Annotated in this window: 47 protein-coding genes (2 of these 47 cut by a window edge); 22 read left to right on the top strand and 25 right to left on the bottom strand. The window is 40.9% G+C overall.

Going from position 1 to position 57,671, the window contains the following annotated elements:
- From truD to rlmD, 9 genes are all read right to left on the bottom strand, one after another.
- Nucleotides 1–886, bottom strand: partial view of a tRNA pseudouridine(13) synthase TruD gene (gene truD, locus H5125_RS04260; protein ID WP_182743623.1) — the 5' portion only. The gene continues 188 nt to the left of window position 1, outside the view; the window shows 886 of its 1,074 coding nt (coding positions 1–886); it begins with the start codon at nt 884–886; its stop codon lies beyond the left edge, outside the window.
- Nucleotides 887–913: 27 nt separating this feature from the next.
- Nucleotides 914–1,393, bottom strand: a complete 480-nt coding sequence (ispF, locus tag H5125_RS04255) for a 2-C-methyl-D-erythritol 2,4-cyclodiphosphate synthase (RefSeq protein ID WP_101085630.1) — start codon at nt 1,391–1,393, stop codon at nt 914–916.
- A gap of 61 nt (nt 1,394–1,454) precedes the next feature.
- On the bottom strand, nt 1,455–2,153 hold the full coding sequence (gene ispD, locus H5125_RS04250; RefSeq protein WP_162024290.1) for a 2-C-methyl-D-erythritol 4-phosphate cytidylyltransferase: 699 nt from the start codon (nt 2,151–2,153) through the stop codon (nt 1,455–1,457).
- Nucleotides 2,154–2,214: 61 nt separating this feature from the next.
- Nucleotides 2,215–2,517 carry a cell division protein FtsB gene (ftsB, locus tag H5125_RS04245; protein WP_101085633.1) on the bottom strand — a complete coding sequence of 101 codons (303 nt, stop codon included), beginning with the start codon at nt 2,515–2,517 and terminating at the stop codon, nt 2,215–2,217.
- Nucleotides 2,518–2,617: 100 nt separating this feature from the next.
- The gene (gene eno, locus H5125_RS04240; protein ID WP_101085635.1) at nt 2,618–3,919 is read right to left on the bottom strand and encodes a phosphopyruvate hydratase; all 1,302 of its coding nucleotides are present in this window, start codon (nt 3,917–3,919) and stop codon (nt 2,618–2,620) included.
- 274 nt (nt 3,920–4,193) lie between these two features.
- On the bottom strand, nt 4,194–5,831 hold the full coding sequence (locus tag H5125_RS04235; protein WP_101085637.1) for a CTP synthase: 1,638 nt from the start codon (nt 5,829–5,831) through the stop codon (nt 4,194–4,196).
- Nucleotides 5,832–5,945: 114 nt separating this feature from the next.
- Nucleotides 5,946–6,767 carry a nucleoside triphosphate pyrophosphohydrolase gene (mazG, locus tag H5125_RS04230; protein ID WP_182743622.1) on the bottom strand — a complete coding sequence of 274 codons (822 nt, stop codon included), beginning with the start codon at nt 6,765–6,767 and terminating at the stop codon, nt 5,946–5,948.
- A 91-nt stretch (nt 6,768–6,858) separates the two neighbouring features.
- Nucleotides 6,859–9,066 carry a GTP diphosphokinase gene (gene relA, locus H5125_RS04225; protein ID WP_182743621.1) on the bottom strand — a complete coding sequence of 736 codons (2,208 nt, stop codon included), beginning with the start codon at nt 9,064–9,066 and terminating at the stop codon, nt 6,859–6,861.
- Nucleotides 9,067–9,250: 184 nt separating this feature from the next.
- Nucleotides 9,251–10,630: a 23S rRNA (uracil(1939)-C(5))-methyltransferase RlmD gene (gene rlmD, locus H5125_RS04220; RefSeq protein ID WP_182743620.1), complete on the bottom strand. Its 1,380-nt coding sequence runs from the start codon at nt 10,628–10,630 to the stop codon at nt 9,251–9,253.
- 102 nt (nt 10,631–10,732) lie between these two features.
- Between rlmD and barA the strand changes: the two genes are divergently transcribed.
- From barA to H5125_RS04190, 6 genes are all read left to right on the top strand, one after another.
- A complete protein-coding gene (gene barA, locus H5125_RS04215; RefSeq protein WP_182743619.1) occupies nt 10,733–13,591 on the top strand; it encodes a two-component sensor histidine kinase BarA in 2,859 nt (952 codons plus the stop codon).
- A complete protein-coding gene (locus H5125_RS04210; RefSeq protein WP_101085646.1) occupies nt 13,581–14,177 on the top strand; it encodes a YjaG family protein in 597 nt (198 codons plus the stop codon). The genes barA and H5125_RS04210 overlap by 11 nt, the downstream gene beginning before the upstream one ends.
- 84 nt (nt 14,178–14,261) lie before the next feature.
- Nucleotides 14,262–14,462 carry a DUF3319 domain-containing protein gene (locus tag H5125_RS04205; RefSeq protein ID WP_101085648.1) on the top strand — a complete coding sequence of 67 codons (201 nt, stop codon included), beginning with the start codon at nt 14,262–14,264 and terminating at the stop codon, nt 14,460–14,462.
- Between the two features lie 88 nt (nt 14,463–14,550).
- Entirely contained in the window at nt 14,551–15,519 is a 969-nt protein-coding gene (locus H5125_RS04200; protein ID WP_101085650.1) for an AEC family transporter, read from the top strand.
- Between the two features lie 128 nt (nt 15,520–15,647).
- A complete protein-coding gene (recN, locus tag H5125_RS04195) occupies nt 15,648–17,306 on the top strand; it encodes a DNA repair protein RecN (RefSeq protein ID WP_182743618.1) in 1,659 nt (552 codons plus the stop codon).
- Nucleotides 17,307–17,377: 71 nt separating this feature from the next.
- A complete protein-coding gene (locus H5125_RS04190) occupies nt 17,378–18,520 on the top strand; it encodes a hypothetical protein (RefSeq protein WP_182743617.1) in 1,143 nt (380 codons plus the stop codon).
- Nucleotides 18,521–18,675: 155 nt separating this feature from the next.
- On the opposite strand, the gene H5125_RS04185 is transcribed toward H5125_RS04190, so the two are convergent.
- The 9 genes from H5125_RS04185 to glyA form a co-directional block, all read right to left on the bottom strand.
- The gene (locus H5125_RS04185; protein WP_182743616.1) at nt 18,676–19,167 is read right to left on the bottom strand and encodes a phosphatidylglycerophosphatase A; all 492 of its coding nucleotides are present in this window, start codon (nt 19,165–19,167) and stop codon (nt 18,676–18,678) included.
- Nucleotides 19,168–19,177: 10 nt separating this feature from the next.
- Nucleotides 19,178–20,134 carry a thiamine-phosphate kinase gene (gene thiL, locus H5125_RS04180; protein ID WP_182743615.1) on the bottom strand — a complete coding sequence of 319 codons (957 nt, stop codon included), beginning with the start codon at nt 20,132–20,134 and terminating at the stop codon, nt 19,178–19,180.
- An 87-nt stretch (nt 20,135–20,221) separates the two neighbouring features.
- Entirely contained in the window at nt 20,222–20,626 is a 405-nt protein-coding gene (nusB, locus tag H5125_RS04175) for a transcription antitermination factor NusB (protein WP_101085664.1), read from the bottom strand.
- 13 nt (nt 20,627–20,639) lie between these two features.
- Nucleotides 20,640–21,116 carry a 6,7-dimethyl-8-ribityllumazine synthase gene (ribE, locus tag H5125_RS04170; RefSeq protein ID WP_011636512.1) on the bottom strand — a complete coding sequence of 159 codons (477 nt, stop codon included), beginning with the start codon at nt 21,114–21,116 and terminating at the stop codon, nt 20,640–20,642.
- 123 nt (nt 21,117–21,239) lie between these two features.
- The gene (ribBA, locus tag H5125_RS04165; RefSeq protein ID WP_101085667.1) at nt 21,240–22,343 is read right to left on the bottom strand and encodes a bifunctional 3,4-dihydroxy-2-butanone-4-phosphate synthase/GTP cyclohydrolase II; all 1,104 of its coding nucleotides are present in this window, start codon (nt 22,341–22,343) and stop codon (nt 21,240–21,242) included.
- 103 nt (nt 22,344–22,446) lie between these two features.
- Nucleotides 22,447–23,106: a riboflavin synthase gene (locus tag H5125_RS04160; protein ID WP_182743614.1), complete on the bottom strand. Its 660-nt coding sequence runs from the start codon at nt 23,104–23,106 to the stop codon at nt 22,447–22,449.
- A gap of 63 nt (nt 23,107–23,169) precedes the next feature.
- Entirely contained in the window at nt 23,170–24,315 is a 1,146-nt protein-coding gene (ribD, locus tag H5125_RS04155) for a bifunctional diaminohydroxyphosphoribosylaminopyrimidine deaminase/5-amino-6-(5-phosphoribosylamino)uracil reductase RibD (protein WP_101085671.1), read from the bottom strand.
- Nucleotides 24,316–24,379: 64 nt separating this feature from the next.
- The gene (gene nrdR, locus H5125_RS04150; protein WP_011636508.1) at nt 24,380–24,829 is read right to left on the bottom strand and encodes a transcriptional regulator NrdR; all 450 of its coding nucleotides are present in this window, start codon (nt 24,827–24,829) and stop codon (nt 24,380–24,382) included.
- Between the two features lie 114 nt (nt 24,830–24,943).
- The gene (glyA, locus tag H5125_RS04145; protein ID WP_101085673.1) at nt 24,944–26,197 is read right to left on the bottom strand and encodes a serine hydroxymethyltransferase; all 1,254 of its coding nucleotides are present in this window, start codon (nt 26,195–26,197) and stop codon (nt 24,944–24,946) included.
- Between the two features lie 261 nt (nt 26,198–26,458).
- Here glyA and ettA point away from each other — a divergent pair, with 261 nt between their 5' ends.
- The 8 genes from ettA to H5125_RS04105 all read left to right on the top strand — a co-directional run bounded on the left by ettA (nt 26,459) and on the right by H5125_RS04105 (nt 40,371).
- Nucleotides 26,459–28,126, top strand: a complete 1,668-nt coding sequence (gene ettA / locus H5125_RS04140) for an energy-dependent translational throttle protein EttA (protein WP_011636506.1) — start codon at nt 26,459–26,461, stop codon at nt 28,124–28,126.
- A 285-nt stretch (nt 28,127–28,411) separates the two neighbouring features.
- Nucleotides 28,412–29,644: a hypothetical protein gene (locus H5125_RS04135; protein ID WP_162022542.1), complete on the top strand. Its 1,233-nt coding sequence runs from the start codon at nt 28,412–28,414 to the stop codon at nt 29,642–29,644.
- A 324-nt stretch (nt 29,645–29,968) separates the two neighbouring features.
- Nucleotides 29,969–31,006, top strand: coding sequence for an efflux RND transporter periplasmic adaptor subunit (locus H5125_RS04130; RefSeq protein ID WP_259395393.1), 1,038 nt, complete (start codon nt 29,969–29,971; stop codon nt 31,004–31,006).
- Entirely contained in the window at nt 31,006–34,110 is a 3,105-nt protein-coding gene (locus H5125_RS04125; RefSeq protein ID WP_182743612.1) for a multidrug efflux RND transporter permease subunit, read from the top strand. Before H5125_RS04130 ends, H5125_RS04125 begins: the two co-directional genes overlap by 1 nt.
- Nucleotides 34,111–34,127: 17 nt before the next feature.
- A complete protein-coding gene (locus tag H5125_RS04120) occupies nt 34,128–34,601 on the top strand; it encodes an NYN domain-containing protein (RefSeq protein ID WP_101085683.1) in 474 nt (157 codons plus the stop codon).
- Nucleotides 34,602–34,911: 310 nt separating this feature from the next.
- Nucleotides 34,912–38,742, top strand: a complete 3,831-nt coding sequence (locus H5125_RS04115) for an EAL domain-containing protein (RefSeq protein ID WP_409085807.1) — start codon at nt 34,912–34,914, stop codon at nt 38,740–38,742.
- Nucleotides 38,743–39,209: 467 nt separating this feature from the next.
- A complete protein-coding gene (locus tag H5125_RS04110; RefSeq protein ID WP_242445095.1) occupies nt 39,210–39,896 on the top strand; it encodes an ABC transporter substrate-binding protein in 687 nt (228 codons plus the stop codon).
- 40 nt (nt 39,897–39,936) lie between these two features.
- Nucleotides 39,937–40,371: a thioesterase family protein gene (locus tag H5125_RS04105; protein ID WP_101085689.1), complete on the top strand. Its 435-nt coding sequence runs from the start codon at nt 39,937–39,939 to the stop codon at nt 40,369–40,371.
- A gap of 39 nt (nt 40,372–40,410) precedes the next feature.
- On the opposite strand, the gene H5125_RS04100 is transcribed toward H5125_RS04105, so the two are convergent.
- Nucleotides 40,411–41,922, bottom strand: coding sequence for a bifunctional diguanylate cyclase/phosphodiesterase (locus tag H5125_RS04100; RefSeq protein ID WP_162022539.1), 1,512 nt, complete (start codon nt 41,920–41,922; stop codon nt 40,411–40,413).
- A 124-nt stretch (nt 41,923–42,046) separates the two neighbouring features.
- Complete coding sequence (locus H5125_RS04095) at nt 42,047–42,889, bottom strand: HDOD domain-containing protein (RefSeq protein ID WP_101085693.1); 843 nt, start codon at nt 42,887–42,889, stop codon at nt 42,047–42,049.
- 247 nt (nt 42,890–43,136) lie between these two features.
- On the opposite strand from H5125_RS04095, the gene yegQ reads away from it, so the two are divergent.
- Both yegQ and H5125_RS04085 read left to right on the top strand, forming a co-directional pair.
- The gene (yegQ, locus tag H5125_RS04090) at nt 43,137–44,501 is read left to right on the top strand and encodes a tRNA 5-hydroxyuridine modification protein YegQ (RefSeq protein WP_101085695.1); all 1,365 of its coding nucleotides are present in this window, start codon (nt 43,137–43,139) and stop codon (nt 44,499–44,501) included.
- A gap of 12 nt (nt 44,502–44,513) precedes the next feature.
- On the top strand, nt 44,514–44,765 hold the full coding sequence (locus H5125_RS04085) for a YfhL family 4Fe-4S dicluster ferredoxin (RefSeq protein ID WP_162022538.1): 252 nt from the start codon (nt 44,514–44,516) through the stop codon (nt 44,763–44,765).
- A 132-nt stretch (nt 44,766–44,897) separates the two neighbouring features.
- Here the strand turns inward: H5125_RS04085 and H5125_RS04080 are convergent, their stop codons facing one another.
- Complete coding sequence (locus H5125_RS04080) at nt 44,898–45,395, bottom strand: SCP2 domain-containing protein (protein ID WP_101085699.1); 498 nt, start codon at nt 45,393–45,395, stop codon at nt 44,898–44,900.
- A 140-nt stretch (nt 45,396–45,535) separates the two neighbouring features.
- On the opposite strand from H5125_RS04080, the gene H5125_RS04075 reads away from it, so the two are divergent.
- The 4 genes from H5125_RS04075 (at nt 45,536) to H5125_RS04060 (ending at nt 49,731) form a co-directional block, all read left to right on the top strand.
- Complete coding sequence (locus H5125_RS04075) at nt 45,536–46,537, top strand: peptidase U32 family protein (protein ID WP_101085701.1); 1,002 nt, start codon at nt 45,536–45,538, stop codon at nt 46,535–46,537.
- A gap of 9 nt (nt 46,538–46,546) precedes the next feature.
- On the top strand, nt 46,547–47,488 hold the full coding sequence (locus H5125_RS04070) for a U32 family peptidase (RefSeq protein ID WP_182743610.1): 942 nt from the start codon (nt 46,547–46,549) through the stop codon (nt 47,486–47,488).
- 442 nt (nt 47,489–47,930) lie between these two features.
- Nucleotides 47,931–49,208, top strand: coding sequence for a YjiH family protein (locus tag H5125_RS04065; RefSeq protein ID WP_243756207.1), 1,278 nt, complete (start codon nt 47,931–47,933; stop codon nt 49,206–49,208).
- 157 nt (nt 49,209–49,365) lie between these two features.
- Nucleotides 49,366–49,731 carry a PilZ domain-containing protein gene (locus H5125_RS04060; RefSeq protein WP_182743609.1) on the top strand — a complete coding sequence of 122 codons (366 nt, stop codon included), beginning with the start codon at nt 49,366–49,368 and terminating at the stop codon, nt 49,729–49,731.
- Between the two features lie 86 nt (nt 49,732–49,817).
- On the opposite strand, the gene radA is transcribed toward H5125_RS04060, so the two are convergent.
- Nucleotides 49,818–51,197 (bottom strand): DNA repair protein RadA, encoded by a 1,380-nt coding sequence (gene radA, locus H5125_RS04055; RefSeq protein ID WP_101085709.1) that lies wholly within the window; start codon nt 51,195–51,197, stop codon nt 49,818–49,820.
- 428 nt (nt 51,198–51,625) lie between these two features.
- On the opposite strand from radA, the gene H5125_RS04050 reads away from it, so the two are divergent.
- Nucleotides 51,626–54,010 (top strand): PilZ domain-containing protein, encoded by a 2,385-nt coding sequence (locus tag H5125_RS04050; protein ID WP_101085711.1) that lies wholly within the window; start codon nt 51,626–51,628, stop codon nt 54,008–54,010.
- A 150-nt stretch (nt 54,011–54,160) separates the two neighbouring features.
- On the opposite strand, the gene H5125_RS04045 is transcribed toward H5125_RS04050, so the two are convergent.
- Both H5125_RS04045 and serB read right to left on the bottom strand, forming a co-directional pair.
- Nucleotides 54,161–55,069: an alpha/beta fold hydrolase gene (locus tag H5125_RS04045; RefSeq protein WP_101085713.1), complete on the bottom strand. Its 909-nt coding sequence runs from the start codon at nt 55,067–55,069 to the stop codon at nt 54,161–54,163.
- 118 nt (nt 55,070–55,187) lie between these two features.
- Nucleotides 55,188–56,174, bottom strand: a complete 987-nt coding sequence (serB, locus tag H5125_RS04040; protein ID WP_101085715.1) for a phosphoserine phosphatase SerB — start codon at nt 56,172–56,174, stop codon at nt 55,188–55,190.
- A gap of 162 nt (nt 56,175–56,336) precedes the next feature.
- Here serB and H5125_RS04035 point away from each other — a divergent pair, with 162 nt between their 5' ends.
- Nucleotides 56,337–57,029 (top strand): AhpA/YtjB family protein, encoded by a 693-nt coding sequence (locus tag H5125_RS04035; RefSeq protein WP_101085717.1) that lies wholly within the window; start codon nt 56,337–56,339, stop codon nt 57,027–57,029.
- 76 nt (nt 57,030–57,105) lie between these two features.
- Here H5125_RS04035 and deoD read toward each other — a convergent pair whose 3' ends face one another.
- Nucleotides 57,106–57,671: the 3' portion of a purine-nucleoside phosphorylase gene (gene deoD / locus H5125_RS04030; protein WP_059746461.1), read on the bottom strand. It continues 145 nt past the right edge of the window; the window shows 566 of its 711 coding nt (coding positions 146–711); its start codon lies beyond the right edge, outside the window; the stop codon is at nt 57,106–57,108.

The raw sequence follows: 57,671 nt of genomic DNA, 5'->3' as shown, positions 1-57,671 counted from the left end.
ATGGCCGTCTCTCTTGCGATAAACCCGCTTCTTCGAGTCCCTGTAAATCGGCCGATAATTCAGCTAATGGCGTTAACTCTAAAGCTAATGCCTCACCTTGTGCTAATGGTGTTCCCCGTCCCCAAAGAGGAGCTGAAAGTTGAATATCTTTTTCAGCTAAGCGGCTGTTGAGAACATCATCCCATACTTCGGCGGTAAAATAGCTTTTACTGCCAGCTAACATCACGCAATCGCCAGCGACGGTATCGACCTGATGATTAGCTAAACGAAATGACACTACCTGATTGAATATATTGGAACGCACGGCCGATAAATACATGCTGCGCTTATGGCGATCTTTTATGTTTCGACCACCACTGAGCATTTGTCGACCTAAGATCAGGTTTTTACCATCATGGCCAAAGCGTTGCTCACCAAAATAATTGGGGACACCGAGTTTGGCTATCTGCTGTAAACGAGATTCGACATCGGCAGTATCATTGATATTACGCAATGTCAGTACAAATCGATTTCCAAGTAAGGCGCCAATACGCAATTTTTTACTGTGACGACTGCTCGACAGAATGGTTAATTTATCGTCATTTAGCTCTGTCCACTCTGGCGTTTCTTTACCAGGAATACGTATGCCGAACCATTGTTCAGTAATAGCATTTTTGTCTTTCTGACCGGCATAGGTCACTTCTTTGGGATGCACTTTAGCAAATTTAGCTAATATTTCAGCAACATATACGGTATTCATGCCATTTTTACGTACATGAAGCATATGATGCTCGCCTTCCCCTGTTGGGGTAAAAGGCAAAATTTCTTTAACAATAAAGTCGCTGTTATTGGTACGTAAATCAGCTTGGCTTATTGGTTTACCAAATAGATAATGTAATTCTTTCATGTGACAGAACTCTCTATATTTTGTAGGTTATTGGCTCTTCATCAACACAACAGCTTCAACAGCAATGCCTTCTTTACGTCCAGTAAAACCGAGATTTTCGGTAGTCGTCGCTTTAACATTAATATTATCGATATCTGTTTGTAAGTCAGCACTTAAGCACTGACGTATGGCTTCAATATGGGGTGCCATCTTAGGTGCTTGAGCAATAATGGTGACATCTAGATTACCTAAAACAAACTGCTTTTGCAGTGCAAGTTGATAACAGTGTCTTAATAGCACTCGACTATCGGCACCAGCAAAATTAGCATCAGTATCAGGGAAATGTTTACCTATATCACCTAACGCCATCGCCCCTAATATCGCATCACTAATGGCATGCAGTACAACATCACCGTCAGAATGGGCAATCAGTCCACAGTCATAAGGAACAGTAACACCACCTAAAATCAATGGGCTATCACCGCCAAATTTATGTACATCAAAACCATGACCGATACGAATATTCATTTAAAAACCTTATCTTAACTTGCTTTGAACTAATATTAACGAGTGTGGTTATTTCAGTTAATTATTGTTGCGCCAGAAACAGAGTTGCCAACTGTAAATCATCTGGATGAGTCACTTTGATATTATCCATTCGGCCATTAACCAATCCCGGCATAATACCAGCCCATTCCATGGCACTGGCTTCATCAGTAATAGGTACCTGCGCCGCTAATGCTGCCGATAAGTGGGTTCGTAAAATCGAGACCGGGAAATACTGCGGCGTTAATGCATGCCATAGCAACGAGCGGTCGACAGTATGAACAATATGACCACTGGCGTTACTGCGCTTCATGGTGTCGCGAACGGGTGCAGCAAGAATGGCACCCTGAGGATGAATAGCTACCGACTCAATCAATTGGGTAATATCTTGGTGGGTTACACAAGGTCTTGCCGCGTCATGAACGAGAGCCCACGCATCTGGATTATGACTATGCGCATAGTCTAACGCAGCTAAAACAGAATCAGCACGCTCTCCACCACCAACAACTTGGGTTAACTTAGGATGTTTAGATTGTGGCAATTGGCTAAAATAATTATCTTGTGGATGCAATGCAACAATAACCTGAGCTATATCAGGGTGAGCTAACAATGTATCTAATGTATGGCCGAGAATGCTTTGTTGGCCAAGCATTAAATATTGCTTAGGTTTGTCAGCCCCCATGCGACTGCCAACACCTGCAGCAGGCACAATTGCAATAATGGAACGAGGATTGTTTGACATATATGCAGTACCAATATTTAAAGTAATATGACTGAGGGTTAAACCTGCTGTGCAACCTGCGTTAACGATTAAATGGGTTCCGTTCACGTAGTTCGCTACCCACGACCCGATAAAACGTTTCGCCGTCTTTCACCATACCTAATTCGTTACGGGCACGTTCTTCAATGGCTTCTGTGCCACTTTTCAAATCGATAATTTCTTCTTTAAGAATTTGATTTCGAGCGACAAGCTTGCCATTACTTTGTTCTTGGCCTGCTATTTGGGTTTGCAATAAGACATATTCTGACAAATTGTTATCGCCCAACCAAAGCCGGTACTGTAAAAGTGACAATAAACAAATCAGTAAAAATATTAGTTGCTTCATAATATTAACTTATGTCGAAGTAATCCTTAGAAAATATGTCCGTTATAGTACAACAAAAAAGGCCACCGAGTGGTGGCCTTTTTAAGCTAAAGCAAAAATATTATCCTTGGCCTTTCACTTCTTTAAGACCGTTGTATGGTGCTTTTGAACCTAGAGCTTCTTCGATACGTAGCAATTGGTTATATTTGGCAACACGGTCACTACGGCTTAGTGAACCCGTTTTGATTTGGCCAGCCGCGGTACCAACAGCTAAATCAGCAATCGTTGAATCTTCTGTCTCGCCACTACGATGAGAGATAACAACAGTAAAACCTGCATCTTTAGCCATTTTAATTGCAGCCAATGTTTCGGTTAAAGTACCGATTTGGTTGAATTTAATCAAAATAGAGTTAGCGATGCCGTTGTCGATACCACGCTTAAGGATTTTAGTGTTTGTTACGAATAGATCATCACCTACTAATTGGATTTTATCGCCCATTAGTTTAGTTTGGTGAGCAAAACCATCCCAGTCAGACTCGTCCAGACCATCTTCGATAGAAACGATTGGGTAGCGTTCAGTAAGACCTTGTAAGAAGAAGTTAAATTCTTCAGAAGTAAACTTCTTGCCTTCACCTTTAAGATCGTAGATGTTGGCTTCTTTGTCGTAAAATTCAGAAGCAGCACAATCCATCGCTAACGTGATGTCTTTACCTAGCTCGTAACCGGCGTTGGCAACAGCAACTTTAATTGCAGCAAGTGCAGCTTCGTTAGATGCTAGGTTTGGAGCAAAACCACCTTCATCACCAACCGCAGTTGAGTGACCGTCAGCTTTAAGTACTTTAGCAAGGCTGTGGAATACTTCCGCGCCCATACGTAGGCCTTCACGGAAAGTTTTAGCGCCAACAGGTTGGATCATAAACTCTTGAATATCAACGCTGTTATCGGCGTGCTCGCCACCATTGATGATGTTCATCATTGGAAGAGGCATAGAGTAAACACCTGGTGTACCGTTTAGATCAGCAATGTGAGCATATAAAGGGACGTGTTTAGCCGCAGCGGCAGCTTTTGCAACTGCTAGAGAAACAGCAAGAATGGCGTTAGCGCCAAATTTTGCTTTATTTTCGGTACCGTCTAAGTCAATCATGATTTGGTCAAGTTCAGCTTGAGCCAATGCATCTTTGCCTTTTAGTGCTTCAGCAATTGGGCCATTAACAGCAGCAACCGCTTTAAGAACACCTTTACCTAAGTAACGTGCTTTGTCGCCATCACGCAGTTCTAATGCTTCGCGACTACCGGTTGATGCGCCAGATGGTGCCGCAGCCATACCAATAAAACCGCCTTCTAAATGCACTTCTGCTTCTACAGTTGGGTTACCGCGCGAATCCATAATCTCGCGACCAATCACTTTAATGATGTTAGCCATAATTCCCTCGTACTTTGTGTAAGTAAATTAAAAAATTAAAAGAAATAAAAAGTTAATACCAATAAAAATACATAACAGACTTAAAAAAGCAGATTTATTGGTATATAACTTTCAGTTTAGTAATTTTAAATCGGTTAGTGCTTAGGATAAATCGAATTAGACTTTGCATCAACTTAGTTTTCACTGCAGTTACACGCCATCAATGCGATTATATGATCTAACGCAAGTATCTTGAATAAAAAAGCCGCTAATGGATACATTAGCGGCTGATTCATTAATCGATATCGCGTTTTTGATACGCATAAGAAGCGGCTATGAACCCTTCAAATAATGCATGACCGTCGCGCGGTGTTGAGGTGAATTCTGGGTGGAATTGACTCGCAACGAACCATGGGTGATTAGGCAATTCAATCATCTCAATCAGTTTACGATCAGATGATAAACCACTAAACACTAAGCCGGCCTTTTCTAGGCGATCGATGTAGTTGTTATTCACTTCGTAACGGTGACGATGACGTTCAACACAGGTTGCAGAATCATAGGCTAATGCCGCTTTTGTGCCTTCTTTTAAATGACATAGCTGAGCGCCTAAACGCATAGTGCCACCTAAATCTGAAGACTCATGACGCGTTTCGACATCCCCTTCTTCATTAATCCACTCAGTAATTAAACCCACTACCGGATAAGGTGTCTGTGGATTAAACTCAGTTGAGTGCGCACCTTCTAAACCTGCTACATGGCGAGCAAATTCAATTAATGCTACTTGCATACCTAAACAGATACCAAAGTACGGAAGATTGTTTTCACGAGCAAATTTGGCAGCAAAAATCTTGCCTTCTACGCCACGTTCGCCAAAGCCGCCTGGTACTAAAATACCGTCTAGGCCTTGCAATACTTCTTCGCCTTTAGCTTCAACTGTTTGTGAATCAATGTACTTAATGTTCACTGTTACACGGTTTTTTAAGCCTGCATGCTTTAATGCTTCATTCACCGACTTGTATGCATCAGGGAGTTCAATGTACTTACCTACCATACCAATAGTGACTTCACCATTTGGATTGGCTTCTTGATAAATAACGTTTTCCCACTCAGACAAATCAGCTTCGTTACACGCTAAATTAAAACGTTTGATGACTAAATCATCTAATCCTTGCGAGCGTAATAACGCAGGGATTTTGTAGATGCTATCAACGTCTTTTAATGAAATAACCGCACGTTCTTCTACGTTGCAGAATAACGAAATTTTAGCTTTTTCATTGGCAGGAATTGCACGGTCGCCACGACAAACCAGTACATCCGGTGCAATACCAATTGAACGCAACTCTTTAACAGAGTGTTGCGTCGGCTTGGTTTTAATTTCGCCTGCAGCGCCTAAGAACGGCACTAAGGTTAAATGCATAAATAGTGTACGTTCGCGTCCTAATTCAGAACCTAACTGACGAATAGATTCAAGAAACGGCAATGATTCAATGTCACCTACCGTGCCACCGATTTCTACAATCGCGACATCATGGCCTTCACCACCAGCTAACACTTTTTCTTTAATCGCGTTAGTAATGTGTGGAATAACCTGAATGGTTGCGCCTAAATAATCACCACGACGTTCTTTACTAATCACTTCTTCGTAAATACGACCAGTAGTAAAGTTATTGCGACGATTCATTTTAGTACGAATGAAACGTTCGTAATGACCTAAATCGAGATCGGTTTCAGCACCATCTTCAGTCACGAAAACTTCACCGTGCTGAGTTGGGCTCATGGTACCCGGATCGACGTTAATATAGGGGTCAAGTTTCATAATGGTTACATTGAGGCCACGCGCCTCTAAAATTGCCGCGAGCGAAGCTGCTGCAATGCCTTTACCTAGTGATGAAACAACGCCACCAGTAACGAAGATATACCTTGTAGTCATGCTGAACCTGAGAAAATGTGTTGGAAAAAACGTGCTTGTAAGAAAGCACTAGGACGGGGCGATATTATAGCAAAGCCACCTCGTTTCGACAAACTTAAACGCGCTAATTTTAGCTTAATTTATGTTTTCGTGTTGTTTTACCACATTCCAATAGTGGTCTAATTCTTCCAAGCTATGCTGTTGTATCGGTTTTCCACTATTGTCTACACATTGCTCAACCCCTCTAAATCTACGTTCAAATTTATGATTGGCTTGACGTAGTGCTTGTTCAGGATCAACGTTTAAATGACGAGCAAGGTTCACTACAGCAAACAATAAATCGCCCATTTCATCAACAATTCTCGGTTGATAAAATTCAGGGTCTTGATGTCGTAGATTAACTTCTACCAGTACTTCATTCATTTCTTCATGTATTTTGGCAACAACAGGCTCAAGCTCGGCCCAATCAAAGCCAACTTTAGCCACTCGATGTTGAATTTTTCGTGCTCTAGATAACGCGGGTAATGCTTGAGGGATATCATCTAACGCTGAGTGCAATTTTTTTTGCTGACGTTCATTGGCTTTTAACGAATCCCACGCTTGGCTTAAATCGTGAGTATTGGTGATGGCACCAACAACGTTGTTTTCTGACTGAGCAAATACATGTGGATGACGGCGAATAAGCTTATCGCTAATTCGCGCCACTACCGTCGAAAAATCGAACTTACCTTGCTCTTGCCCTAATTGGCAATAAAACACTATCTGAAACAATAAGTCGCCCAGTTCATCAGGTAACTCTTCCCATGCTTGTCGCTCAATAGTATCAACAACCTCATAAGCTTCTTCTAAGGTAAAGGGCACAATACTGGCAAAATCTTGCGCTTGATCCCAAGGACAACCAGACTCGGGGTTGCGCAATTGCTGCATGATGGTCAGTAACGATTGAATATCTGCCACAGAAACGGTCCTCTATTGTAAAGATAAAATCTAATGAAAAAGGCACCTAACAAGTAGATGCCTTCAAGATAAGTCCATGATGTTAATTACGTTATAATCGACGCGACTCAATCACACCATCAACAAGCGACAGTTTACCGAGAATCCGTGATAAACCATCTAAATTATACAATTCAAGTTCAAGCTCTACGGTGGCCGTTTGGCTTTTAACATCAGAAGATGAACTCATGGCCATCACATTGGATTTCTCTGCCGCTAGCACTGTGGTTAAATCTCGTAATAAGCCACTGCGATCATGGGCAAGTACTCTAACGCGAATACGATAACCACCAGAGTAGTTTTCACCCCAAATCACATCGACACTGCGTTCTGGGTGGGCACGCATTAATTCTTTCACTTGCTCGCAATCACTACGGTGCACAGAAATACCCCGTCCCATAGTAATATAACCAAAAATTTCATCGCCGGGAACGGGTTGGCAACAACGCGCAATGTGGCTCATTAAATTACCAACACCATTAACTTCGACTTGGCCTTTACTCGACTTTTTAGGCTTATGCGACGCTTTCTTTATAATGTCTTCAAGTAAGTTTTCGTCAGTGTCTTCTACTTTGCGAATTTTGGTATCGGTAAAATTAACCACTTGATTTAAGCGTAAATCGCCGCCACCGATAGCCGCCAGCATGTCATCCATAGAGTTTAAATTAAAGCGCTCTACCGCCACTGCCGCATCTTTAACTTTAAGACCCACTCGGGCTAATTCAGACTCAAGCATTTCTTTACCCGCGGCAATATTTTTATCGCGGTCTTGTTGCTTAAACCAATGTTGAATTTTTGAACGCGAACGTGACGACTTGATATAACCTAAATTAAGATTGAGCCAGTCACGTTTTGGATTGGGTGTTTTTGACGTGATAATTTCAATGCGCTCACCCGTTTCAACTTGGTAAGTGAATGGCACAATGCGGCCGTCGACTTTTGCACCAATACACTTATGACCCACTTGAGAGTGAATATAATAAGCAAAGTCGAGTACGGTAGAACCTAAAGGTAAATCAACGACTTCACCACTTGGGGTAAATACATAGACTCGGTCTTCAAATACTTGGCTACGGACTTCGTCAACCAAATTACCACTTTCAGCGACATCTTCTTGCCACTGTAAAATTTTACGCAACCAGTTAATTTTTTCTTCGTAACCCGTTTGTTTGGTATTGCTGGCACCTTCTTTGTATTTCCAGTGCGCGGCAACCCCAAGTTCAGAATCTTGATGCATCGCCTCGGTACGAATTTGAATTTCTACGGTTTTGCCTTCAGGACCAACAACTACGGTATGAATAGATTGATAGCCGTTCGGTTTTGGATTTGCAACGTAATCGTCAAACTCACGCGGAATGTGGTGCCAAAGGTCATGCACAACCCCTAACGCGCCATAGCAATCTTGTAATCTTTCGGTGACAATACGTACAGCTCGGACGTCAAAAAGCTCATCAAACTTGAGATCTTTGCCCTTCATTTTTCGCCAAATACTGTAAATGTGCTTCGGGCGGCCGTACACTTTGGCGCGAATATCATCGCTATCTAAACGCTGCTGCAACTGAGTCACAAACTTGTCGATAAACACTTCGCGGTCGACACGTTTACCATCAAGCTGTTTGGCAATGTCTTTGTAAACAGTTGGATGCAAGTAGCGAAAAGAAATATCTTCAAGCTCCCACTTTAATTGACCAATGCCTAAGCGGTTTGCTAATGGCGCATAAATATCAGCAATTTCTCGTGCTAATAATACCCGAGTTTCTTCATCGGCGTTTTTTACCGCACGCAGTAAGCATACACGTTCGGCTAATTTGATCACTACGGCACGAACATCTTCAACCATGGCCAATAACATTTTTCGGATGTTATCTATTTGAGGTTCGGCATCGCGCGAATTTTGACTGACTTTTAATGCGCCAATGGCATTCATGGTCACAACGCTGGCAACTAACCTTGCAAGGTTTTCACCGTATTGCTCTAGGATTTGTTCGTCATTGAGAACGCCAGCATCGAATAGCAAAAATAATACTGCGGCTTGTAGCGTTTCGATGTCCATATTCAGCGGCGCTAAGATTTCGATCATTTCGCGAGCACGCGCAAGCAGCTCAGTATGGGCCAGTTTGTTTCTAACCGGTAAGGCCTCAACTTGCTGGATCAATACCAATAACTTCTGAGCATCATCTTTGTCGTCGAGATAACGAGCGACCCACTCATCTAATTGGAATACTTGCGTATTAAAATGTGCTTCGCGAACAGATACCATGAACCCTTCCTTAGCCGCATGACCGACTGACATCCAACCATATGCACATGGCATAGTGTGCATATATGGTGTTAACACCAACTGAACAACCTATCTTGAAGCGCAATATTATTTTGTCAATTCAATAGCGTTCAGTTGGCTAATTTTTTAGCATACCTATCGTAAGCGGCTAAAAAATCGTTGTTTAAATATTTAATTCAAATAACACCATGGCTTCAATATGATGCGTCTGCGGAAACATATCGACTAATCCTACTTGGGCAATTCGATATCCACTGGCTAATAATACACTACTGTCACGCGCTAAACTTGCCGGATTACATGAAACATACACCACTTTTTTAGGTTGCATTTTCTGTAACCATTGTAAACTTTCAAAAGCACCTGCTCGAGCAGGGTCCAGCAACAGTTTATCAATTTTGCCTAACCATGTTTGTGTCGATAGATCAGCACTTAAATCCGCATGATAGAAAGTCACATTATCCAATTGGTTGTCGACAGCGTTTTGCTTGGCTTGTTGCACCATTTCAGGCACACCTTCAACACCAATGACTTCTGCTGCCTTTAATGCCAACGGTAAACTGAAATTACCCACACCACAGAATAGGTCTAAAATACGCTCACCTGGTTGAGGGTCTAACCATTGGATGGCTTGATCGACCATGGCCTGATTAATAGCACCATTAACTTGGACAAAATTACCAGGAGTGAATGAACAACAAACAGCCTCCTGTGCAAGATGATAATAAGGTAACGCGACAGCTTCATCACCCGCGGCATCAACAACAGGCAGCAAGGGGAACAATTGGGTTAATTGACCAGCATCATCTTGCAATAATAAGTTAAGCTGGTGTTTTTCGGCAAAGCCCGTTAACCAGCGAATATCAGATGCTGGCAACACTTTAGTCACTCTTACTACCGCAAAATTACCGTTATCAGCTTGGGTGAGTTCAACGTGCCCTAAACTGGCCTTAGCTTTAAGTTGATTTAAATTAGCCGCTAATGGAGTAATCAAAGCAGACAATGACTCAGATAACACTGGGCACTGCTGAATGGAAACAATTTTATTGCTATTTCCGGCGCGAAACCCAAGTTGTAACCGCTGAGTATTTTTATCAAATAATGTGGCCAATCTTGCGCGTCGGCGATAATGCCAGGCCTCACCCACTATAGGGTCAGCGATAATATCAGCATCAATGGCTTTAGCACTCGACAGCTTGCTGATTAAATCAACCAAGGCGGTTTGCTTATGCTCGCGTTGCGCATTAGTGTCCATGTGCTGCAAATCACAACCGCCACATTGTTGATAATGTGGGCAATGAGGTTTGATTCGATTAGCCGATGCAGACTCAATATTGATGAGCTTGGCTTTAGCGTAGCTTTTCTTTTGTTCGACAAATTGCACCGTAGCGGTCTCTCCCGGTAAGACTCCCGGAATAAACACTATTTTGCCTTGATGTTGCGCTATGCCTGCACCTAAATGGTCAAGTTGAGTGACACTGAGGCTTAACTTTGCTGATAATTGCTTAGATTTGTTCGGTTTTGCTTGGAAAAATTGTGCCATTTCGGCCTCAGGTATTGAATAAAAAACTAGTCAAGAGTGCGCCATATCTGGCAGTCTAGACGGAATAACAGCGATTTAGTAACAGGGATATACCTAACAGCCATGAAAAGTGCCAACAATATGACCAAATACAGCCTACGCTCTTGGGTTCTGGTACTTGCGTTAGCGCCCACTATTGTAGTGGGTATTCTACTTGGAAGTTATTTCACGATAAACCGCTTTTATGAATTGGAACAAACCTTAATTGAAAAAGGCAGCAACATTGTTGAGCCATTAGCCATTGCCAGTGAATTTGGTATTATCACTCAAGACCGTGAATCAACTAAACTTTTACTCGCCGCCTCGCAGATAAACAATGCATCGCTAATCTTATCTATTGCTGTTTTTGATGCCGAAAACCAACTATTTGTCACTTCGCACTACCACAAAGATTTTGAAACGATGCGTTACAAACAAACGCTGGCAAACTTAATCGGTACAGAACATGAAACGATTGGCGATACCTTAGTCATTCGTGTGCCAATAATATCCCATACTGGGTTAGAACAAAAACATGTTGCCAGTATAAATCGTCAAAGTAACAGCGACATCGATAATAATGCCTCTACCAATGGTGTCGTTGCGCCAATTTACAATAATCAACAAGAGCGAATATTAGGCTACATATCAGTATTACTAAATAAAGAGAACGCCTTGCTCGAACAACATCGAGCGGCTATAGCGGCGTTTATTATCGTATTAATCGGCGTGCAATTTAACCTATTTTTTACCTTCCGCTTAGTCAAACACGTGAACTACCCCATTACCGAAATGGTGCGAGTGGTAGCCAAAATTCGTGAAGGTAAACTCGACACTCGCCTAGAAGGCAACTTGATTGGGGAACTGGATCTACTCAAACGAGGGATCAACGCAATGGCAAGTTCATTGTCAGAATATCACGATGAAATGCAGCAAAATATTGATCAAGCAACCTCTGATTTACGCGAAACCCTCGAGCAGATTGAAATTCAAAACGTTGAGCTCGATATTGCCAAAAAACGCGCGCTTGAAGCGAGTCGGATAAAATCAGAATTCTTAGCCAACATGTCGCACGAGTTACGTACACCACTCAATGGTGTCATAGGATTTGCAAGACAGTTATTAAAAACACCTCTGCATACTAGCCAGCTCGACTACATAAAAACCATTGAACGCAGCGCCAGTAACCTACTGGGTATTATTAACGATATTCTCGACTTCTCTAAACTTGAAGCCGGTAAAATGATATTAGAAAAAATGCCTTTTGCACTGCGAGAAACGCTAACTGAAACCCTGACTATTATTGCCGGTAGTGCACAAGAGAAAGGCCTAGAACTGGTTATCGACATTGATGCTAATGTGCCAGAAAGTGTCAGTGGCGACGCGATGAGAGTCAGCCAGATTATTACTAACTTAGTCGGTAACGCTATTAAGTTTACCGACAAAGGCAGTGTCATACTCAAAATACACTTAGTGGGTCAGGACGAAGATAACATTACCCTGCGCTGCGAAGTTATTGACACCGGTATTGGTATTGATGAGAGTCAGCAAGAATATTTATTCCAAGCATTTGGTCAAGCCGACTCATCCATTTCACGTCGCTTTGGAGGCACAGGATTGGGCTTAGTGATTACTAAACGCTTAATCAACCAGATGGGTGGCCAGATAGGCTTTACCTCGGCCCCCAATAAAGGCTCAAATTTCTGGTTTATTCTGCCACTTGGGATCAGTCAATTTGAAATTGGCGAAGTGTTGCCGGTTGATGCATTGCAACATAAATCAATCTTATTATATGAACCACGGGAATTAACCCGCGATACATTAAATCGCCGCTTAGTGTCGTGGCAATTAATTATCACTAATGTGGCCAATCCAGAAAATCTCACCTCCGTGTTACAAACTAAAAACAGCAAATTTGATTACATCATCATGAGCTGCCATGGTTTTGCCGACAATGCGTCTTTTATCCATTTATTACAGCAAGCCAAACAACATACCGACTGTCTGATTTTATTACATGACTGTCTAGACCAAGACATGATAATCAATGTGCTAAAAGTCAACGCAGATGTGTTGCTCAGCACCCCAGTGAGCGATTTTACCCTAGCGCATCATTTAATATATCCACCAGTACCTTCTACTTTTGTCAGTTTACCTGAGCAAATAAATCTTGATGTAACACAACGCCTCAATGCATCAGTATTAGCCGTTGACGACAACATGGCCAATCTAAAGTTAATTGATACTTTGCTCAAAGAACTAGTCGACAATGTGGTGACCGTTAATAATGGCGCCGATGCGATTCAACAAGCTAAAAAACAAGCATTTGACCTAATCTTCATGGATATTCAAATGCCAGGAACCGACGGCATAACCGCAACCCAGCAAATACGTTCAGAATCACTCAACCGTAATACGCCGATTATTGCAGTAACGGCACATGCTATAGCAGAAGAGCGTGAGAATATTTTAGCTAGCGGTATGGATGGTTTCTTGCCTAAACCGATTGATGAATTATCACTAAAAAGCGTTATCAGCCGCTGGATAATTAAACCTCAATTTACTCATTTCGACACCCATGTTCTCAATTGGGATTTATGTTTAACCCAAGCAAACCAGAAAACTGATTTAGCCTTAGACATGTTAAAGATGTTAGTTAATTCATTACCGGAAACAACCGCAACTATCGATAAAGCATTAATAGCCAGAGATGCAGAGACACTGTTGCAGGCAGTGCATAAACTGCATGGTGCAACATGTTATTGCGGTGTACCGACAACACAAAAGCTCTGCCGGGATATTGAGTCAGCATTAAAGCATAAAATTGACATCGATGACCTAGAACCTGAAATACTAGAGTTACTTGATGAGTTAACTAAGGTAGAATCAGCTGCAAATCAAGTGATAAACCAGCTATCAGTGGATGTTCCCAATGACCAGTAAAACCGGTTTTTTTAAACGCCTAAAGGCATTGTCGTTACCTCAGAAGCAACTTTTTGCACTCGCACTGTGTCAAAGAATGCTCCCAAACTATCAATTATTTTCTGAAGTATGTGAATTTGGCCAACCGCAGGTATTAAGTACTGCGCTAGAGTTATTATGGCAAAGCCAATATGACAAAAAGCTTAAGTTCAATATTGATGTGCATTTACAGCGCCTCGATGAAAACACCCCTGATCCTAGCGAGTTTGAAGCCTATGGTGCTTATCCCGCCATGGATGCGGCTGTAGCCATTGCCACCTTAATGGGTGCGATAGATGGAAAAATTGAAGAAGATATTACTAACATCAGTAAGTTATCATCAAGTACTGTCGCCAATTATATTGAAGCTATTAGCGATGAGTCATTAATGGATGAAGAACTCGATGAGTTTGTTTTTTCTCACCCAGTAATGGAACAAGAAAAAGAATTACAAGGCATGTTACTCGACATTGTCGAAGCCAATCCAGACATAACCAGCGAACTGGTTAAAGGTTTACGTAAAGATATTATCGAAGCAGGTGTGTCTAATATTGGTATTAGCCTGTAGCAAAAACTTGTAGCACGGATCGGTTACTGCCAATAAACGTCATTTAGCCTGAAATTATTCAGGCTTTTTATTAGGTGTCGCGCCATGAGAAGAATTTTTTATCAAGGTTTCACTTTCAGTAACACCAATGGTAAAACTGATAACTGGACGCTAGTGATTGGCAATCAAGTACGAGTGGGTTCGTTATTTGAGTTAAGACGGCAAGTGCATTTTTTTTCTGAACTTGGAATATTACCTCCACCGAAAATATCAAAAGCGAATTTAGCCTTAAAATCTGACAAATAATCACTCGTTTAACTTTAGCCTAATTGCATCCGCCTATCGAAAAGCAGTAAAGTGACCTTATTATCATTTTGCTAAGGAATTGCGAGGGATGTCCAGTATTCTTACCCCGCTAATCGCTGTATTTATTATTATGCTGCTCGGCAGTATTGTTCAAAAAATGCGACTGTTGCCAGCAGACACCGATTTGATCCTCAATCAGTTTGTTTATTACATTGCTTTCCCCGCTATATTACTGATTGTGCTAGCTGAAACGCGCATTGAAGACATTATTCAATGGGGCTTTATCGGTGGGTTTAGTCTGGCGATGATCATCACTTATGCTTTAGTGATTGTTGTATCACTAATTCGCACACCTAAAAAACAAGCAGTTGCCGCCATGCGCGCATTAAATGCTACGTTTGGTAATACCGCATTTATTGGCATTCCATTGCTGAGTTTATTATTCCCAGGTCATAAAATGGCATTAGTCGCTGCAGCGATTGCCAGCTTGTTGTCGGTGTTCATGTTTGCTTTTGCTTTAGTATCAATTGAGCTAGCCAGCCGTGATAAACAATCAACCGACCATGCCATCGTCATCATGGCTAATGCCCTGTATAAAAACCCAATCGTGGTTGGCAGTGTTATTGGCATCGGTTTATCAGCACTGCATATTACCTTACCGGATAGTTTGGCCTTAATGCTACATCAGGTGGGAAATACCTCTAGCCCATGTGCACTGTTTGCTATAGGAATGGTACTTGCCAAAGCATTACGACATCAATCTGGCACAAAAATGTTCAGTGTTGGTTTGATTGCGGAACTGAACTTAATCAATTTACTCAAGCTAATTATTCAACCTTTAATTGCCTTTGGTTTACTCAAACTGTTCGGCGTAGAAAAGGAATTACTGACCATGGGAGTCATTTTGGCAGCGTTACCGACAGCAGCAAGTGTGTACCTTTTGGCCGACCGCTACCAAATTAACGCCAATGTCAGCGCCCAAGGTATTTTATATGGCACATTAATCACTTTTATCAGTTTGCCGATAATAGAAACACTTTTAAAATCCATTGCTTAATGATCAATCAAATCTAGATGATAAAATAGTCAGCGATAATTATTCCTCAACCACTTTACTGTATATAAAATCAGTATATACTGTTTATCAATACAGTGGTTTGGTGGTTTCATTGACAGGAATTTATTATGCTTTGCCAACTCAGCATCAACAATTTTGCTATCGTGCGTTTTTTAGAGCTCGACTTTAAAGCCGGTATGACAAGCATCACCGGCGAAACAGGTGCAGGCAAATCGATTGCTATCGATGCGCTTGGGTTATGCCTTGGTAATCGAAGTGATGCCAACACTGTCAGGCCTGGAGCCTCCAAAACCGAAGTGAGTGCAAGGTTTACCCTTCATGATGTACCTTTAGCCAAACGCTGGCTTGAAGATAGCGATCTTGATGCTGAAGATGAGTGCATATTACGTCGAACCATTAACAGTGATGGCCGCTCAAGAGCCTACATTAATGGTAATCCTGTGCCCGTGACGCAATTAAAAGCCATCGGTCACTTATTGATTGGTATTCACGGCCAGCATGCTCATCACGCAATGCTTAAAAGCGAGCATCAATTAAACCTACTCGACCACTATGCTAACCACAAAATACTGCTCGATAGCGTTAGCGCTAGCTATCAACGCTGCAAACAAGTGGAAAACGAGCTAAAGCATCTTGAACAAGCTCAGCACGAACGTATTTCGCGTCAACAGCTACTGCAATATCAAGTAGAAGAGCTTAATGAGTTCAACTTAGGCTTGGAAGAATTTGATGAAATAGAACAAGAACACAAACGCTTAGCCAATGGCACAGATTTAATTGAACGTTGCCAAGCAGGTTTGCATTTATTGACCGAAAGTGATGAAGGCAATATAGAATCTCTGCTTAATAAAGTGGCCAGTATTGCTGATACGCTTCAAGGCTATGATGAATCCCTTGCGCCTATCAGCACTATGATCAGCGATGCGTTAATTCAAGTACAAGAAAGCGCTAGCGAAATTGAAAGTTATTTAAGCAGTTTAGAGCTTGATCCAGAACATTTTGCCTATTTAGAAAAACGTCTTTCAACGGCAATGCAATTGGCGCGCAAACATCATGTGAGTGCTGATAAGCTGGCGCTACATCATCAAGCATTGATGAGTGAATTAGCCGAACTTGCTGACGACGAAACTAAATTAGATGGTATAAGACAACAACTTGAAGCTACCAGAAATGCCTACTTAACCAATGCACAAAAACTGAGTCAAAGTCGTAGCCGTTATGCCAAAGAATTGGACAAGCTAGTCACCCAGTCTATCCATGAGCTTAATATGCCTAAGGGTAAATTTACCATTCAGATTAATCATAATCCGGACAACATTTCAGTTAATGGCTGCGATAGCATTGAATTTATGGTGACCACAAACCCTGGGCAACCATTACAACCGATTTCTAAAGTGGCCTCTGGCGGTGAGTTATCGCGTATTGGATTAGGGATTCAAGTGATCACGGCTAAAAAAGTCGCCACTCCGACACTGATATTTGATGAAGTTGATGTGGGTATTTCTGGACCAACAGCATCGGTAGTCGGTCGTATGTTACGCAGCCTTGGCGAATCAACTCAAGTATTGTGTGTCACCCATTTGCCGCAAGTTGCAGGTAATGGTCATCAACATATGTTTGTGAATAAATTTAATAAAGGTGGCAACACCGAAACGACCATGCAGACGTTGGATAAAGATCAACGGGTGAATGAACTTGCGCGCTTATTAGGTGGTGATGTCATTACCGAAAATACCTTGGCGAATGCCCGTGAGTTGTTGCAATAATCGTTATGCACTTATAAAAAGCAAATCAATATGTTAACGTAAAGTTAAAATAGATTTACGGATAAATCATAATGATGAAAGTAATAAAGGGCTTGGGTATTTTTGTCGGGCTAATATGTAGCTTACTGGTATTTACCGTTGTCTGTTTAGTGGCCATTAATGCAACAGACAGAACAAAGTCACCTAACACTCTTTTAGTTGAAAACTGGCTAAAACAGCAACCTATCGACCCTAGCGAAAATGGCTATGAGTATGCAATTACTATCGTAGGCACAATAGGAGACGATAAAACAAATGATAAAAAACCATTAATCAGCTTCAGCGAGCAAGAAGTTGAGTTAACTGACAACTTTAAAACGGCTTGTTATCAAACGGATTTGATAATATGCAGTCAATTTATTAGCGATAATAGCGATAGTATTAGAAATGTCATTGGCGCTCATAAAGCTAATATACAACAATATAATACATTATTAGATATGCCTTATTGGCAAGAAGAACCACAGTCTTTAACCCCAAACAATCAAGCTCATTGGGGTCTGCTTTTTAAGTTAAGAGATGTTCGTCAGCTTGCTGCGATAATAAGTGTAGAGACATCTGACAACAAACTTGACCAACAAGCTACAGTGGCATTTTTAAACAAAGATGCACATTTTTGGAATATGGTTTATCACTCATCTCGCTCAACACTCAATCATATGATTGCCGTTAACATGATCAAATATCAGCTTAATTTAGCTAGCACCTTAGCTAAAACCACTGATGCAGCTGTTGCAACCAAAGTCACAGCTTGGCAAACATCTTTCGAATTAACTGATAGTGATTTTGAACGGATATTTTCTGGAGAATGGCTTTTTGCCCATAACGTTACAGAACAAATGTTAATTGAAGTGCAGTCTGATAGCGTGGCTTTTTATGAGAAATGGTTAGCCTATGCGTTGCTTAAGCCAACAGACAGTGACAATCTTATGGCTGAGTATATTGTCAGCTTAGTAAAGGAACCGGTTTCAACGACCTCGATGCACACGCTCAAAGAACCAAATTATTGTGCTAACGACAATTATTTTCAGCAATTATGGATGTTACGCTACAATCCGATTGGTAAACTATTTAATTGCACTGTTTATGGAACAGATTACAAACAACGTTTAACCAATATGAATACAGAGTTAGAGCAATTGCGGACGAATCTACTTACCGCAAAATCATCCTAGTAAGTAGCTGCAACTGATTTAGTATGAGTATTATCGACAAAAAAGAGCACAAATGTGCTCTTTTTATGTATTAGGTACGATTTATAAGTGCATTTATAATTCTTTGCTAATCGTTGATTATGATGAGCTACTTACAATCAGGTATTGATAATCAGTTATAGATAATAGACCGCAAGCTGCACACAGATTAACGAAAAGATTCCCGCCAATACATCATCAATCATTATCCCAAAACCGCCATGCACTTTGGCATCAAGCCAGCGAATAGGCCATGGTTTGACGATATCAAAAAAGCGAAATAGTATAAAACCAAGTGCTAACCACATAAAACCTAAAGGCGCTGCAATCATGGTGATCATCAACCCAACCACTTCATCCCACACAATAGCACCATGATCATGTACGCCCATATCTTTAGCTGCTTTGCCACAAATATAAAAGCCAGCGAGCATGCAAATACAGGTAATGGTCAGATAATTAGTTAAGCTTAACTGTTGCATGAGCAACACTATGGGCACCGCGGCTAAGGTACCAAAGGTACCCGGTGCTTTTGCCGCTTTACCGCTGCCAAAGCCTAATGCCAAAAAGTGAATTGGATGGGCTAAAGACAGCTTTTTTACGAATTTATCTTGGGATAATAATCTCATAGTACTTCAATTAAAAATGCACAAAGCCACGTGAAATCGGGTTAAATTCCAACCCATTTTCGACTAGTTTTAATTTATCACCTGCACAGATTTGACCAATTTTTACAAATTTGACACCAGCATGAATTAACGCGGTATCAATTGCGCCGCGTTGTGATTCTGGAACCGTAAACAATAACTCGTAGTCTTCACCACCCGTGAGTGCATAGCTTAATGCATCTTCATGACTGAGATTGGCTTTAATTGAGTTTGATAACGGAATTAGATTCACATCGATGATGGCGCCCACTTTCGATGCCGTTAATATATGTCCAATATCAGGCATTAAGCCATCAGATAAATCGATAGCACTGGTGGCAAGTGTACGCAGAGCTTGGCCAGCTAAAACACGAGGCGTTGGATAATAATGACGATTAATCAGATATTCTTTATCTTCAGTGTTAACCGTTTTAACGCCTCTGAGGATATCAAGACCTAAAGCTGAGTCACCTAAAGTGCCGGTGACATAGACCCAATCACCAATTTTTGCACCATCACGAGTTAATGCAGTACCTTTAGGAACTTGACCATTAATCGTAATACTGATACTGCGAGGTCCACGGGTAGTATCACCACCAATTAAGGCAATACCATAATATTCTGCAATCTCGAACAGGCCTTCACTAAAATGTGCTAACCAAGGCTGGTCAACATTGGGGAGCGTCAGTGCTAAGGTAAACCAGGCTGGTTCTGCTCCCATGGCGGCGAGGTCAGAAAGGTTAACCGCTAACGATTTATAACCTAAAGCATGAGCAGGAATACTTGCTAAAAAGTGGACATTTTCAACGAGGGTATCACAAGAAATCGCTATCGATTTATTGTCTGCAGGATTCACTAACGCACAGTCATCGCCGATGCTTAATTCTACATCGCGCCTTTTTAGGCCTTTATTGCAGAAGTAATGTTCAATGAGTTGGAATTCTTTCACATTCAGTCTGGTACGGTAAACCGTCCACCTCAATTTTGAAACAATTAATAACAAATGAAAACGGTATCCGAAGATACCGTTCTGGTGTTACTTATGCTTCACTAACTTATCAAGCAAGCCGTTGACAAATTTGTGACTATCTTCAGCACCAAACGCTTTCGCTAACTCGATACCTTCGTTAATCGCCACTTTAAACGGCACATCTTTACGGAAGGTCAACTCATAAGTTGCCAGACGCACAATGGCTTTTTCTACTGGTGACACTTCTTCAAAATTACGATCAAGATGCGGCTTTAACAGCTCATCAATTTGCGATGTTTTTGATGCTACACCAGTTAACAACTCACGAAAATAAGCGACATCAACACCGTCAGTGTTCTGTTCAGTTAAAAACTCATGTTCTACGTCAGCAACTTTGTTTTTACTTAACTGCCATGAATAAATGGCTTGAACGGCTAAACGGCGGGCCTTACGGCGCTCTGAAGGTTTCATACTTTTCCTACTATTACAGCTGTTGTTCTAGTTGTTGCAGTACATTAACCATTTCAAGCAAACTAAGGGCTGCTTCGCCACCTTTATTGCCTGCTTTAGTACCCGAGCGCTCAATAGCTTGCTCAATGGTATCTGTAGTTAATACACCGAATGAAACAGGAAGATCATACTCTAATGCAACTTGTGCAAGACCTTTGTTACATTCACCAGCAACAAATTCAAAATGAGGTGTACCGCCACGAATGACAGCACCTAATGCAATGATACCGTCAAACTTTCCACTTGCTGCAACACGTTTTGCTGCAAGCGGTAATTCAACTGCACCAGGTACGCGAACAACAGTAATGTTGTCGTCACTGACCTGGCCGAAACGCTTTAATGTGTCTATTGCACCATCAAGCAGACTTTCAACTAAAAAGCTATTGAATCGCGATATTACGATCGCCACTTTGGCATTTTTCGCTTCGATATTACCTTGAACTACGTTCATTCTATCTTACCTAAATTAGCTAAAGCACCCGGCTCGGGGCAAAAAGAGGCGTTATGATATCACAGCCAAAAGCCCTGAGCGCTATGCAATTAATGAATTTGTTAAATTTACCATAAGCCAAAATTATTCAGCTATATAATCAGTCACTTCTAAACCAAAACCAGACAGTGAATGATAACGTTTTGGCGAACTGAGTAAACGCATAGTGCTGACACCTAAACTCGACAGAATTTGTGAGCCTACGCCAACACGACGAGATGTTCCTTGCCACATTGCTGGCGCAGGAGATTGACCATTATCTTCAGCTTCAAAGGCTTTTACTTTGGCCAATAAATTACTTGTATGTTCATCATTACCCAATAGTACTAAAACGCCACCTTCGGAAGCAATCCGCTCCATGGCTTTTTCTAATGGCCAACTGCGCTTTTGATCACGTTCAGAATGCAGCAAATCATTAAAGGTGTTTTGCAAATGCACACGCACCAAACAATTCGGTTTTACTTCATCTTTAACCAAGGCGTAGTGTAATTGATTATCGATAGTGTCTCTAAACGTCACCATAGTAAATTCACCAAAACGAGTGGGTAATTTACACTGAGCTTCACGTACAACGGTAGTTTCGTTAGTGTTACGGTATTCGATTAAATCGGCAATAGTACCGATTTTAATCCCATGTTTTTCACTGAATATTTCTAAGTCTGGACAGCGCGCCATGGTGCCATCTTCGTTTAAAATCTCAACAATGACGCCTGAAGGTTCACAGCCAGCTAAGCGCGCTAAATCGCAACCCGCTTCAGTGTGGCCAGCGCGGGTTAATACTCCGCCCTCTTGTGCCATCAACGGAAAAATATGTCCAGGTTGCACTAAATCAGAGGCTTTGGCGTCTTTGGCAACGGCAGCTTGTACGGTCACGGCACGGTCATGAGCAGAAATACCTGTTGTGACTCCGGTCGCCGCTTCAATTGATACGGTAAAATTAGTCGAGAACTGGGCATTATTATTGGTAACCATTAAAGGCAAATTAAGCTGCTGACAACGCTCTTTGGTCATTGTTTGACAAATTAATCCACGGCCATAGGTTGCCATGAAATTGATTGCTGCTGGCGTCACTTTATCAGCGGCCATAATCAAATCACCTTCATTCTCTCTGTCTTCATCATCCATCAAGATAACCATCTTACCTTGACGAATATCTTCAATGATTTCTTCTATGCTATGTAGCGCCATTGTCAGACCTTTATTTAGTAAGTGTTTGATTTAAACCTTAGGCATTAAATCTATTGGTATTGCATATTATGTATAGGGTACAAATGGTATTTTACTGTCGCGATTAACGTAAAAAACCTGATTTAGCGAGTAACTCCATGGTCACGCCCGATGAAGGCTGCACATGGTTAGTTTCCGGTTGCATTAAACGTTCTAAATAACGCGCGATTAAATCGACTTCGATATTGACACTATCACCTACTTTTAAATCCACCAGCGTGGTTTCACCTGCAGTGTGAGGTACAATCGTTAATCTAAAACGAGCACCATCAACTTCATTAACAGTCAGGCTTACACCATCGATGGTGATCGAGCCTTTGTGAGCAATATAGCGACTTAATTGGGCCGGTACTGATAACCAAAACTCTAGTGATTTACCTCTGTAAGCGCATTGCTCAACTTTTGCAATGCCATCAACGTGTCCACTTACCATGTGTCCACCTAATCGAGTGGTTGCCGTAACCGCTTTCTCAAGATTAACCTTTTGACCGACCTGATAACGACTAAAGCAAGTTAAGTCAACGGTTTCAGCTGATATATCAGCCACGTAACCATCACCTAAACGCTCAACAACGGTCAAACACACGCCATTGGTTGCTATACTGTCACCTAGCTTTACGTCGGTTAAATCCAGCTTACCGCTGGCAACTGTTAAGCGGATATCGTTACCTTTGCGATCAATTTTACGTAATGTGCCAAGGGCTTCGATTATTCCTGTAAACATAATACTCACTTTTTGCAGTTAAACTTTGCTGTTGCTCAGGTTTTGGACTGAACAACACGCACATTAATAGGGTTGATTATATCTGAGGATATAACGCTTATCTTGTCCAACGTTGCGTTCATCAATTAATTGCAGTGCCGGCGTTTGCTCCATTGTACTGTAATTAGGTAACTGCAACATATTACGTCCGTGGCTACCTAATAGTTTAGGCGCCTGGTAAAGCACAATATCATCAACGAGCCCTTGGGCGACAAATGCTCCGGCTAAGGTAGCACCGGCTTCAACTAAAACAGAATTAGTATGCTGACCTAAATATGTTAGCAAAGCTAACAATGGGATTCTGCCTGACGAGTCACACGTTAACTGAAGAAATGATACGTGATCGGGAAATGCAGCTTTGGTGCTTTCGGGATAATTACAGCCAGAAACCAGTAAAATAGGACTTTGAATTGAAAATAATTGCTGTGTTGCTGTTAATCTTGCGCGACTGTCGAGCACAACCCTTAGAGGTTGGAAGATTTCATCTTTTGTATGGCGAGTGGTTAACTCACCTAACGCCTCATAGCGCACATTAAGGCTTGGGTCATCGACAAGAATGGTTTCAACACCAGTGATTAATGCACAATGACTAGCGCGGTATTTTTGCACATCAGCTCTTGCTGCACTGCCAGTAATCCACTTCGACACGCCATTAGACAGAGCCGTTTTACCATCTAAACTGGCTGCTATCTTTACCGTTATCCAAGGAAGTCCTGTTTTCATCCGCTTCATAAAACCCAGATTAAGGTCATAGGCTTGTTCGCTGAGCAATCCAACATCAACGTTAATACCAGCCTCACGTAACAGGGTTATACCGCGACCAGACACTTGTGGATTTGCATCGGTCACCGATACCACAACTCTGGCAACTTTGGCATTAATTAAGCCTAAAGCACAAGGTGGTGTGCGGCCATAATGACTGCAAGGTTCAAGAGTGACATACGCCGTGGCACCTTCAGCAGACAAGCCATTATCATGCACCATTTTCAGCGCATTAACTTCGGCATGTCCTTGGCCAGCACGTTGATGATAACCCTCACCAATAATCTTATTCTGATAAACAATGACACAACCAACACAAGGATTTGGCCGAGTGGTATAACGGCCTTTCTCGGCAAGCGCGATGGCACGGCTCATCATTTGGGTGTCAAAGGTAGACCAGTTAGACATGGGAGATAATCTCTTATTGCTTAAATGCCATTAAAACCATTAAAACAGATATTATTAAGCAGCATTACTTTTGCAATTTAGCAATGGCTTCACCAAATTGGGATACATCTTCAAATGCGCGATAAACCGATGCAAAGCGGATATATGCCACTTTATCAAGGCTCATCAACTGTTCCATCATCAGATTACCAATCATTTCAGAATTCACCTCACGCTCACCTGTCGCGCGCAGTGTTGATTTGATTTTAGTCAATGCTTGTTCAATTTCATCAATTGAGACCGGGCGTTTTTCGACCGCACGTAGCATGCCGCCACGCAATTTTTCTTCATCGAATGGTTGTCGAGTGCCGTCACGTTTGATGACTCTAGGCATGACTAATTCTGCGCCTTCAAACGTGGTGAAACGTTCATGACATTCGGTACATTCCCGGCGGCGACGTACTTGGTGACCATCAGCCACTAATCGAGAATCTATAACTTTGGTATCGGTCGCGCTACAAAAAGGGCAATGCATTGAACCTCCTGCAGAAAAAAACAAAATGGCCGCTAACAATTAGCGGCCATTAAAGTTTATCCTATTTGTTGAGCAAGGTTAACCTAAACCTTTTCAACAGGCATCAAGTGACGATTAACCGTATACAGGGAATCGGGCACATAATGCCAACACTTGACCTTTCACTCGTTCAGCCACTTCGGCGTTAGATGCATCATCAAGAATGTCACAAATCCAACCGGTCAATTCTTTCGCTTCTGCTTCTTTAAAACCACGACGAGTAATTGCTGGCGTTCCAATACGAACACCAGAGGTGACAAACGGTGAACGTGGATCATCAGGTACTGAGTTTTTGTTGACGGTAATGTTGGCATTGCCCAATGCAGCATCTGCTTCTTTACCGGTTAAATCACGACCAATTAAATCAACCAACATTAAATGGTTTTCTGTACCGCCAGAAACAATTTTGTAACCGCGAGCTAAAAATACTTCAACCATAGCTTTAGCGTTTTTAACCACTTGCTGTTGATATACTTTAAACTCTGGCTCTAATGCCTCTTTAAATGCAACCGCTTTACCTGCGATTACATGCATTAAAGGGCCACCTTGGCCACCAGGGAATACCGCTGAGTTCAACTTTTTATACAACACTTCATCATCGGCAGCAGAAATAATAATCCCGCCACGCGGACCCGCTAATGTTTTATGAGTTGTTGAGGTAACCACATGTGCATGTGGGACTGGCGTTGGATAAACATCTGCAGCCACTAAGCCTGCAACGTGAGCCATATCAACAAGCAAATAAGCACCAACTTTATCAGCAATCTCACGCATTTTAGCCCAATCGACTATGCCTGAAAATGCAGAGAACCCGCCGATCATCATCTTAGGCTTATGCTCAATGGCTAAACGTTCCATTTCGTCATAATCAATTTTGCCAGCTTCATCGATACCGTAAGGAATGATGTTATAAAGCTTGCCTGAAAAATTCACTGGTGAACCATGGGTCAAATGACCACCATGAGCAAGGTTCATCCCTAAAACAGTATCACCCGGTTGTAACAACGCCATAAACACTGCGCTGTTTGCTTGTGAGCCTGAATGAGGCTGTACGTTGGCATAAGTTGCACCAAATAATTCTTTTGCGCGTTCAATAGCCAATGTTTCAACAACATCAACGTATTCGCACCCACCATAATAACGCTTGCCTGGATAACCTTCAGCATACTTGTTAGTTAACTGAGAACCTTGCGCTTCCATCACACGTGGACTGGTATAGTTTTCAGATGCAATCAATTCAATGTGTTCTTCTTGACGACAAGTTTCATCTTCAATGGCTTTAAATAATTCTGGATCATAATCCGCAATATTCATCGCTTTCTTCAACATGGTAGCTCCAACATCATTATCTATATAGTAGGGTTGCGCGGTATTCTACTCTGCAACGATAATGATTTACAGTACAAACAACATGAAATTCACTGTGTTCTGAATACAAAACGATTCATGTTGATAACACCAAGCTAGCAGATTGTTTAGCGAATTGAGTCTAAAAAGCACGCTAGATAAAATCACACAATTGCCTGTTGAGTTCAGCACATAATACAGTAGAATTATCACCATCTTTGTTGACAATTAGACAGTATAATTATGGCTCAATTTGTATACAGCATGCTTCGTGTGGGTAAAATTGTCCCACCCAAAAAGCAAATATTAAAAGACATTTCGTTAAGCTTCTTTCCTGGCGCTAAGATTGGTGTGCTCGGGTTAAACGGTTCAGGTAAATCAACATTGCTGCGCATCATGGCGGGAATAGATACCGAAATTGAAGGTGAAGCACGCCCAATGCCTGGGTTAAAAATTGGCTACTTACCGCAGGAGCCGCGCTTAAACGAACAACAAACTGTGCGCGAAGCCGTCGAAGAAGCCCTAAGCGAAGCTAAAAATGCACTAATACGCTTAGACGAGGTCTATTCTGCTTATGCTGAGCCCGATGCAGACTTCGACGCACTTGCAAAAGAGCAAGGCGAATTAGAAGCCATCATCCAATCTCAAGATGCGCATAATCTTGATCATATTCTTGAACGTGCAGCTAACGCATTACGTCTGCCCGATTGGGATGAGAAAATTGCCGTACTCTCTGGTGGTGAACGTCGCCGAGTGGCCATTTGTCGCTTATTGCTTGAAAAACCAGAAATGCTATTACTCGACGAACCAACCAACCATTTGGATGCAGAATCAGTGGCGTGGTTAGAGCACTTTTTACAAGAATATAACGGCACTGTGGTGGCGATTACCCACGATCGTTACTTCTTAGATAATGCTGCTGGCTGGATTTTAGAACTCGACCGCGGTGAAGGTATTCCATGGGAAGGTAACTATTCATCTTGGCTTGAACAAAAGGATGCGCGCTTGTCCCAAGAATCGTCCACAGAAAGCGCCCGCCAAAAAACCATTGCTAAAGAATTAGAGTGGGTACGCCAAGGTGCTAAAGGTCGTCAATCAAAAGGTAAAGCCCGTATGGCTCGCTTTGAAGAATTGAACACCAACGATTACCAAAAGCGTAACGAGACCAATGAACTGTTTATTCCACCAGGGCCTCGTTTAGGCGACAAAGTCATTGAAGTGACTAATTTAACCAAGTCATATGGTGACCGCGTACTGATTGATGATTTGACATTCACGGTTCCTAAGGGCGCTATCGTCGGCATTATTGGTGCTAACGGTGCGGGTAAGTCAACCTTATTCAAAATGATCTCAGGCGAGGAACAACCAGACAGCGGCTCTATTTCTGTCGGTGATTCGGTTCAAATTGCGTCGGTTGATCAGTTCCGTGATTCCATGAATGACAAAAACACCGTGTGGCAAGAAATTTCAGGCGGCCAAGATATTATGCGCATCAACAACACTGAAATTTCTAGCCGTGCTTACGTAGGCCGCTTTAACTTCCGTGGTGGCGATCAGCAGAAAATAATTGGTTCATTATCGGGGGGTGAGCGCAACCGAGTTCACTTAGCTAAGTTATTACAAGCCGGTGGCAACGTATTATTACTCGACGAACCCACCAACGACTTGGACGTTGAAACTTTACGAGCGTTAGAGGAAGCGTTATTAGAGTTCCCTGGTTGTGCAATGGTTATTTCCCATGACCGTTGGTTCCTTGACCGTATTGCGACCCATATTTTGGATTACCGTGATGAAGGTAAAGTGAGCTTCTATGAAGGTAACTATACTGAGTACTCAACTTGGTTAAAAGCCACCTTAGGAACCGATGTAGTAGAACCGCATCGATTAAAATACAAGCGTTTAAATAAATAATTCGTCTGCAATAAAGTGTTGAATAATAAAGCAGAGCCTCAGCGCTCTGCTTTATTATATTAGCCATTATTTAAAAGATTATTACAAAACTAACGATCGAAATCTCGACAAGTGTCAAAAATTTGTCAATTTATTGTGAGCAATGCACCACAATCTGTTTGTAAAGCCAAAATAACTTCAGTATTATAAATTATTAACGGATTATTTTACTCTTTGCTGATTACACTCAGCGCAATACAGAGTGTCGATGGTTCCAGCTTGTAGAGAAATTTAATGGAGATATCAGTGAGATACGGTTCAATTAGCCTTGCTTTATTGTGCTTATACGCAAGCAACTCATTTGCGGCACTCGAAGTCATTACCACATCAGAAAAGCAGACTCTCAATAAAATTGAAAATCAATACGATATCGATTCTCTGCTAATCACTGTTAATGACAAATTCTCACAGCTTAATAAAAAAGCCTATGACGTTGAAGGTCTGAAAAAAACAATTGTTTCAGAACAGCAGCGCTACGATGAGCTTATTACAGAATTACCTAAGGTTATTCGGGCTAAAACAGGGCTTCCAGAAACCTATAAACAAATTGAAGAGTCTGTCAATTTAGTCGATGAATTAACCCTAAAGGCAGAAGAAGACAGTAAACGCCTTGAAACTGAAAAAGTTGAAATATTAACTGAATATGAGGCGATAAATAAAAAACGTGCCGCTAAAAGTCAGCAACTATTTAAACTCAAAACTGATATTACTAATCGTTTAATTGCAGATTTATCTAAATCAAGCAGCACACTGCCAGTCAATATTAATGGTTCGACTGAGTGTTCAAAATATCAAACTATCGCAGATTGTTTGAAAGAGTCTAAAAGCAGCATTTTATCCAATACTCGTAATGAGTCGCCGTTTTTAAATGACAAAAGTGTTTTATTGTCATATGAAGTTATCGACGCCAATATGAATATGAGAGGCGATTTGCATTATAAAGTGGCAATGAACTTTAAGCCTTCTTATAACGATAAAATTGACTCAATGTTAAATGAAGAATTAGGCCTTAAGTCGGCGATGGTTACCTTAATCAGTAACGTACCAGCAGATTGGTATATCAATGGCACCAAAGTAGGCACGGGTAAAAAACTTTTTCACGAGATCCCTTTAGGGAAACACGGCATTTTAGCGTCTTACCAAAATCAAGATAAATCAAGCGTCGAAAATGTTGAAGGCAATGGCGTATTTAATTATAAATTTGCCAATGTTGCTTCGTCTAATAAAGCCAGCAACCAAGCTAAAGCAGTGACAGCAGAAGTCCCAAAAGGCATTCTTAAACCATCAGCTAAACCGCAGCCTGTAGTCCAAAAAACTAAGGCTAAATACACCTTGTTTTCAGACCAAACCAGTATTAAGTTAAGTGATGATGATGCCAAAAAGAAATCATCAGATAAAGGTTATGAATACTTTATGGGTGTTACACCTGTCAATAAAAAGCAAAACATTGAATTTACTAACGAGCCTATCGAGAAGTAATGTTTCAACCAGTGTTTTAACATAACTATTTGTTCAGCCTGGCTGACATAAATCAAAGCCATATCTTCGGATATGGCTTTTTTTGTTGTTATAGCATCATCAAAACCCACTATTGATATGCGCCTTGTTACAAAGAAAATTAAAAGATTTACATTACTTTACGCTGAATTAAGCAAATATAATTACAATAAGCTTGCATCAATCACGGGCTAGTCGTTAGCCAATGTCGTCTTGTAACGACATCATCAATTATTGCTTATAGAGATGTGTACTTAAATGATCAAAAAACTTAGCCAATGTCTTTTTTCGACTACCGTATTGATGATGGGATATGTTGGGTTTATTTCCAATGGTATTGCCGCGCCCACACCTCCTCGCGCTGAAAAAGTGGTTCCTGTCGTCACCGCCACCGTTGAACAACATGAGCTTTCGCAATCAATTATCTTAATAGGAAAACTGGCGGCAACTCACTCGGTAATGATAGCGCCACAAGTCGCAGGAAAAATAGACAGCATAGCAGTCACATCTAATCAATACGTCAATAAAGGTCAAGCACTACTGACACTTGATAACCGCAAAGCAAAAGCCAGCGTGACCGAAGCGCAAGCCTATTATCAAGATGAAGTGCGTAAGCTTAATGAGTTTAACAAGTTGATTCACGTTAACGCCATCACTCAAACAGAAATAGAAGCGCAAAAGTCCAGTGTTGATATTGCTTTCGCTCGCCTTGAATCAGCTAAAACCGATCTGGATTACCATACTCTAGCCGCGCCATTTTCCGGAAATACTGGTTTGGTTAACTTCAGCCGCGGCAAGATGGTCAGTATCAATGAGTCACTATTATCACTTGATGATTTATCCGTGTTACAGCTCGATTTACAAGTGCCGGAGCATTATCTCTCTTTGTTAAGTACAGGAATGTCGGTAAACGCTTCCAGCAGAGCATGGAATAAAACCATTTTTACTGGCAAGATTATCGCTATTGATCCACGCGTCAATTCACAAACACTCAATCTCAATATTCGCAGTCAGTTTGATAATCAAAAGGGTCAATTAAAGCCCGGTATGATGATGTCAGCGACACTGGTATTTCCAAGCGTGTCTTCCCCTATTGTTCCGGTACAAGCACTTGAATATTCTGGTACCAAACGTTATGTCTACGTAATCAACCAGGACAATATCGCCACACGCACCGAAGTGATGTTAGGCGCCAGAATTGACGACCAAGTGTTACTGGAATCTGGCATTAACATCGGCGACCACATCGTCGTTCAAGGGCTGGTAAATATGCGTGATGGTGTCAAAGTAAAAGACTTAGCTAAGCAAGCTCAAACAAGCCCTGTTAAACAGGAGCAAAAATAATGTGGCTAAGTGATACGGCGGTAAAGCGCCCTGTAGTTGCGATTGTATTAAGTTTATTACTGTGTGTTTTTGGCTTAGTGTCGTTCTCTAAACTGTCGGTTAGAGAAATGCCCGACGTACAAAATCCGGTAGTGACCGTCATGACCACTTATAGCGGTGCATCTGCCACTATTATGGAAAGTAAAATCACCAAGAGCCTTGAAGATGAATTAACTGGCATCAGCGGTATTGATGAAATCACCTCAACCACTCGAAATGGCATGTCACGTATTTCAATCGAGTTTGAACTAGGTTGGGACTTAACCGAAGGCGTCAGCGACGTACGAGATGCCGTTGCCAAAGCACAACGTCGCTTACCCGATGAAGCTGATGATCCGATTGTATCTAAAGATAATGGTACTGGTGAGCCGTCGATTTACGTCAACTTAAGCTCTGAAAATATGGATCGTACTCAACTCACTGATTACGCCCAGCGGGTATTAGAGGACAGATTTAGCTTAATTACTGGGGTGAGCTCAGTCAATATTTCTGGTGGCTTATACAAAGTCATGTATGTACAACTAAAACCGCAATTAATGGCCGGTAGAAATGTAACTACCAACGACATTATTAGTGCGTTAAATACCGAAAATCTTGAAACACCCGGTGGCGAAGTCCGTAACGACACCACCGTCATGTCAGTCAGAACAAAACGGCTATATTACAGCCCAGAAGACTTCAACTATTTAGTTGTCCACACTGCTGACGATGGCACACCTATTTATCTTAAAGATGTCGCTAGCGTGTTCATTGGGGCAGAAAATGAAAACTCGACCTTTAAAAGTAACGGCATCGTTAACCTAAGCCTAGGCATAGTGCCGCAATCTGATGCCAACCCATTAGATATATCATTGCAAGTACAACAAGAAGTCGACAAAGTGCAGAGTTTTCTGCCAAAAGGAACGCAGTTGGTTGTCGATTATGATGCCAATGTGTTTATTGCGCGCTCGATTAATGAGGTTTACAACACCCTATTCATTACTGGGGTATTGGTTATTCTTGTGCTGTACATTTTTATCGGTCAAGTACGGGCAACACTCATTCCTGCAGTCACAGTACCAGTATCATTAATTGCCGCATTTATGGCGGCATACAGCTTAGGTTACTCCATTAACTTATTAACCCTAATGGCGCTTATTCTAGCCATTGGTCTAGTGGTTGATGACGCCATCGTTGTGGTTGAGAATATCTTCCACCATATTGAACAAGGTGAAAAACCGATACTTGCGGCCTATAAAGGGACTCGCGAAGTCGGTTTTGCTGTGATATCAACTACCCTAGTACTGGTGATGGTATTTTTACCTATTTCATTTATGGATGGCATGGTCGGGTTATTGTTTACTGAGTTCTCCGTGATGCTGGCAATGTCGGTGCTGTTTTCATCCCTTATCGCCCTTACCCTTACCCCAGTGATGAGCAGTAAACTATTAAAAGCCAATGTGAAGAAAAATCGTTTTAACATTGCGATCGATAATGGCTTTAATCGTTTAGAGCAACGGTATCGTAGTATGGTCAAATGGGCATTGCACTGGCGCATGGCAGCACCATTCATTATTATCGCCTGCATCAGTGGTAGCTATTTACTCTTGCAACAAGTCCCTTCTCAACTCTCACCACAAGAAGACCGCGGGGTATTATTTGCGTTTATTAAAGGCGCCGAAGGCACCAGTTATAATCGCATGGTTGCCAATATGGACATCGTTGAAAACCGATTAATGCCACTATTGGGTCAAGGAGTAGTGAAATCATTTAGCGTAGAAGCGCCAGCATTTGGCGGTCGAGCGGGAGATCAAACCGGATTTGCGATTATCCAGTTAGAAGACTGGCAAGATCGTGATACCGATATTAAACAAGCGTTAGCGTTAATCAGCCAAACGTTAAAAGACATTCCAGATGTCATGGTACGGCCAATGTTGCCAGGATTTAGAGGCCAATCAAGTGAACCGGTTCAATTTGTACTGGGCGGTTCTGACTATGCTGAGTTATTTAAATGGGCTCAAGTACTGCAACAAGAAGCCGATGCAAGCCCTATGCTGGACGGGGCTGATTTAGATTACGCAGAGACCACACCAGAACTTGTTGTGACGGTAGACAAGCAACGAGCTGCAGAGTTAGGCATTAGCGTTTCAGAAATAGCGACAACCTTAGAAATCATGTTGGGCGGCCGCAGTGAAACAACCTTTGTTGAACGTGGCGAAGAATATGATGTGTACCTTCGCGGTGATGAAAACAGCTTTAACAGCGTCACAGACCTCAGTAAGATTTACTTTAGAAGCAGCAAAGGCGAATTAATCACCCTTGATACCGTCACTAAAGTTGAAGAAGTTGCCTCGCCGCAACGATTAAGTCATACCAATAAGCAGAAATCGATTACCATTAAAGCAAATTTAGGCGAAGGTTATACCCTAGGCGAAGCCCTCGACTTTTTAGAACAACGCGCAATAACATTACTGCCAAACGATATTTCAATTGCCTACACGGGTGAGTCAAAAGACTTTAAAGAGAACCAAGCTGGGGTGCTCATTGTATTTGCTTTAGCACTGCTGATTGCTTATCTGGTATTGGCGGCTCAATTTGAAAGTTTTATCAACCCTGCAGTGGTGATGTTTACCGTTCCCATGGGGATTTTTGGTGGCTTTATTGGCTTAGTGCTCACTCATCAAGGGATGAATATTTACAGCCAAATTGGTATGATCATGTTAATTGGTATGGTAACTAAAAATGGTATTTTAATCGTTGAGTTTGCTAATCAGCTACGCGACCGAGGCTTATCGCTCGACAATGCCATTATTGACGCATCGGCTCGTCGCTTAAGACCCATTTTAATGACAGCCTTTACCACCCTTATTGGTGCCATTCCATTAATCGTATCAACCGGCGCGGGGAGTGAAAGCCGTATTGCGGTAGGAACTGTGATATTCTTCGGCATGGCATTTGCGACCGTTGTCACCCTATTGGTGATACCCGCAATGTACCGACTTATTTCTTCGTCAACTCACTCTCCAGGGTTTGTTGAAGCACAACTTAATGACGCCATTGCCGCTCAAAAAGCGCAACAGCCTTAATCTTCACAGGTGTAATAATGACAACGCTTGCCGTATTTGTAGATGTGCAAAATATTTATTACACCTGTAAGCAAGGTTTTGGCCGTTCATTCAATTACCGAGCTTTATACAAACATTTGTCGGCACAGGGCACTATTAGCCACGCAATAGCTTACGCTATAGCACCAGCCGATGACGGTCAGGTTAAATTTCAAGATGCACTAAAACATATTGGTTTTACGGTTAAAACCAAACCTTATATCCAGCGCAGTGATGGTTCCGCCAAGGGAGATTGGGATGTTGGGATTACCATCGACATGCTAGAGATAGCGCCCACGGTAGATGAGGTTATTTTACTGTCTGGTGATGGTGATTTCGATTTATTACTCAAAAAAATCAACCAAACGACCACATGCTACACCCATGTACTAAGTGTTGAGCGCCTCACTGCAAAATCATTAACCGATCAAGCGCAACAATTCACTGCCATCGATACTTCTCTTCTTATTTAAATACAAACAATGACAATAATCACCCACTTTAAGCACAAGCGACAAAGCTAACACATACGACAAAAATATCGCTAAAATTGATACCAACAGAAATTAGTTTGATTTATTCCTCAGCCATTCAGCCTTCATTTACACAAGTTTCTTCTCATCAATACGGTTTAAATTTGATGAGAGAAAGATGAGTAGATCCCAAATTCACAAACAATGTTATTATTTTGTTGTGTAAAATAGTGACTGTATTTACAATATATCATCCTGTTATTATAGGTATCAAAATCAGTTTTTTATAAAAATAATAATAAGGTCTCTGATGGTGTTCTTTTTCCAAAGATGGTTATGCTCGCTGTTATGCTTACTTCTTTCAGTTGCCTTTATTTCAGCCACAAACGCAGAACAGTTTCAAATAGATAGGCTCAATATTGCTGACGGTTTACCGTCAACCATGATCACCTCTATCTATCAGCAAAAAAATGGATTTTTATGGTTTGCAACCGATGCTGGTGTGAGCCGTTATGATGGCCAAGAGTTTATAAACTTTCAGTTTTCACCGGGATCCAAAAGACATATATCGAATAACTTTGTGACAGATATTATCGAAGACGCCCAAGGCAATATCTGGTTTGCTACTGAAGACGGTCTTAATCAACTCACCGTCGATGATGAACTTAACATCTACCCCACCTCACAACAGCCTTTCGCTCAAAACACCAATTGGATAATGCGTTTATACTTGGATTCAAAACGCCAGCTATGGATAGGTACTGGCAGTGGGTTACAATATAAAACAGAGCATGGAACCGATTTTATCTCGGTTCCATTATATTTAAACCAACAAGATACTCCTGTAGAAACATCTATTTACAGCATAGTTGAAGACACTCAACACCGTATTTGGGTAGGGACCGACCATGGTCTCGCATTATTAGAACCCAACAGTACAACAATGCAGCTATATCAATCAGATAAAGCACAAGCAATATCCACTATAGGTTCAGCCGTTGCTACGGCAGATTTATTTAATGATTACATTCTGACGAGTCAAATAGATAATCATGGTCAACTTTGGTTTGGTAGCCAACATTTTGGCTTAATTAAATTTATGCCTAACGACAACACATTCCAACATTTCTTTAGTCCAAAACAACCAAAGGTTGGACAAATTCCCAGTAATTACATCTCCAGCATAGCGATTGAAGACGATCAACATATCTGGATTAGTACCGATAAAGGTGCGGCAAATTTAACTGTCGCATCCGAACATTTTGACTGGTTAACCTCACAAACGTTTAATCAACAATCATTACCGACCAATGATGTTGATGATGTATTTATCGACCATTCAGGAATCATTTGGTTTGCGACTAACCAAGGTGCGGCCTTTTACACGCCATTGAAAAAATCAAGTCGACTGTATAAACCCCTTGCCAGCCAATCAGAGCTATCTGGAGGCAATGTTTACGCAATAGCCTTAACGCAATCAGGTGATGCCTGGGTAGCAACAAATAAGGGTATCGATAAGATAAACATCGATAATAAAACGGTTGAATTAGGACCTTTAAAAGATAAAACCACTCCATCATTAATAAACAATATTTGGAACGTAACTACAGACAAAGATAATAATCTGTGGTTTTCTGACGCTGAAGGCCTGAGTTTTTATGATCAACGCTCTGACACTGTGCAACACTTTAGTAATAAAGTGAATAATCCCTATGGCTTTCCTAATACTGATTTCTATACTGTTGACCCAGACCAAGAAGGCAATGTGTGGATCACTGGCTATTTAGACGCTGGCGTAATGCTATTTAACCCGCAAAAAGGTTTAATAAAACATTATTTTAACGATGCGGATAATCTTTATACTTCAGGTGGGAATTTCACCTTCGACAGTTTAATCGCTACCCAAGGTGAGTTATGGTTAGCCACTACCAATGGTATTTTCATTATCGATCCTAAAACGGATATCACCTCACACTTAAGCTTAGGTAATGAAAGAGAGAACATCCGAATAGGCGGTATTTACCAAGATAAACAAGGCATTATATGGGCAGCAACCCAAGGTCTCGGGTTAGCAAAAATAATTCCAACATCAAATGTACCTCAGGGATTTACCATTGAATACATTACACGTCAGCAAGGCCTACCAGATAACCGTTTAAAAGCCGTCATTGGTGATGACCAAGGTAATTTATGGCTAACGAGCCAGCATACGTTGATCAAATATACCCCCAAAACCGCTAAAATAAGTGTTTATCCCAGCGTGATTAACACCGACAACTTAACCTTTAATGAAGCCGCAATAGCCATTTATCAACACCAGTTACTATTAGGTACTAATAAAGGGGTGATACAGATAGATATCGACACTATTAGCCAAAATGATTTTGCGCCTCCGGTGCATATCACTTCGGCAAAAATAGCCAATAAATCGTATATTAATATTAACAGCCATAACCCTCCCCCGAAGCCGATACTTGATTACGACAACAACATGATCCAGTTTTCATTTGCATCATTAGACTATACCGCCCCTGAACGGAATCAATATCGATATATGTTAGCCGGGTTCGATCAGGATTGGCTGACCACATTACTACCTCGGGCGATGTACACTAATTTAGCCGCTGGTGATTATGTGTTTAAAGTACAAAGCACCAATAGCGACGGTATATGGAGCAACCAACAGGCAGAATTTGCATTTAACATTAAAAAAGCCTGGTGGTATTACGCATTAATTGCTTCGGGCACCATGATTATATTGATTATGATTTTGTTTGCGTTATCTCGAATCAAACAAATGAGAGAGCTCAGTCGCCGGGCTAACTTTGACAGCTTAACGGGATTGGCAAACCGGTTTCATTTTAATCAACAACTGTCATTACTTATGTCTAATCCATACAACACCGCCGCTGTGGTGTTTATCGATTTAGATCACTTTAAAGAAGTTAACGATTCTATGGGCCATGACGTAGGCGATGAGCTCATTATCCAAGTTGGTAAACGGCTTCAGCATTGTTTAAGCCAACAAGATGTATTGGCTCGACTCGGCGGAGATGAATTTGCCTTAATCATTCCATACGAGCAAGTTGCGGCCGACGTGAACCGAGATTTAGTTAATATCATTGAACGAGTTCGTCAAACGCTCAACAAAGGCTATCAAATTAATCAATATTGGCTAAACAGTTCTGCCAGTATTGGTGTGGCATGCTTCCCGGAAGATGGTAAAGATGCCAAAACATTATTAAAACATGCTGATACCGCCATGTACGCAGCTAAACAGAATGGGCGAAACGGAAGTTACTTTTTTAACGAAACATTATCCACGGCACTATTAGAAAGATTATTGATTAAAGATCAGCTAAATAATGCCATGTCAGATGCGCAACTTGAAGTGCATTACCAGCCAAAATGTTGCGTTGATACACATGAGATTGTCGGTTTAGAGGCGTTGCTTCGTTGGAATCACCCTCAACACGGGATGATTTCTCCTAGCCGCTTTATTGATCAAGCTGAAGACAGTGGCTTAATTATCGATATTGGATTATGGGTACTTGAACAAGCCTGTCAGCAAGGATATCGCTGGCTTCAACAAGGGATACTGAGAGGTAATATTTCGGTTAATATTTCACCGGTACAATTATCACAACCGACTATTGTTGATGACATTGCTGCCATTTTAGAACGAACCGCCTTCCCGGCTCATTATCTTGAACTTGAAATAACCGAGTCATTACTCATTAAAGATTTAAAAACAGCACAAGACGTTCTATTAGCACTCAAACAATTACGCGTACGTATTGCCCTAGATGATTTTGGCAAAGGTTATTCGTCATTAAACTATTTGACCCAGTTCCCCATTGATACTTTAAAAATTGATAAAGGGTTTTTAAGCAGTATTTTGCCTGAAGAAACCAGCAATATAGTATTACGAAACATCATTACCTTAGGTAATGAGCTGAAATTAGATGTCATTGCAGAAGGCGTCGAAACTCATGCTCAGCTGCTTAAATTGAAACAGTATAATTGTAAAATAGTTCAAGGTTTTTTATTCAGTCATGCTCTTGATGTCACTCAATTAGAAGTATGTCTTCTACATAACAAGTTAACCTTATGTGAATATGTTGAAGTTGAAAACGAATAATGAGAGCGGTAACTTATTAGCGATTCATGCATAAGCAGCACCCAAACTGTTAACGACTTACTGCGACGTCTGCAAACACACATAACCTTCACTAACGATGCTGTTACCTATCAATCTGTATTCTAAACTAACCCTAATAAGGTGCCTTAAACTCTCGTTATTGATGCGAAGACACATTCATTTCAAGGCAGATAATTACCTGTGAAATGCTTATTCATATCGCATTACATTGTTATTATTTAAATCAATAATGAGAGGGCTCACATGATTGGGAATATCACTTTATTTGCAAAAGTGTTATTCTTGCTGGGCCGTAGCAGGACACTTCTATAAAGGATTATATGTCGTTAATACGTTACAAAAAACTAATTTTTGATTACATTCCCATGCCCAAACGAGCTCGTTTATTCATCCAATTGATATTCATATCAGTGGGAGTTTTATATACATTTAACTCGACCATCGCCGTGGCAGAACCACTAAAAATCACTTTAGCGGCAGAAGATAGTTGGCCTCCTTTTGCCGATGAAGTGGGTAATGGTATTTCCCATAACCTTATTAGACAGGCTTTTAAGCAAGTTGATGTTGACGTTTCTACTATTGTCGTACCCTATACTCGTGGTTTGATTATGACCGAGCGAGGTTCGGTTGATGGCGTTTTTAATGTGACAAAAGAGCAAAGCACTATTAACCGATTTATATTCGGTAATGAACCTTTGTTTACAGTAACAGCTTCTTTTTTCTTTGCCAAAGAACACCCTACCATTGCGGATAATAAATGGCAGATCCCAATAAAAAGCACGATTGGTATTGTGAGTGGTTATGAGTACGGCGACGAATTTACGACGCTTGTTGAACAGCTGCAGTTACACGTCATCACGGTAAATAGCCAGCGCCAATTAATCAATTTATTATTAGTAGGCAGAATTGATACCGCCATTATGTATGACCTTGTTGCTGATGTTTACATCGAACAGATGGGTGTTAGCCGTAATATAAAAGCTAAGTTTAATAATCATACCAGTAAAATTTTCGTCGCATTTTCTAAACTTAACCCTCAAGCAGAGCACATTAGCCAATTACTCGACAAAGGGCTGCTAACGTTACAAAGACAAGGTAAGTACCAACAGCTGCTTCTGCCTTCAAATGATTAACGACATAACCACAATATCAATAATATAAGGTCATAGTGTAATGAGTCACCCCTCTGTAGAGCACAAGTACAGCCCAGTTCACTCTTTTTCTGTACAAATTTATTATGAGGACACCGACTTTTCTGGTGTGGTATATCATCCTAACTTCTTAAAATATTTCGAGCGTGCGCGTGAACATGTCATCGGCGCAGATGTACTCAGCCAACTTTGGCAGCAACAACAATTGGGTTTTGCCGTTTATCGCAGCGATATGTTATGTCACGATGGGGTTGAGTTTGCAGATATTATTGATGTGCGCACACAATTTTATTTTGAAAGTAAATATCGTACCGTATGGAAACAACAAATATGGCGGCCTAATGCTAAAAAACCTGCAGTAACGGCTACAATTGAAATGGTCTGCATGAACCAGAAGCGTCAACTTGCACCTATGCCTGTAGAATTAATCGCTCATTTATCAGCAGGATTTAAGTAATTAACCACCAGACACAACGACATTTAACGTTGAAGAGAGTTAACTTTTAGGATCACTAAAGTGTGGATTATTAATTTTTTGATAATTAAGTTGCGGATAAAGATGTTCAAACTCACTGGCAGTCAATGGTTTAGCAAAGTAATCACCTTGAATAGTGTCTACTCCAAAAAGATGTAATGCATCTAAAACAGACTTAGATTCAACCCCTTCAACCGTCACTTCAAAACCTAAATTTTTAGCCAGCTCGATACTGGTCTTAACAATTTGTTTCGCCGCTTGAGATGTTTCAAATTCATCTAAAAAGGCTTTATCAATTTTCACTTCATCAACGGGTAAATGACGCAAATAAGCTAAAGAAGAATGACCAGTACCAAAATCGTCAATCGCAAGTTTGACTCCAATATCACGTAATTGATTTAAGGTAACAATCGTTTGCTCGAGCGATTTCATTAACACACTTTCAGTAATTTCAATGGTAATGGTTTCGGCAGGAACCAGATACTGGGATAGTTTGGTGGCGACATCGGCAGCAAGGTTTGGATTATCTAAATCAGTAGATGACAAATTAATGGCTACATTAACGTAAACCCCCATATTTCGCCATTTGGCTTGTTGAGCCAATACGTTATCTAACACCCAACTACTCAGAATATCGATCATTCCGGTCTGTTCCGCTAATGGAATAAATTCATTTGGAGAAATTAATCCTAAGCCTTCATGTTGCCAACGAATTAACGCTTCAACCTGCTTACATCGGCCGCTTTTTATGTCTAGCTTTGGTTGAAATACCATAAATAATTGACCTTGCTTTAACCCTTTAGGCAAGCCATTAATAATCAACAATTCTCGGTATTGTGCTTTATCATCATCTTGATCGTAAAAAGCAATCGGCTGTTTTAATGCTTTGGCTTTCTTCAGTGCTAAATCTAAACGGCGCAGCATCAAACTGACATCGGCATGATGCTCATTGAGCGACAATACTCCGAGCTGCATTTTGATACTGATTGGCTGTTGTTCTATTTCAAATGGACTTTGTAAATCATTTTTTATCGTTTGCAACTGCTCGACAGTCAACGGTTGCTGGAAAAACAACAAAAATTCATTACCGTTCATACGTGCGATGAACTGTGCTTTACAGTTCAGGTTATCTATCCGCTTGGCAAAAGCTTTCAGCAATTTGTCACCAAATAAAAAACCAAATAAATCATTCACAAAACGAAATTGTCGAATATCCACCAGCACTAACATACCTTCTGAAATAGGCATTTTTGACAACATTTTACGTTTAAAGCCAACACGATTCGCTAATCCGGTTAACTTATCTCGTTCGGTGCTAAATAAGCTTGATTGATGTAAATGATGGAGGACATTAATGAGCGGTTTTAACGATTTGGCAGGAGAATCTATGTTAAATGAATCTTGATTGAGTAATTGTAATTCTAACGAGTGAGTTAATTGTTTAATAAAACGATGCTGACGCCAATGGAGAAATGCAATGGTGCACAGCATAATCACAATCATAAATAACACTGTTATTAGCAAATAATTCATTAAGTATTCATCATGTTACAGTTTTAGCCATCGGTTATTTAAACATCAAAAACATCTCACTTAGATATTAATCATTTAATGTTAGCTCATTGATTAATACCCGTGAAACTCACTTAACATAGCATTATTCGTAACTTTGCTTAATTGAATGGTACATATCAATAAACTCATCACTAGCAAGATCTTCTGGTGTTACAGGTAAACCTCGTAAGACAAAGACACCTAACCTTTCTTCTAACTCTTCACCGGCTCTAAGTTCACCAGTATAAAATGCCGCAGAACGAATAAAGTCGAGATAAGTCACTTTTTCAGGCATATAATGAAGATCAGCCCAACGCTCCACCACTTCCATAACTTCTGGGGCAAAGTCCCACGTTTTTAATACCGCACGACCAATCGGCCCCTGCATTTTACGTACGAGACTTCGTAAGTCATCAATTCGGCTAAACAATTCTGGGTGAACTTCTGCTTCGGTTAATACTGGTAATGCACCAATATTATGTACCAATCCCGCAAGGGTAAGCGTATCACGGTCTAGTTTTTTAGTGGGATGACGTTTGTTATACATTTCAAGCATCGCACAAGATGAAGCCGTCACTTCAATAGAGGTTTTCCATACCTCATCCATCACCTCCCACACCATTTCGTTGGTTGAGATAAAGAGCTGTTCCATGGCAACTGACGTGGTAATAGATTTAATTTGCACTAAACCAATACGATTAACTGCGGCATTGATGCTTTCTGCTTTATTACCACGAGAATATAAAGCGCTGTTTGCCACTTTAATAATACGGGCTGAAATAGCCGCATCTTGTCCAATAATATCTGCTACTTGTTTAAGGCTCGAATCTTGACGAGATACCACTTCTTGAACACGCATGGCCACTTCAGGTAATGTTGGTAAAACTAAAGCATCATCTTTGAGCTTTTTTAATAGTCCAACCAAGAGTTGATGTTCCGTAGACATGGGTTCTCCATAAATAAATAGTCTCTAATGCTGGATTATATACCCAAACCGATAACGTTTGCGATTACTCAACTGACGACAACTCAATTATTTATATCTTTCTGTGCTGATTTAACAGTTATAAATTCCTTCGATACAATAAAAATACAACCAACCTCACAAATACCAAGGCTATATTTGTCCTCGCTAATATCCTTAAGTAAGCTTCGCCCCTTTCATCACACAATGTTCAATTAGGTCGAAAAACATGTTTAAACCTGAATTATTATCTCCTGCTGGTACGCTTAAAAATATGCGTTACGCCTTTGCTTATGGTGCTGATGCTGTTTACGCAGGCCAACCTCGTTATAGCTTACGAGTTAGAAATAATGATTTCAAAATGGAGACACTTGCCAGCGGTATTGAAGAGGCTCACGCCCTCGGTAAAAAATTGTATGTGGTGAGTAATATTGCCCCACATAATGCCAAGCTAAAAACCTATATTAAAGACATGCAACCGGTGATCGCGATGAAACCTGATGCGGTGATCATGTCTGACCCTGGGCTTATCATGATGGTCCGCGAAGCGTTTCCTGAACAAGTGGTTCACTTATCGGTTCAAGCAAATGCGATTAACTGGGCATCGGTTAAATTCTGGCAACAACAAGGCATCAAGCGAGTCATTTTATCGCGTGAATTATCATTGGATGAAATTGAAGAAATTCGCCAACGTTGTCCAGATATTGAATTAGAAGTGTTTGTGCATGGCGCACTTTGCATGGCGTACTCTGGCCGTTGCTTGCTCTCTGGTTACATGAATAAACGCGATCCTAATCAAGGGACCTGTACCAACTCATGCCGTTGGAAATACGATGTGCACCCAGCACAGCAAACAGAGACTGGCGATATCATCCCTGTGGCTCCAACCGTACAGTTTGAGAGCCCTACATTAGGTTCGGGCCAACCTAGTAGCGACATAGTGCTACTGCAAGAAGCTGGTCGTCCTGGCGAGTATATGCCTGCGTTTGAAGATGAACATGGCACCTACATTATGAACTCAAAAGATTTACGGGCTATTCAACATGTGGATCGTTTAACCAGAATGGGGATTGATTCATTAAAAATTGAAGGTCGTACCAAATCTTTTTACTATGTCGCGCGCACCGCACAATTATATCGCCAAGCAATTGAAGATGCCGCTACAGGCAAAGACTTTGATCGCACATTAATGAACAACCTTGAAGGTTTGGCGCATCGTGGCTATACCGAAGGGTTTTTACGTCGTCACGTTCATGACGAATATCAAAACTATCAATATGGCCATTCTGTGAGTGATAGCCAGCAATTTGTTGGTGAATTCACCGGTAAACGAAATGCTGAGGGTTTGGCTGAAATTGATGTAAAAAATAAATTTTCAGTCGGTGACAGTGTTGAAATAATGACAACTGAAGGTAATTTTGTTATCACTATTGAATGGTTAATAAATCGCAAAGGCGAATCGATTGACTCTGCTTTAGGCTCAGGCCATTTTGTGTTTCTAGCGCTTCCAGCAGCTATTAATATCGACAAAGCCATGTTAATGCGTAATTTACCTGAGGGAATGGATACCCGAAACCCTCATCAACCAGCTTAAATTAAGGTTTTTATGGCACTAATCATCGACGATAGCTGTATCAATTGTGATATGTGCGAACCCGAATGTCCTAATGAGGCCATTACTATGGGTGAAGAGGTGTATGAAATCGATCCCGCGTTGTGCACCGAATGTGTCGGTCATTACGACAAGCCAACTTGCGTGTCTGTTTGTCCTATAGATTGTATCGATCCCGACCCAAAAAATGTCGAGTCACATGATGCGCTATTACTAAAATACGCTGCTCTCACGGGCAATGTGTAACCTCAGGATTGAGCAACTAAGAGCTAATATATAGTGCCTAGGTACCTAGTATCTAGTATCTAGTATCTAGCATCTAGTATCTGCAAAAACGGCGCTTAATGCGCCGATTTTTATAGTCAAATAACACCATCACTATTCACTGGCTGTTAATGTTTGTAATACTTTTGCCAGTTGCTCAATGCCGATCCGAGCGGGTTTGGGTAAGTTATCTAACTCTATAGACAACAATAAATTTTTAACCTCTAACCCCAACTCTGTATCCCCTTCTATACGTAATTTACGCTGAAAAAATAGCGTGTCGGGATCTTCTTTGCCTGCTGCAACCAAAATTAACTCAGGCACATTGGCACTTAATGTCACATCAGGCTGAGTAAAAGCACGCACTCGTAGTTGTTGTTCGACACCCACCTCAAAACGCAAACCAATATCATCAACACAAATGCCTACCCACTTTTGTTTGAGAAAATGGAGTTCATCTGCCTTCAATTGTTCCGCTAACACTAAATTAAGCAGCTTATTAATGACGATTATTTTTAACGCTTCAGGCATCAAGTTCAGCGAGCGACGGCTTACTTGAGGCGCGAAATGTAACAAGTGCGCCGATAATTGTTGTGTAAATGCTTGAGCCATCGAGAGTACCTACTTGTAAATTGAACCAATAATCAAGTCAGTTTACTGGCAATTTATCTAACGAAACCTGTTTTAAATCAAATCATGTTAACTCAATCACATTTACACTCCTGTTCTTTGAAAAAAATGAGAACACCAACATGGAACTCTTATGCCCTGCAGGTAATTTAGCGTCGCTCAAAGCCGCTCTGAACGCTGGCGCTGATGCGGTTTACCTCGGACTAAAAGATGACACTAATGCGCGCTCGTTTGCAGGTCTAAACTTTTCTGCAGTACAACTGGCACAAGCGACAAAACTGGCCCAAAGCCAAGGGCGAAAGGTATTTTTAACCCTAAACACTTTTCCGAAACCCGGCGAAGAACAGCGCTGGTATCAGGCCGTTGATTTAGCCGCACAATTAGAAATGGATGCCCTCATCGTAGCTGACTTATCATTACTCGATTATGCCCACCAGCATTATCCGCACCTTCCGCTACATTTATCGGTACAAGCCAGCGCCACAAACTTAGGGGCTCTGTCATTTTATCAACAAGCTTTTAATATCGAACGAGCAGTATTGCCACGAGTGTTGTCGATTAAACAGGTTAGAGATTTAGCTAAAGTGAGCCCTGTTGAGCTTGAAGTATTTGCTTTTGGTAGTTTATGCATCATGGCTGAAGGACGCTGCCATTTATCATCATATGTAACAGGACAATCACCTAATACCGGCGGCTCATGTTCCCCGGCTAATCATGTGCGCTGGCAAGATTCTGGCAGCGATAAATTGACCCGACTCAATAATGTATTAATCGATAAAGCTGATGCTAACCAACAACTGGGTTATCCAGTGGTCTGTAAAGGCCGTTATGTTGCTGAGTACGATCATGATGCAAAGTATTTACTGGAGTCACCTACCAGTTTAAACACCTTAAGCTTGTTACCCGAGCTCGCCCAAGCGGGAATTAAATCACTTAAAATAGAAGGACGTCAGCGAAGCCCTGCTTACGTCAGCCAAGTCACCCACGTTTGGCGTAGCGCTATCGACACTTATTTAGCCAACCCCGAGTCTTTTTGCGAGCAACCACAATGGTCGCAAGCGTTAGCAAAAGTATCCGAAGGACAAATCACTACATTGGGCGCTTATGAGCGTCAATGGCAATAAGGTTTTACAATGAAAATATCTCTCGCTCCAATTAGTTACTGCTGGTCGAAATCTGACGTTGAGCACTTTTATCAGCAAGTAGCATTGAGTAACATCGATAGCGTTTATTTAGGTGAAACCGTATGCAGCCGCCGCCGTGAACTGAAGTTTAACGACTACCTAGATCTCGCCAATATGCTCAAGTCTCATGGCAAACATGTGGTGTTATCAACCATGGCTTTGATAGAAGCGCAATCTGAGCTTAATGAACTGAAACGAGCTATTGATAATGGTGATTTTAGTATCGAAGCGAATGATATGGCTGCAGTACATTATGCGCACCAAGCGAAAGTCCCCTTTGTGTGTGGGCCAACAATCAATAATTACAATCGGACCAGTCTTGATTTATTGCACCAAAAAGGGATGTACCGTTTTGTCATGCCTTGTGAATTATCCCAGCAGTGGTTAAACACCGTCATCAATCAAGGTGATAAACCCGCTTTTGAAATAGAGGTGCTCGGTCACGGCTATTTACCCTTGGCACATTCTGCACGCTGTTTTACCGCCAAACATTACCAATTGCCAAAAGATAAGTGTCAAACTATTTGCCAACGCCATAGCAAAGGCTTACTGGCTCAAACTCAAGAGTCACAACCGTTACTCCGCTTAAATGGCATTCAAACTCAATCTGCGGCGCAGGTAAACCTGATTAACCAAATTCCACAAATGATAGACATGGGGATTGATTATTGGCGTATATCCCCCAATAAATTAGCCGATATAGCCATGGGTTCAGAACTTGCTGATGTATTAACACAAATAACAGAAGAGCCGCTTAATAGTAAATCGCTAATTAATAAACAGTTTAATGACAATAAACAGGCATCGATTATCAATCATCATTGCAATGGCTATTGGTTAGGGTTACCGGGCATGGACTATTCCCTTGAGCCCAATACTCCAGCGCGTTAACCTTATAAACGCTACTTGATAGCCATTAATAAAAGTGGTCATGAACCGTCATCATATCCATGTTTATTAATGGCATACAAACCATAAAAAAGTGCTAGATCCAAAGATAACACACACCCGCAACAAAGTTTCAACAGGCTGATTAAATTAGATTTTAACCATATACCCCAACAATTTCTTAAAGTAAATATCTACTCACATTTAACTAATATCTATTCGATTAAGTTATCATTTTACATACAGCAAATAAGGGGGTAACCTTGCCTACCCAAAAAAACAACTGAATGGACATTCAATTTTGGTCCATAATAAACAGTTGGGTAGCACAGCTGGCCAACTTAGAACACATAAGTAAGGTGTATTTAACGTGACACATAAAAAACATAACATTAAAACAATTCTCACCTTTATTATTCCGTCACTGATTGGCTTGTTACTGTTTATGACGCCTATCAATGTCGAAGGTTCGATTACCATTCCGATTGCAATCATCTCAAAAGCGTTGCAAAGCCAAATGGGCAGTTCGATTCAGCTTATTGTTACCTGCATTGTAGTATTAATGGCATTGGCCTCGTTACTCACACAGCTCATTAATCCTAAATTCGTGCGTAAAAGTACTTTTTTACGCACTTTACTGAAAGTGAATTTATTTTGGTTAGCGGTGCGCATTCTAGGCGCAATTTTTATCGTCATGGTTTATTTGCAAGTGGGCCCCGAAGCGATTATTTCATCGGCCACGGGTGGCTTAGTTCTGAATGATTTAGTACCTGTACTATTTTCAGTATTTATTTTTGCTGGCATGTTATTACCGCTATTGCTCAATTTTGGTTTATTGGAGTTTTTTGGCACATTATTAACCAAAGTAATGCGCCCAATATTCAATTTACCTGGTCGCAGTGCTATTGACTGCATGGCATCTTGGTTAGGTGATGGCAGTGTGGGCATTTTAATGACCACTAAACAATACGAAACCCGTTTCTATACTGCACGCGAAGCTGCTGTTATTGGTACAACCTTTTCTGCCGTATCGATAACCTTTAGCTTAGTGGTGATATCACAGGTCAAACTTGAGCACTTGTTTGTGCCGTTCTATCTGACAGTGTGCTTAGCTGGTTTTGTTGCTGCAATAATAGTCCCTAAATTACCGCCGCTATCATGGAAGAAAGATCTGTATATTGATAATACCCCTCGCCATGAAGATGACGAAACGATCCCAGCCAATCATGGTGTATTTTCGTGGGGATTTGATCAAGCAATGCAACGCGCATCTTCTGCAGGTGGCATTAAGCATGTGCTAACGGAAGGGATTAAAAACGTTGTCGATATGATATTCGGGGTTATCCCTGTTGTTATGGCTATTGGTACCGTCGCATTAGTGTTGGCTGAGCATACGCCTATTTTTAATTACTTAGGTATGCCATTTATTCCGCTGTTAGAACTGCTGCATATTCCAGAAGCCACCGAAGCCTCGAAAACGATTGTGGTAGGGTTTGCCGATATGTTTATCCCATCCATTTTGGCCAGCTCTATAGAATCAGATTTGACCCGTTTTGTTATTGCTGCTTTATCGGTTACTCAGCTTATTTATATGAGCGAGGTAGGTGCTCTTTTAATTGGTAGTAAAATACCGGTTAACTTTTTTGAGCTATTCGTTATCTTTATTCTACGAACCTTAGTAACACTACCGATTATTGCATTAATGGGTCATTTACTCATTTAGTTGAAGTCAGTATATATAACCACTCAAAATAACCAGGGAGCGCAATGCGCTCCTTTTTTAAACTAAATATTCTCAGCGTAATCGAGATAAATCGAGTATGCTTAAACAATAAACACTGACTATGTGTCTTTGCGATATTGATTACTAAGGGCAAACTATGGACGACAGACGTAAATTTTCTCGCATTTTTTTTGCAGCCAGTGCTCATCTCGCGCAAACAGAACAAACTTGGCGCACTAAAATTTTAGATTTAAGTCTTAACGGTGCATTAGTAGAATTACCATCTGGGTATACAGGCCAACTCAATAGCATTTTAACCTTAGAGTTTGTGTTACCCGACTCTGATATTGAACTCAAAATGGAAGCGAAAATTGTCCATAAAACCCCAGAACACCTGGGCTTAAAGTGTACTCACATTGACGTTGACAGCATTACCCACCTGCGCCGAATTATTGAACTCAACATAGGCGACGCTGAGTTATTAGATCGTGAGCTTACGTCGTTAATCACTCCAGCGCCTTAAGCTTTCAGATATACCGTAAAATGCAAAAAAGGTAAGTCAATGACTTACCTTTTTTATGCTCAAGTTTTGCTTTTAGCAACCGAGGGTTAATTAATTAACTCAAGCAGCTCATGGATAGTTTTCACTGGAATAATTTTTGCCCCTAGCCCTTCCATGGTTTTGTGATAATTACGGAATGGGATAAAAATCTCTGTAAAACCATGCTGCGCAGCTTCTTTGACTCTCGGCACACCACTATCAATTGGGCGCACATCGCCATTCAAACTCAACTCGCCCATAATACAAGTGGTTCTAGGCACGACAAAGTCGTTTAAACTGCTCAGTAATGCCGTAACAAGCGCTAGATCGATGCAGGTTTCTGACTCATCAATTTTTAAACCGCCTACTATATTAAAAAATGTATCATGAAAAATTTTGGTTTTAGTATGCTTACGTAAAATACCGGTTAACATTTTAATCCGATTCATGTTTAAGCCCACACACACTCGTTGTGGAAACTCAGATTCAGTCTCGGTGGTTAAACATTGTATTTCCAATAGTAAATTACGGTTACCTTTACGAATACAAGTGATGGTCGAGCCCGGCGATTCGGTGGTTGAACCCGATAAAAATATTTCACTTGGGTTATCAACACTGATCATACCGCGTTCACTCATGCGGAATATCCCCACGGTATCAACATCACCAAAACGGTTTTTATTGGCGCGCAAGGTACGAATTTGCCCGTCGTTGGTGTCGATATGTAGCAATGAATCTACGATATGAACCAAGGTTTGCGGGCCTGCTATTTCGTTATTTTTATTTACGTGAGCAATAATGAACATGGTGACATTATTTTTTTTACAATATTGAGTAAATGCTTGAGCCGCCGTTTTAACTTGTGAAGGCGACCCCGGACTGCCATTGGCCGCATCGGTGACAACCGCTTGAATAGAGTCAATGACAGCAAACTTGATTTGCTTGGCTTCTAATTCTTCAATAATGGCTTCTACACTGGTTTCAGACAGCAGAAACAAGTTATCTTCGTTATAATTAAGCTTTAAACGATTAACACGGTTTTTGAACTGAGATAATGATTCTTCTGCAGTACAGTACAGTGAAGCCATAGATTGTGACATCCGAGCGACCAAATCAGACAGTAATGTTGTTTTACCAGCTCCTGGGTCACCGGAAATAATATTCACCGATCCCGTCGTTAAACCACCACTGAGCACTCTATCTAATTCACCGATTTCAGTCAGTCTTTTTTCGGCATCTTGTGATTCAACTTCACTGAGTTTTTTAGAGCCCCCCCCCACAGCACCAGCGTATCCCAATACCGATGAACGTGAAGTTGAACTCTTTGAGGCCGACAGTTTCATTTCCACCAAAGAATTCCACGCACCACAACGACACTGTCCCTGCCAACGCGGATAATCCAGGCCACAATCGTCACAAACAAATGCCATTTTTGGAGCTTTCGCCATGTTAGTTCCTAGGTTGCAAATCAATTAGTACTTTTATGACCCATGTCACTCAGTCTAAAAGTTAATAAAGCATCATTGTTAGAAATTTCTTTACTGCCTAAACCTCACATCGAACGAATCAAATATGACGGTTTAGGCAACTCATAAGTATAATAATAACAACGATCTTTAGTCAGAGTCTTGCCAATGATTAAAATATTGTCCACACTCATGTAAACAAACTGTAAAAATCAACAAACAAACGTTACATCAATACAGCATTACCATTAATACGCTATGTTAGTCTTCGTTTCTGAGTAATTAACAACGATATCATTTGTGCATACCTATCGAACAACATTGAAATGTATATTACTATAAAGATCAGCACTTTCTTGCCGATAAAATTATCAGCCAGGCTCACAATAAGCATTTAAAACGATAAAATAATGAGTTTAGATAACCACAGGGCATTAATCGAACAACTAAAACCACTGATCATGGAACCTGATTTTCAGGACGTATTTGAACAGTTAACCGTTGACGAATCTAATTCAACCCGTTTTCTATTGAAAATGGAGCTAAACCGTATCTCATCTTTATGTACACGAATTATAGATTTACGAGATAAAACGGAACTGCCATGCGAAGAAGTTGTCATCGCTAACCAAAGATATTTTCTAGACGAACCCGCTAAAGAAGCACTGCTACAAGCACTACCATTATACCGCAACAAATATACCTTAGGTGTATACGAGCACGTTATAAAAGCGCATAAACTGCGACGTCTGAAACTCAGAGAAAATGTTTCAATTGAGGTTGTCGACGAGGAAAATCCATTTTTAGTGCCTGGTGTGGTACTTGGCAGCTACTTTAATCGCTGTGAAGAACGAATGAATTATAGCATTCGAATTATGGTTTCTCAGCAAGGCATAACCGAAGTGAATGGCGCAACGCTAGATTTATCTGTCGGCGGCGCTCGCATTAAGTTGCCATTAAAGCATCATTTAGACCAAGATAAACCTTTGCGAGTAAAACTACTTGAACTCAGCGATGAATTTTATCTAGATGATCTAAAGCATGGTGTTGAATATCAAATAGTGGATATTCAAAACAAAGATGATAGTGCTATTTTTAGATTGAAAAGACTGGGTAGTGGAGAAGCATTAGACGGCGTACTATCGCAGCTTATACGCAGTTATAAATTCCGTTATAAAGTTGATGTCAACGACGTCATCGTTACTGCTACCGGATTAGGTTATGAACGTCATTACTTACCACTATTAACGCATCTTCCTTTATTTGTTTCGATTGTCGATGGTAAACCAATCATAGCCTACGAATTACTGGGTAGAGGTAACCAACCAATCCAACATTATTTTCAAGATGAAAATGAAATAAGTCAGCTACCGAGCTTTATTAATACCCGACGCTTAAGCCAAATGATCAAAAGCTCCGAAAATAATGAACATTGTTATTTATTCAGTTTTACACACAATGCTAATGGTAAATTACATTTTTATTCTGCTACCTTAGCAGAGCTTAAAGCAACCAAAAATATGCATCTCTTTTTAGGTTTTGCGTCGACAAAAACCAGCTGGCGCGTATTTAAAATTGTAATGCAGCCTATTGATCATAGCAAAAACTATAAAACATCCACCTTACCGGGGGATGATGCTCGTTATGCGGCCCTCACTGAGCAACAATTAGCTCAATTTAGTCATACTTTACAACTTATTGATTTAACCAACGAGGAAGCTCGTAAAGACTATCAATGCTGGTTTGATCAATCTGATGTGAATGGCTTAAAGATTTTCTCTCAAGCAAAAATAAAACAACACAGCATCAAAAAAGTATCAATGCCATTTAGTGAGCGGCGCCATGAGGCTCGATTCGTCTTTAAAACCTTAGTCACAATTCAACAAGGTGATAAACAGGCCACTGGTATTACTCATGATATTTCGAGTCGAGGTTTACAACTGACTCTAGATAAATCAGCTAATTTCAACGAACCGGGTCCGGTTACATTATCATTTCCACGCCTGCAAGCCGCTGCTGGAAAAACTAATTTATCGAATTTACCTTATCAGCTAATTCGCAGCCGGATGAATGGTGCAACTTTGCATTTGAGTGCCATCATTGGCCACTCTCCGCATGAAGGCGTTGAGTTTTTAAGTAAATTAATTGCTCACAATAAACAAAAACTCGAGCAATTATCAGACAATGAAGGCCAGAAAAAAGAACTGGCTGATGGTATGAAAAATCTCGTGATGCGCCAATTGCCAGGAGTGCCATATTTTATCGAAAAAACAGTAAAAGCGGCACAAATGGCTTACATAGGTATTGGTACCACGACTGATGAAATAAGCCATTTATTTGCTCAAGACAGCGATAAGGTACTGCAATACAATTTAAAGCCACTACTAGACAACAATGTATTAAAACAACACATCATAGACCCTATCAAGTTAATGAAACCCACTCATGATATGGCCTTTTTTGAAGTGTTTATGCAACTCACCCGCCACCCTAGAGGTACAGTACAGATCCAATGTAAACTTAAATCAGAACTGGGTAATAGAGAACAACAAATTCAATTTATTACTCAAAGCAAAAAAGTGGGTCGCTTCATGGCGTTAAGGGTGTATATAGGAGCAACTGACAAGCCCGATATGAGCTATATTCGACGCGAGCTAGAATATATCCACATTCATGCTAATCACCGTGCAAAGCAATTAGAAGAACAATTATGGAGAGTTATCGGTTCGGGTGAGCTATTAGATATTACTACTGAAGTTGAAATCCGTTTTCCAAGCTTAATGATACTAGCCTAAGCAATCTTTCAGAAACCGCTACTCGTAATAAGCTATGGCATAAATCGATAAGAAGGATTTAGTTCAAATCAGCATTTTTTGCTAGTCAAAGATTGAGTAACCAGAGAATAGGTTAATAACCACTTACTATTCCCATACAGCTAACTTGGCTCACATTGATAAATACCACTGTTTAATTTGTACAAAGTGATCTTGCTCGGCTTGTCGTTCAGTCAACATACCAGCATGATTATAATCCAATAAATTGCCCTTTTCTTTGGCGAGTAAAGTGTACTTAACCTGGCTAAAACCACATTCATCAATCATATCGCGTACATCTGACGGATTGCCTAATACGTGATCATTTTTACCAGCGATAAACCATGCCGGTGGCCATACCGCTTTAGTTGCGGCTTCTGCATAGTGAAAATTATCATCATGATCAACCCAATCACCTCGCACCCAATCAATCGTTTGTAATAATGATGCACTGCTCTCATTATCCATACCAACACGGAGTCGACAGGCATCAAAGTAGCCTTGTCTGCCAATATAAAAAGGCGCAAAACGATTCCAGAAAAAATCGACCATAAGCCATTTTTTAAATGACTTCACTTTGATAGTACGTTTGGAACCAAAGGTTAGTAACGATGCAACACTAGACTGTAAATGACTATAACGAGCCAGACTACTGGCCATTAACACCCCGCCCCATGAATGGGCACACCAATGGACTTTATTAACCAAAGGATGACGCTGTAGAATAAACTGCTGCACTAGTGGCAATTGTTCACGGATGACTTCTCCTTGTCCCAACGTAAAGTCACGGTGAATTTTAGGCTCGCTTAAGCCTCGTCCTGCGGTATCCATCACATAAACATCAAAACCAGCGTTAGCTAAAAAACAGCCTAAACCACGGCCAGAACTGCTATAAAACACTCTTCCATTAGACATAGCTCCATGCAACATCAAAATAGGAATACCTAGGGCTGTCGGCAACGAAGGACGAATATGCCGCAGGTGCAATTGACCAACTCTGTATGGTATAAAAAGTGAATCTTGGAGGAGTTCTATAGTCAAAATAGGCAGTTATGTTAGTGATTATAAATATAAAACTAACATTACTACCATGAAATACAACTAGAATAGAGTAATAATTCTATATTTAGCCTTGTTCATAAAGATAAACATCAAAACGTTATAGTTGTAGGCAAAACACTAATGCTCGTAAATCGACATTTTGTATCGATGCATCAGCAGCAGCAATTAATTTAGGTTTAGCATGAAATGCCACACCTAAATCTGCAGCTTGGATCATCGGAATATCATTAGCGCCGTCACCAATTGCCACTCGCTGACCTGATGGAATGCCCCACTGTTCAGCACATTGACTAATCACATTAGCTTTGTATTGAGCATCTACTACTTCACCTGTCACTGCGCCACTTAGCTTACCATCAACAATAACCAGCTCATTGGCAAACGCCGCATCAAGATTAAGTAATGTTTTTAAATGGCCCACAAATGGTGTGAATCCACCAGAAGCGACAACCAGTTTCCATTGATGCGTTTTTAACTCGGCTAACATCACTTCAAGACCAGGCATTAAAGGCAAGGTATCGCACAACTGCTGAATAATAGAGGCATCAGCACCAGCAAGTTTACTGACTCGTTGTCTTAAAGACTGTTCAAAATCCAATTCACCACGCATAGCACTTGCCGTAACTGCTGCGACCTCCTCACCCACGCCAGCCATAGCGGCGAGTTCGTCGATACATTCAATTTGAATGGCAGTAGAATCCATATCCATCACTAATAAACCGGGTTGGTTTAACCGTGCTAATGGCTGTTGAATGAGTACAATTTCGGCGGGTATATTTTGAGGAAATGACGCGACCCACCCGTCATTAGCAGTTTGAGCCGACAGTTCAAAACCAAATAAATCGTTTTGCCTGTCAAGCCTTGCGATATGAGTATCGCTTGATATTGAAGATAACCAGGCTTCTATCTCTGTTGAGCATTGCGCACTAAAAATAACTCGACAACGATACGGTAAGTGAGATTGTAAGTTACGTAAATAATCTGACTCTTGATAACGATATAGCACACAGCCTAAATGTTGATATGTCTCACAAGTATCTGAAAATAAAAAATTTAGTAAAACATTATCACGTTGTTCAAGCATCAATACGGCCTCTTAGTATGTTACGACTATCTACTGACAAATTTTTCGATTAGTATAGCTTTTTGATAATTCTCTGTAATTGGGTTAGCACAGAATGGTTGCTCGGTAAAAGAACTCCCTAAAACAGCCTCCAATTAAATAGAAAAAACACTGAGGATTAAAGTGATTTTTGTTAAAGGTCTTAAGAAAAGGCAAAAAATTAGCAGAATTGTGCAAATCATTGTGGCAATAGCACTGATCTTCGGCCTAATGTACTTGTGGCAATCAAGTTTACGTAATGGTCAAAAATTATTAAATTCACAAACCAAAGTGATGGCAAGGCTATTAGCACAGCAAGCCGCTAATGGTGCGGCTCCAGCAATGTTTTTACAAAATGATGAGCAACTGCAATGGTTAGCATCAGCACTTGCTGCTGATCCTAAAGTGATGTCGGTGAATATCTATAATTCACAAGGTGTAAGGCTAGCCTTTGCCCAAAGTGTGTCTTATGAAAACTTAGAAGCCGACTCTGAAATATTAAAAGGCTTATTAAAACCATATCCCCCCCTGATTGAGAACGTTGTTCAAGACGACAACAATTTAGGTTACGTTGAAGTACGTTTGAATCTTGATATATTTTTCGACGAAATAAAAATATTGCATGAACAGAACATGCAATTACAGCAGATGATGTTAATTGTAGCTGGCTTTATTGGTTTGCTGTTATCGCGAGCACTTTCATTTAAGCGCGCCGATTTTGACCGCCGAAAAGCCCAAGCTAAATTACGTAAAAAGCCTAAAAAATCGACCTTGATCGCTTCAAACGAAACGCAAGCAGACGAGTCAGAAGATGTAAAACAAGATCCTCCTGCCTAGAGAGATTGCTGACAGAAATGACAAACATAAAAAATGGGCACTCAATGAGTGCCCATTTTTATGACTAACGATTAAATTACAGTGTTAACGCTGCATCTAAAGTCATGATGATCATGTCGCTGAATGTCGTTTGACGCTCATCAGAGGTCGTCTTCTCACCGGTACGAATGTGGTCTGATACCGTTACAACACATAACGCTTTGGCGCCTAATTCATGTGCTACACCGTATAAACCAGCGGCTTCCATTTCGACGCCAAGAATACCCATTTTTTCCATAACATCAAACATTTGAGGATCTGGAGTATAAAATAGGTCGGCAGAGAAAACGTTACCTACACGGATTTTAGTGCCGTGCGCTTTCGCTGAATCAACAACAGCACTTAGTAAGCTGTAGTCTGCGATTGCAGCAAAATCGTTATCTTTAAAACGTAAACGGTTCACTTTAGAATCAGTACATGCACCCATACCGATAATCACATCACGTACTTTTACGTCAGTGCTGATTGCGCCACAAGTACCAACACGGATTAAGTTCTTAACACCGTAGTCTTTGATAAGTTCGTGTGCATAGATTGAACAAGATGGGATACCCATACCTGAACCCATAACAGAAATACGCTTACCTTTATAGGTACCGGTAA

The sequence above is a fragment of the Shewanella sp. SR44-4 genome, assembly GCF_014163715.1.
Classification (GTDB): Bacteria; Pseudomonadota; Gammaproteobacteria; order Enterobacterales; family Shewanellaceae; genus Shewanella.
Note: the sequence above shows the minus strand (reverse complement) of the source record. Positions and strands in the feature narration are given on the sequence as shown.

What these genes read in the sequence shown, in the direction of transcription:
- rlmD (WP_182743620.1), bottom strand. Translation starts at nt 10,630, where the DNA reads ATGGCACAATTTTTCCAAGCAAAACCGAACAAATCTAAGCAATTATCA.
- H5125_RS04200 (WP_101085650.1), top strand. Translation starts at nt 14,551, where the DNA reads ATGTCCAGTATTCTTACCCCGCTAATCGCTGTATTTATTATTATGCTG.
- H5125_RS04105 (WP_101085689.1), top strand. Translation starts at nt 39,937, where the DNA reads ATGAGTCACCCCTCTGTAGAGCACAAGTACAGCCCAGTTCACTCTTTT.
- barA (WP_182743619.1), top strand. Translation starts at nt 10,733, where the DNA reads ATGAAAAGTGCCAACAATATGACCAAATACAGCCTACGCTCTTGGGTT.
- eno (WP_101085635.1), bottom strand. Translation starts at nt 3,919, where the DNA reads ATGGCTAACATCATTAAAGTGATTGGTCGCGAGATTATGGATTCGCGC.
- nrdR (WP_011636508.1), bottom strand. Translation starts at nt 24,829, where the DNA reads ATGCATTGCCCTTTTTGTAGCGCGACCGATACCAAAGTTATAGATTCT.
- H5125_RS04160 (WP_182743614.1), bottom strand. Translation starts at nt 23,106, where the DNA reads ATGTTTACAGGAATAATCGAAGCCCTTGGCACATTACGTAAAATTGAT.
- ispF (WP_101085630.1), bottom strand. Translation starts at nt 1,393, where the DNA reads ATGAATATTCGTATCGGTCATGGTTTTGATGTACATAAATTTGGCGGT.
- H5125_RS04100 (WP_162022539.1), bottom strand. Translation starts at nt 41,922, where the DNA reads ATGAATTATTTGCTAATAACAGTGTTATTTATGATTGTGATTATGCTG.
- serB (WP_101085715.1), bottom strand. Translation starts at nt 56,174, where the DNA reads ATGCTTGAACAACGTGATAATGTTTTACTAAATTTTTTATTTTCAGAT.
- recN (WP_182743618.1), top strand. Translation starts at nt 15,648, where the DNA reads ATGCTTTGCCAACTCAGCATCAACAATTTTGCTATCGTGCGTTTTTTA.
- H5125_RS04070 (WP_182743610.1), top strand. Translation starts at nt 46,547, where the DNA reads ATGAAAATATCTCTCGCTCCAATTAGTTACTGCTGGTCGAAATCTGAC.
- relA (WP_182743621.1), bottom strand. Translation starts at nt 9,066, where the DNA reads ATGGTATCTGTTCGCGAAGCACATTTTAATACGCAAGTATTCCAATTA.
- ftsB (WP_101085633.1), bottom strand. Translation starts at nt 2,517, where the DNA reads ATGAAGCAACTAATATTTTTACTGATTTGTTTATTGTCACTTTTACAG.
- ettA (WP_011636506.1), top strand. Translation starts at nt 26,459, where the DNA reads ATGGCTCAATTTGTATACAGCATGCTTCGTGTGGGTAAAATTGTCCCA.
- H5125_RS04115 (WP_409085807.1), top strand. Translation starts at nt 34,912, where the DNA reads ATGGTGTTCTTTTTCCAAAGATGGTTATGCTCGCTGTTATGCTTACTT.
- H5125_RS04080 (WP_101085699.1), bottom strand. Translation starts at nt 45,395, where the DNA reads ATGGCTCAAGCATTTACACAACAATTATCGGCGCACTTGTTACATTTC.
- H5125_RS04130 (WP_259395393.1), top strand. Translation starts at nt 29,969, where the DNA reads ATGGGATATGTTGGGTTTATTTCCAATGGTATTGCCGCGCCCACACCT.
- H5125_RS04235 (WP_101085637.1), bottom strand. Translation starts at nt 5,831, where the DNA reads ATGACTACAAGGTATATCTTCGTTACTGGTGGCGTTGTTTCATCACTA.
- H5125_RS04205 (WP_101085648.1), top strand. Translation starts at nt 14,262, where the DNA reads ATGAGAAGAATTTTTTATCAAGGTTTCACTTTCAGTAACACCAATGGT.
- H5125_RS04060 (WP_182743609.1), top strand. Translation starts at nt 49,366, where the DNA reads ATGGACGACAGACGTAAATTTTCTCGCATTTTTTTTGCAGCCAGTGCT.
- ribBA (WP_101085667.1), bottom strand. Translation starts at nt 22,343, where the DNA reads ATGGCGCTACATAGCATAGAAGAAATCATTGAAGATATTCGTCAAGGT.
- H5125_RS04190 (WP_182743617.1), top strand. Translation starts at nt 17,378, where the DNA reads ATGATGAAAGTAATAAAGGGCTTGGGTATTTTTGTCGGGCTAATATGT.
- H5125_RS04065 (WP_243756207.1), top strand. Translation starts at nt 47,931, where the DNA reads ATGACGCCTATCAATGTCGAAGGTTCGATTACCATTCCGATTGCAATC.
- H5125_RS04210 (WP_101085646.1), top strand. Translation starts at nt 13,581, where the DNA reads ATGACCAGTAAAACCGGTTTTTTTAAACGCCTAAAGGCATTGTCGTTA.
- ispD (WP_162024290.1), bottom strand. Translation starts at nt 2,153, where the DNA reads ATGTCAAACAATCCTCGTTCCATTATTGCAATTGTGCCTGCTGCAGGT.
- H5125_RS04120 (WP_101085683.1), top strand. Translation starts at nt 34,128, where the DNA reads ATGACAACGCTTGCCGTATTTGTAGATGTGCAAAATATTTATTACACC.
- H5125_RS04095 (WP_101085693.1), bottom strand. Translation starts at nt 42,889, where the DNA reads ATGTCTACGGAACATCAACTCTTGGTTGGACTATTAAAAAAGCTCAAA.
- glyA (WP_101085673.1), bottom strand. Translation starts at nt 26,197, where the DNA reads ATGTTGAAGAAAGCGATGAATATTGCGGATTATGATCCAGAATTATTT.
- yegQ (WP_101085695.1), top strand. Translation starts at nt 43,137, where the DNA reads ATGTTTAAACCTGAATTATTATCTCCTGCTGGTACGCTTAAAAATATG.
- H5125_RS04185 (WP_182743616.1), bottom strand. Translation starts at nt 19,167, where the DNA reads ATGAGATTATTATCCCAAGATAAATTCGTAAAAAAGCTGTCTTTAGCC.
- H5125_RS04085 (WP_162022538.1), top strand. Translation starts at nt 44,514, where the DNA reads ATGGCACTAATCATCGACGATAGCTGTATCAATTGTGATATGTGCGAA.
- ribD (WP_101085671.1), bottom strand. Translation starts at nt 24,315, where the DNA reads ATGTCTAACTGGTCTACCTTTGACACCCAAATGATGAGCCGTGCCATC.
- H5125_RS04125 (WP_182743612.1), top strand. Translation starts at nt 31,006, where the DNA reads ATGTGGCTAAGTGATACGGCGGTAAAGCGCCCTGTAGTTGCGATTGTA.
- ribE (WP_011636512.1), bottom strand. Translation starts at nt 21,116, where the DNA reads ATGAACGTAGTTCAAGGTAATATCGAAGCGAAAAATGCCAAAGTGGCG.
- H5125_RS04075 (WP_101085701.1), top strand. Translation starts at nt 45,536, where the DNA reads ATGGAACTCTTATGCCCTGCAGGTAATTTAGCGTCGCTCAAAGCCGCT.
- nusB (WP_101085664.1), bottom strand. Translation starts at nt 20,626, where the DNA reads ATGAAACCTTCAGAGCGCCGTAAGGCCCGCCGTTTAGCCGTTCAAGCC.
- H5125_RS04050 (WP_101085711.1), top strand. Translation starts at nt 51,626, where the DNA reads ATGAGTTTAGATAACCACAGGGCATTAATCGAACAACTAAAACCACTG.
- radA (WP_101085709.1), bottom strand. Translation starts at nt 51,197, where the DNA reads ATGGCGAAAGCTCCAAAAATGGCATTTGTTTGTGACGATTGTGGCCTG.